Origin of the sequence: Paraglaciecola sp. 25GB23A (assembly GCF_040012495.1) — a bacterium.
GTDB lineage: Bacteria > Pseudomonadota > Gammaproteobacteria > Enterobacterales > Alteromonadaceae > Paraglaciecola.
Map to the genome: position 1 here is coordinate 1 of NZ_JBDYKM010000020.1, position 57,671 is coordinate 57,671.

The 57,671-nt window shown below is 42.2% G+C and carries 47 protein-coding genes, 1 tRNA gene, 1 pseudogene and 1 riboswitch (1 of these 50 running past the window's edge); of the genes and pseudogenes, 25 read left to right on the top strand and 24 right to left on the bottom strand.

What is annotated here, in order from left to right; genetic code table 11:
- Positions 1 to 243: 243 nt before the first annotated feature.
- From ABKW31_RS18380 to ccoG, 7 genes are all read right to left on the bottom strand, one after another.
- Positions 244 to 1,218 (bottom strand): GGDEF domain-containing protein, encoded by a 975-nt coding sequence (locus tag ABKW31_RS18380; protein ID WP_348618047.1) that lies wholly within the window; start codon positions 1,216 to 1,218, stop codon positions 244 to 246.
- Between the two features lie 256 nt (positions 1,219 to 1,474).
- Positions 1,475 to 2,098, bottom strand: coding sequence for a thiol:disulfide interchange protein DsbA/DsbL (locus tag ABKW31_RS18385; RefSeq protein ID WP_348618048.1), 624 nt, complete (start codon positions 2,096 to 2,098; stop codon positions 1,475 to 1,477).
- Positions 2,099 to 2,322: 224 nt separating this feature from the next.
- On the bottom strand, positions 2,323 to 3,471 hold the full coding sequence (locus ABKW31_RS18390) for a topoisomerase IV (protein WP_348618049.1): 1,149 nt from the start codon (positions 3,469 to 3,471) through the stop codon (positions 2,323 to 2,325).
- A gap of 14 nt (positions 3,472 to 3,485) precedes the next feature.
- Complete coding sequence (locus tag ABKW31_RS18395; RefSeq protein WP_348618050.1) at positions 3,486 to 3,914, bottom strand: phosphate ABC transporter substrate-binding protein; 429 nt, start codon at positions 3,912 to 3,914, stop codon at positions 3,486 to 3,488.
- Positions 3,915 to 4,370: 456 nt separating this feature from the next.
- Complete coding sequence (locus ABKW31_RS18400; RefSeq protein WP_348618051.1) at positions 4,371 to 6,260, bottom strand: TonB-dependent receptor; 1,890 nt, start codon at positions 6,258 to 6,260, stop codon at positions 4,371 to 4,373.
- 66 nt (positions 6,261 to 6,326) lie between these two features.
- A riboswitch (cobalamin riboswitch) is annotated at positions 6,327 to 6,568 on the bottom strand.
- A 34-nt stretch (positions 6,569 to 6,602) separates the two neighbouring features.
- A complete protein-coding gene (locus ABKW31_RS18405; protein ID WP_348618052.1) occupies positions 6,603 to 7,577 on the bottom strand; it encodes a serine/threonine protein kinase in 975 nt (324 codons plus the stop codon).
- Between the two features lie 20 nt (positions 7,578 to 7,597).
- Complete coding sequence (ccoG, locus tag ABKW31_RS18410) at positions 7,598 to 9,037, bottom strand: cytochrome c oxidase accessory protein CcoG (protein ID WP_348618053.1); 1,440 nt, start codon at positions 9,035 to 9,037, stop codon at positions 7,598 to 7,600.
- Positions 9,038 to 9,302: 265 nt separating this feature from the next.
- Here ccoG and ABKW31_RS18415 point away from each other — a divergent pair, with 265 nt between their 5' ends.
- A complete protein-coding gene (locus ABKW31_RS18415) occupies positions 9,303 to 9,662 on the top strand; it encodes a hypothetical protein (protein ID WP_348618054.1) in 360 nt (119 codons plus the stop codon).
- Between the two features lie 10 nt (positions 9,663 to 9,672).
- On the opposite strand, the gene ABKW31_RS18420 is transcribed toward ABKW31_RS18415, so the two are convergent.
- Genes ABKW31_RS18420 through ABKW31_RS18435 form a run of 4 tightly spaced genes read right to left on the bottom strand, consistent with a single transcriptional unit; the run spans position 9,673 to position 12,858 of the window.
- Positions 9,673 to 10,902 carry an ATP-binding protein gene (locus tag ABKW31_RS18420; protein ID WP_348618055.1) on the bottom strand — a complete coding sequence of 410 codons (1,230 nt, stop codon included), beginning with the start codon at positions 10,900 to 10,902 and terminating at the stop codon, positions 9,673 to 9,675.
- 5 nt (positions 10,903 to 10,907) lie between these two features.
- Positions 10,908 to 11,609, bottom strand: a complete 702-nt coding sequence (locus ABKW31_RS18425) for a response regulator (RefSeq protein WP_348618056.1) — start codon at positions 11,607 to 11,609, stop codon at positions 10,908 to 10,910.
- Positions 11,609 to 11,983, bottom strand: coding sequence for a DUF3019 domain-containing protein (locus ABKW31_RS18430; protein ID WP_348618057.1), 375 nt, complete (start codon positions 11,981 to 11,983; stop codon positions 11,609 to 11,611). Before ABKW31_RS18430 ends, ABKW31_RS18425 begins: the two co-directional genes overlap by 1 nt.
- Positions 11,984 to 11,994: 11 nt before the next feature.
- The gene (locus ABKW31_RS18435; protein ID WP_348618058.1) at positions 11,995 to 12,858 is read right to left on the bottom strand and encodes a MipA/OmpV family protein; all 864 of its coding nucleotides are present in this window, start codon (positions 12,856 to 12,858) and stop codon (positions 11,995 to 11,997) included.
- 181 nt (positions 12,859 to 13,039) lie between these two features.
- Between ABKW31_RS18435 and ABKW31_RS18440 the strand changes: the two genes are divergently transcribed.
- From ABKW31_RS18440 to ABKW31_RS18450, 3 genes are all read left to right on the top strand, one after another.
- Complete coding sequence (locus ABKW31_RS18440) at positions 13,040 to 15,001, top strand: beta-propeller domain-containing protein (RefSeq protein WP_348618059.1); 1,962 nt, start codon at positions 13,040 to 13,042, stop codon at positions 14,999 to 15,001.
- A gap of 170 nt (positions 15,002 to 15,171) precedes the next feature.
- Positions 15,172 to 16,542 carry a DUF4397 domain-containing protein gene (locus tag ABKW31_RS18445; RefSeq protein WP_348618060.1) on the top strand — a complete coding sequence of 457 codons (1,371 nt, stop codon included), beginning with the start codon at positions 15,172 to 15,174 and terminating at the stop codon, positions 16,540 to 16,542.
- Positions 16,543 to 16,808: 266 nt separating this feature from the next.
- On the top strand, positions 16,809 to 17,333 hold the full coding sequence (locus ABKW31_RS18450; RefSeq protein WP_348618061.1) for a DUF3016 domain-containing protein: 525 nt from the start codon (positions 16,809 to 16,811) through the stop codon (positions 17,331 to 17,333).
- A 55-nt stretch (positions 17,334 to 17,388) separates the two neighbouring features.
- Here the strand turns inward: ABKW31_RS18450 and ABKW31_RS18455 are convergent, their stop codons facing one another.
- The 5 genes from ABKW31_RS18455 to pepA form a co-directional block, all read right to left on the bottom strand.
- Positions 17,389 to 19,041 (bottom strand): GGDEF domain-containing protein, encoded by a 1,653-nt coding sequence (locus tag ABKW31_RS18455; protein WP_348618062.1) that lies wholly within the window; start codon positions 19,039 to 19,041, stop codon positions 17,389 to 17,391.
- A complete protein-coding gene (locus ABKW31_RS18460; RefSeq protein ID WP_348618063.1) occupies positions 19,038 to 20,537 on the bottom strand; it encodes a 5'-nucleotidase C-terminal domain-containing protein in 1,500 nt (499 codons plus the stop codon). Before ABKW31_RS18460 ends, ABKW31_RS18455 begins: the two co-directional genes overlap by 4 nt.
- 104 nt (positions 20,538 to 20,641) lie before the next feature.
- Entirely contained in the window at positions 20,642 to 23,419 is a 2,778-nt protein-coding gene (locus ABKW31_RS18465) for a valine--tRNA ligase (protein WP_348618064.1), read from the bottom strand.
- Between the two features lie 4 nt (positions 23,420 to 23,423).
- A complete protein-coding gene (locus ABKW31_RS18470) occupies positions 23,424 to 23,879 on the bottom strand; it encodes a DNA polymerase III subunit chi (protein WP_348618065.1) in 456 nt (151 codons plus the stop codon).
- A 32-nt stretch (positions 23,880 to 23,911) separates the two neighbouring features.
- On the bottom strand, positions 23,912 to 25,417 hold the full coding sequence (gene pepA / locus ABKW31_RS18475; protein ID WP_348618066.1) for a leucyl aminopeptidase: 1,506 nt from the start codon (positions 25,415 to 25,417) through the stop codon (positions 23,912 to 23,914).
- A gap of 261 nt (positions 25,418 to 25,678) precedes the next feature.
- Here pepA and lptF point away from each other — a divergent pair, with 261 nt between their 5' ends.
- On the top strand, positions 25,679 to 26,788 hold the full coding sequence (gene lptF / locus ABKW31_RS18480; protein ID WP_348618067.1) for an LPS export ABC transporter permease LptF: 1,110 nt from the start codon (positions 25,679 to 25,681) through the stop codon (positions 26,786 to 26,788).
- Positions 26,781 to 27,848 (top strand): LPS export ABC transporter permease LptG, encoded by a 1,068-nt coding sequence (gene lptG / locus ABKW31_RS18485; RefSeq protein ID WP_348618068.1) that lies wholly within the window; start codon positions 26,781 to 26,783, stop codon positions 27,846 to 27,848. The genes lptF and lptG overlap by 8 nt, the downstream gene beginning before the upstream one ends.
- A 25-nt stretch (positions 27,849 to 27,873) precedes the next feature.
- On the opposite strand, the gene ABKW31_RS18490 is transcribed toward lptG, so the two are convergent.
- Entirely contained in the window at positions 27,874 to 28,389 is a 516-nt protein-coding gene (locus tag ABKW31_RS18490; protein WP_348618069.1) for an RDD family protein, read from the bottom strand.
- Between the two features lie 95 nt (positions 28,390 to 28,484).
- Here ABKW31_RS18490 and ABKW31_RS18495 point away from each other — a divergent pair, with 95 nt between their 5' ends.
- From ABKW31_RS18495 to ABKW31_RS18525, 7 genes are all read left to right on the top strand, one after another.
- Positions 28,485 to 28,625 carry a hypothetical protein gene (locus tag ABKW31_RS18495; RefSeq protein WP_348618070.1) on the top strand — a complete coding sequence of 47 codons (141 nt, stop codon included), beginning with the start codon at positions 28,485 to 28,487 and terminating at the stop codon, positions 28,623 to 28,625.
- Positions 28,626 to 28,905: 280 nt separating this feature from the next.
- On the top strand, positions 28,906 to 30,093 hold the full coding sequence (locus tag ABKW31_RS18500; RefSeq protein WP_348618071.1) for an NAD(P) transhydrogenase subunit alpha: 1,188 nt from the start codon (positions 28,906 to 28,908) through the stop codon (positions 30,091 to 30,093).
- A 1-nt stretch (position 30,094) separates the two neighbouring features.
- Positions 30,095 to 30,376, top strand: a complete 282-nt coding sequence (locus ABKW31_RS18505; protein WP_348618072.1) for an NAD(P) transhydrogenase subunit alpha — start codon at positions 30,095 to 30,097, stop codon at positions 30,374 to 30,376.
- Positions 30,377 to 30,385: 9 nt separating this feature from the next.
- A complete protein-coding gene (locus tag ABKW31_RS18510) occupies positions 30,386 to 31,768 on the top strand; it encodes an NAD(P)(+) transhydrogenase (Re/Si-specific) subunit beta (protein WP_348618073.1) in 1,383 nt (460 codons plus the stop codon).
- A 17-nt stretch (positions 31,769 to 31,785) separates the two neighbouring features.
- A complete protein-coding gene (gene eda, locus ABKW31_RS18515; protein ID WP_348618074.1) occupies positions 31,786 to 32,415 on the top strand; it encodes a bifunctional 4-hydroxy-2-oxoglutarate aldolase/2-dehydro-3-deoxy-phosphogluconate aldolase in 630 nt (209 codons plus the stop codon).
- Between the two features lie 174 nt (positions 32,416 to 32,589).
- Positions 32,590 to 34,266: an acyl-CoA dehydrogenase family protein gene (locus ABKW31_RS18520; protein ID WP_348618075.1), complete on the top strand. Its 1,677-nt coding sequence runs from the start codon at positions 32,590 to 32,592 to the stop codon at positions 34,264 to 34,266.
- Positions 34,267 to 34,445: 179 nt separating this feature from the next.
- Positions 34,446 to 34,532 (top strand) — tRNA-Leu (locus ABKW31_RS18525).
- 377 nt (positions 34,533 to 34,909) lie between these two features.
- Here the strand turns inward: ABKW31_RS18525 and ABKW31_RS18530 are convergent.
- Positions 34,910 to 36,334 carry a hypothetical protein gene (locus ABKW31_RS18530; RefSeq protein WP_348618076.1) on the bottom strand — a complete coding sequence of 475 codons (1,425 nt, stop codon included), beginning with the start codon at positions 36,332 to 36,334 and terminating at the stop codon, positions 34,910 to 34,912.
- 288 nt (positions 36,335 to 36,622) lie between these two features.
- Between ABKW31_RS18530 and ABKW31_RS18535 the strand changes: the two genes are divergently transcribed.
- Complete coding sequence (locus ABKW31_RS18535; protein ID WP_348618077.1) at positions 36,623 to 38,518, top strand: EAL domain-containing protein; 1,896 nt, start codon at positions 36,623 to 36,625, stop codon at positions 38,516 to 38,518.
- A 174-nt stretch (positions 38,519 to 38,692) separates the two neighbouring features.
- Here the strand turns inward: ABKW31_RS18535 and ABKW31_RS18540 are convergent.
- Positions 38,693 to 39,108 (bottom strand): annotated as a pseudogene (locus ABKW31_RS18540) (hypothetical protein).
- Between the two features lie 561 nt (positions 39,109 to 39,669).
- Between ABKW31_RS18540 and ABKW31_RS18545 the strand changes: the two are divergent.
- The 11 genes from ABKW31_RS18545 to ABKW31_RS18595 all read left to right on the top strand — a co-directional run bounded on the left by ABKW31_RS18545 (position 39,670) and on the right by ABKW31_RS18595 (position 52,964).
- Positions 39,670 to 42,021: a TonB-dependent receptor gene (locus ABKW31_RS18545; RefSeq protein ID WP_348618078.1), complete on the top strand. Its 2,352-nt coding sequence runs from the start codon at positions 39,670 to 39,672 to the stop codon at positions 42,019 to 42,021.
- A gap of 7 nt (positions 42,022 to 42,028) precedes the next feature.
- Positions 42,029 to 44,170, top strand: a complete 2,142-nt coding sequence (locus ABKW31_RS18550; protein WP_348618079.1) for an FAD-dependent oxidoreductase — start codon at positions 42,029 to 42,031, stop codon at positions 44,168 to 44,170.
- A gap of 56 nt (positions 44,171 to 44,226) precedes the next feature.
- On the top strand, positions 44,227 to 45,102 hold the full coding sequence (locus ABKW31_RS18555) for a DUF547 domain-containing protein (protein ID WP_348618080.1): 876 nt from the start codon (positions 44,227 to 44,229) through the stop codon (positions 45,100 to 45,102).
- Positions 45,086 to 46,297 carry an ABC transporter substrate-binding protein gene (locus ABKW31_RS18560; protein WP_348618101.1) on the top strand — a complete coding sequence of 404 codons (1,212 nt, stop codon included), beginning with the start codon at positions 45,086 to 45,088 and terminating at the stop codon, positions 46,295 to 46,297. The genes ABKW31_RS18555 and ABKW31_RS18560 overlap by 17 nt, the downstream gene beginning before the upstream one ends.
- Positions 46,273 to 47,922 (top strand): ABC transporter permease, encoded by a 1,650-nt coding sequence (locus ABKW31_RS18565; protein WP_348618081.1) that lies wholly within the window; start codon positions 46,273 to 46,275, stop codon positions 47,920 to 47,922. Before ABKW31_RS18560 ends, ABKW31_RS18565 begins: the two co-directional genes overlap by 25 nt.
- A complete protein-coding gene (locus ABKW31_RS18570) occupies positions 47,906 to 48,568 on the top strand; it encodes an ATP-binding cassette domain-containing protein (RefSeq protein WP_348618082.1) in 663 nt (220 codons plus the stop codon). The genes ABKW31_RS18565 and ABKW31_RS18570 overlap by 17 nt, the downstream gene beginning before the upstream one ends.
- Before the next feature lie 198 nt (positions 48,569 to 48,766).
- Positions 48,767 to 49,921: an endo-1,4-beta-xylanase gene (locus ABKW31_RS18575; protein ID WP_348618083.1), complete on the top strand. Its 1,155-nt coding sequence runs from the start codon at positions 48,767 to 48,769 to the stop codon at positions 49,919 to 49,921.
- Between the two features lie 252 nt (positions 49,922 to 50,173).
- Positions 50,174 to 50,416: a hypothetical protein gene (locus ABKW31_RS18580; protein ID WP_348618084.1), complete on the top strand. Its 243-nt coding sequence runs from the start codon at positions 50,174 to 50,176 to the stop codon at positions 50,414 to 50,416.
- A gap of 91 nt (positions 50,417 to 50,507) precedes the next feature.
- Entirely contained in the window at positions 50,508 to 51,275 is a 768-nt protein-coding gene (locus ABKW31_RS18585) for a sugar phosphate isomerase/epimerase (RefSeq protein ID WP_348618085.1), read from the top strand.
- A gap of 176 nt (positions 51,276 to 51,451) precedes the next feature.
- Positions 51,452 to 52,072 carry a CDP-alcohol phosphatidyltransferase family protein gene (locus ABKW31_RS18590; RefSeq protein ID WP_348618086.1) on the top strand — a complete coding sequence of 207 codons (621 nt, stop codon included), beginning with the start codon at positions 51,452 to 51,454 and terminating at the stop codon, positions 52,070 to 52,072.
- 184 nt (positions 52,073 to 52,256) lie between these two features.
- Positions 52,257 to 52,964 (top strand): DUF1499 domain-containing protein, encoded by a 708-nt coding sequence (locus tag ABKW31_RS18595; RefSeq protein WP_348618087.1) that lies wholly within the window; start codon positions 52,257 to 52,259, stop codon positions 52,962 to 52,964.
- A 117-nt stretch (positions 52,965 to 53,081) separates the two neighbouring features.
- On the opposite strand, the gene ABKW31_RS18600 is transcribed toward ABKW31_RS18595, so the two are convergent.
- From ABKW31_RS18600 to ABKW31_RS18620, 5 genes are all read right to left on the bottom strand, one after another.
- Positions 53,082 to 53,798 carry a transporter substrate-binding domain-containing protein gene (locus ABKW31_RS18600; RefSeq protein ID WP_348618088.1) on the bottom strand — a complete coding sequence of 239 codons (717 nt, stop codon included), beginning with the start codon at positions 53,796 to 53,798 and terminating at the stop codon, positions 53,082 to 53,084.
- A 201-nt stretch (positions 53,799 to 53,999) separates the two neighbouring features.
- A complete protein-coding gene (locus ABKW31_RS18605; protein ID WP_348618089.1) occupies positions 54,000 to 55,889 on the bottom strand; it encodes a diguanylate cyclase in 1,890 nt (629 codons plus the stop codon).
- 274 nt (positions 55,890 to 56,163) lie between these two features.
- On the bottom strand, positions 56,164 to 56,733 hold the full coding sequence (locus tag ABKW31_RS18610; RefSeq protein WP_348618090.1) for a hypothetical protein: 570 nt from the start codon (positions 56,731 to 56,733) through the stop codon (positions 56,164 to 56,166).
- Positions 56,734 to 56,878: 145 nt separating this feature from the next.
- Positions 56,879 to 57,520, bottom strand: a complete 642-nt coding sequence (gene grxB, locus ABKW31_RS18615; protein WP_348618091.1) for a glutaredoxin 2 — start codon at positions 57,518 to 57,520, stop codon at positions 56,879 to 56,881.
- A gap of 26 nt (positions 57,521 to 57,546) precedes the next feature.
- Positions 57,547 to 57,671: the 3' portion of an FKBP-type peptidyl-prolyl cis-trans isomerase gene (locus ABKW31_RS18620; RefSeq protein WP_348618092.1), read on the bottom strand. The gene runs 214 nt beyond the window's last position; 125 of the gene's 339 nt are visible here — the last part of the coding sequence; its start codon lies beyond the right edge, outside the window — the gene reads right to left on this strand; the stop codon is at positions 57,547 to 57,549.

The window sequence follows — 57,671 nt, forward strand, 5'->3', positions numbered from 1 at the left end:
CTTCGCAATCCGTGAAGGTGGCCGTACAGTTGGTGCTGGCGTAGTAGCTAAAATCATCGCTTAATAACATAAGCAACTGATTTCAAAAAGGTCACTGACGTGGCCTTTTTTTATGCTTGTAATATTTGGTTTAGTAGAGCTTAGAGCGTTGTTTTAACATTGGCTCACCAAGCTAACAAGGGCGCTTTAAATGGCGATGGTAAATATCTCTCTGGATAAGTAGAACCAGATTATTGAACTCTTTTACGACATTGACTTTTGGCTGCCCACAACTTGATTTCGTCCCTGTTCTTTGGCTTTATAGACTGCATCATCAGCTTGTTTTATAAAAGTATGTGAATCGACTTCAGTCTGTAAACTTAGACTAGCCACCCCAATACTGACTGTTAATGGTAGGCCAATATCTAATTTTAGAGTAGCGATTGTTTGCCTTATTCGTTCTGCCAGTTCTAGTGCTTCTGGCTCAGAGGTTTCAGGTAAAACGATTAGGAATTCTTCGCCGCCATAGCGCCCAACATGGTCCGCTAAACGACACGTATCCGAGATGGCATTAGCCACTAAGACTAAAATATTATCCCCCACTTGATGTCCGTGCTTGTCGTTAACTTGTTTAAAATAATCGAGATCTAACATCATGATTGAACAAGGACGCTTGTAACGGCTACAGCGCTCGATTTCTGTCTCTAAATACTTGATGATAGCTCGTCGATTATTAATGCCTGTTAGATAGTCAGTATTAGCTTCAACGTGCAATTGATTAGTACGTTCAGCTATTTTAACTTCCAATGTTTGGTTGATTTCAAGCAATTCTTGTTTGGCTTTGAGTAATTCTTCATTGCGTTGAGCAAGCGTTGTAGCACTAGGCAGTAGCAATATTTTGGGGGCCAATTTCCACAGTACGATGGCAGTAGTCAATGAAATTAGTCCGGTAGCTAATTTGAATATGCCTTCAATATAATAATATCCATGCCAGATATTAATGAGGCCCATAAAATGAGTAATGCCGCAAAATGCGATAAAGGCAGCAAAGAGTAGGAAAATACGATCAAATTTAAGATCATCTCTTTTACGAACTAGATAGATAAGAACAAGTGGAATAATAAAATAGGCTGTAAAGGTCAATAAATCGCCTGTTACGTGCAAAAATAAAAGATCCCAGCGCCATAGCAGACAGTGACCATGAGGCATAAAGCTGCCATCAAAAAGTTTATTCAACATTGTGCCAGCCTTCTAATCTGCAGAGGGTTAACGATATATTTTTATCTCAAGAATACTCAATAACGGTAACAACTGAACATCTATTAAGACAATATCACCAATACAATCCGACTTGTCAAATGATCTCTTTATGATGATTTAATAGACAGAAGCAGTTTTTTTCAAAAAAAAACTTGCTCCCCTTAAGAAGCAAGTCTTCATTTTTACTAGCAACTAGCAACTAGCAACTAGCAACTAGCAACTAGCAACTTAATTTTTACTTTTGCTTGGTCAACCACACAACTAGGTCAACAAAATCCTTTTCTGCCATACCAGGTGCAAACTTAGCTTGGTATTTGCCGTTAACAATAAAATTAGGCACTCCGCTTAAATATTTGCGATATTGCTCTATCGTTTTGTTATTTTTCTGCAGCATACTGTTTATGCCAAAACTGGCACTAAGTTTTTCAAATTCAGCAGGATCGACCCCATTAACCGTAAAGATGTTTTGCATATCTTTTAAGCCTGCAACAGTAGATTTTTGCACATGAATATAATTGAAGATGGCTTTATTCATCGCATCTTCCTGTTTCAATGCACGCGCTACCATTAAAGCACGAGTGGCTTCGTCTTGAATTTGTGACGAAGTAAAACGCATAAAATTAACGTGTACTTTAGTAAAATCCACATCATCGCTTAACTTACTTTTTATACTTTCAACCAGTGGTTCGAACTGATAACAGTGGGGACACCAATATGAGAAAAATTCTAATATCTCAGGTTTTGCCGTTGCTTCGTCACCGACGATGACATAATGGGTTCCTTCTTTCCACGTTTCTTGAGCGCAGGCTTGTAAAGGAATTAAAACAGCGATGAGCAAACTTAGGAAGATTTTTTTCATTTTTAATGTTATCTCTTTGGGCTAATTTAAACGTAAAATTCAACTATTTAAGAAAGGTTATCATAGCTAGAATAAAATGCCGATAGGCATGTTCATGGAAGATTGTAAATGAGTGTTAAATTTTATCTCGCAGGGGGCATCTAAAATAAAAAAGGCCGCACAAAGTACGACCTTCTTACACAAACAGTTAAAATTTAACTACTTCAAATCAAGAACAGTTTTGATTAAAAAACGTAGTTAACAGCAAAACGTAATATTGTTGCATTGCTTTCTGTACTCATATCATCACTATATTTTCTGATATCTGCTTTTAAGGCAACATTAGTGTCCATATCGTAGCGAATACCTAAAGTAACAACATCATATTCAGTCATGTAAAACTGTTGCAAGCCAACAACAAGTGGTGTCACGCTGGGTTGGTATGGCGCAGGTAAAGCAGCGACTTTATCCAAAAATTTAATGTCTTTATTGCCATCCAACTTTTCATAAGTAATTGAAGGTGTGAAGTTGCCTAAGCGGGCACCTGCAGTAATATAAACAGCTGAATCTTTTGAACTAAATGATTGCTCTATATCAACGGAGGTAATTTCTGCACTGATAAAATAATCAAAAGTGTCAATATCAATTCCAAAACCAAGAAAAACTCCAGTGTCATTGGTAATCGATAGATCATCTGCAAGGTCGACTAATTGTGATACGCCACTACCAGTCAATCCTGCTAACGCGGCGTCTAAATCAGAACTCACGAAGGTATTTTTGCCACGACCGGCAACTGCGCGGACTTTAAACCATTCATAAGCCGCCTCCGCTGTGAATAGAGCAACGTTGTCACCTGTTACATTACCAGTACCAATTTCGCTTGAATAGGTACCTAAAGCGCCTTGTAAATTATATTCCCAGTCGCCTACATAGGTGCTGTAGTCAACCCGGATACCGTCCAAATTGTTGAATGCAACATCATAGACTGAGCCTGGAGCGGTGATCCAGTGGTAGGAGTAACCTACGTCTTTTGATGCAGAGTATTTAAACAATGGCAGACGGAACCGGCCTGCTGATATTGATACTTTGTCTGTTGCTTTGTAAGTTATATATGCCCACTCAAATTCCGCTTTGTAGTCGTTTTCGCCACGAGCAACAAGTTGAGCAGTTGCCGTCATTTTGTCATTAATGTCACCACTAACTTGGATAGCAAACAAACTTTCATCACTAAAAGATATCTTGTCGTCATATCCTAGACCCCCATTGACGACATAAGAAGCATCATCGCCAGTTATAACTCCGCCAATTAAATTAGCAAAACCATTGATACGAACTTCTGCTTGTGCTGACAAACTAGCAAGAGTAATTACACTTAATGCGATTAATTTTTTCATCTTTATCTTCCTAATTAGTTCAGTGAAATGGCTTTAACAGCACCAGTAACCGATGCACTATCAACATAACCAACAGCATCTTGATTACCCGCAACAATGGCAATAACTTCAGCATCATTTGCCACTTCTTTAGGAGGAATACCTTTACCGGTGAAAACTAGTTTTGACCAATAAGCTGCGACTTGTGTAGAACTGCGACCCAAAGTGTCGGTATCGAATGATGCTCGGCTTGCAGACTCTGGAACTTGATTAATGGGCAATGCTTCCTTGCCAGTAGAGAATTTATTTTCTTTTCCAAGAAAAATTCTTTGTGCTGTCTTTGCATCAATGGTCGCATCATTCGAAGGATGAACAACAAGTACCAGTTCAGCACTGCTAAAGAATGATATTGAGCAGCCTATGACAGCACTTATCAAAGATGTGGCTAAGGTTTTTTTATGCATGGTGTTTACCCTTTTATGAGTTTTAGAAAGAACATCATTTTTTTATTTAAATGGACCAAAAACATTAAAAATAAACGATTATTTTTAATGTTTTTGAGGCCTTAACTAAATTTTGCCTCCATGCAGGGATTTAGTGGGCGCGAAGTATGCCGTAATCGGGCGCTTAATGTATGAACAATATGGTATTTAAATCTATACGTAGTTATTAAAAAGTATTCTGTATAAAAATTAAGCTCCATGAAAGTCAACCTCTTCTAAACAAACCGAATTACCAATAAACACCCATTCATTGATGTTTAGCTAACTCAAAGGGAATTGTGAGGGCTTGTAAGCCCTGAGCAAGTTAAGCTAAATAGATAATTACTCGAATTATAGACAATTTTGAATAAAAGCAAGGTCTTAGTAAAATAAAAATGAGCTTAAGGGGAGCTGGGCTCCCCTTAACAAGGCTTAAACTTAAAGATTAATCGTCATACCTAAAAAAATCGACCGATGCGCAGTATTAAAACCTACAACATCTTGATACTCACGATCGAATAGGTTTTCAATTCGCAGATTGATACGTAAGTGTTGGGAAAATAGGTAGCTGGATGTGAGATTGACTAAGTTGTAATCATCCAAGGCGACGCCGCCTATATCCACCAGATCTTTAACCATTTTTATGTTTAGACTAGCGTGAATTCGACCATCTAAAAATTGCGATTGTAAGCCTAAGTTTGCTTGATGTTTCGGGCGCCGAATTCTATCTTCTTGCAGATTGGTTTGTGTTTCATTAAATGTGTAGTTGCCCCACAACTTGATGGCTGCAGTTAACTGTTGGCTCAGTTCGAGCTCAATGCCCTTAGACTCGCTAGACAAGTTATTTTGTAAATAGCCGGTATAGGCTAAGCTGTCAAAATATATCTCATTGGAAATTGACTGCTTAAAAAACACCAATGATAGACTTTGTATTTTATTGAAATAATCAAATCCTAGATCAAAGCCCCGACTGCCTTCTTCTTTAAGTTGCAATCCAGCGGCATTTCCATAGGCAAAGTCCCCGTCATTGTATGCTTGCTCATATAGACTTGGTGCACGAAAACCGGTACCGTAAGTCGACTTCAATTTGAATGTTTCTTGTTCAGACAGAGGAATTAAGTAGGCTGCGCTGATGCGATAACTGTTATGGGTACCAAATGTATCGTTATTATCATGGCGCATTCCGGCAGTCATAAACAGTTGTTTAGACCACGCTTTTTGGTACTCAAAATATAAACCAGTTTGCTCTCTTTGTTCGCCAGAACCCAGCAATTGCTGGGTTTCATTATCCACACCCCAAATTAACTTTTGCTGCGCAGAGCCATAAAATCCATTGTATTCAAGCTTACTAATATTACCTTCACTGCCAAAACTAAATTGCTCATTACTGAAAAACTGTCGTTCTACATCGGTTTTGGCATAAGCTAAGTTGTGATGCGACTTATCTTGGTTATATTGCAAAGAAAGCCTAGCGGTTTGGTTTTCACTATCAGTTGTACATTGATAAATAAGCGCAAAATTGACATTGTCATAGCAGCCATCGTACTCATTATTAGAAGAAACCCTACGTACCACTAAATTTAATAACAAGGCTTCATTAATATTAATACCGCTATTGAAATGTAAAGTAGTATTTTGATAACCATCTTTCTCGTTACTAACATCAGCGGTTTGCGCATTAAAACCATCTGTTTCAAATTCCGCAGCCGCTAAATAAACGTAGCCGTTTTGATTAGCGTAGCCTAGGTCGGCATTTAACATGTTGGTTGAGTAATTGCCGGTCTCTGCATTTATGGAAGCTTGTAGACCCGGTTCACTTTGTTTGGTAGTTATGCTAATAACACCACCTGCATCTGCGCCGTACATTAGGCCTTGAGGGCCCCGCAGAATTTCAACTCGGTCAATCAAGTGAGATAATATATCATCAAAGATAGGTGTCACTTGAGGCGCGGTAGGATCACTTAACTCAACTCCGTCAATGTATACTTTTGTCCTAAAGCCATCTTCACCGCGAATACGCAACGTGGTATTTTTCCCCACCCCCCCTGAATTTGAAACGCCAATTCCGACCTCATGACGCATTATGTCAGCTAATGAAGCATTGCCCCTAGCATCAATATCTTCTTTGGTAATGAGACTAACACTGGTAGCCAGTTCGCGAAAAGAAAGGGGAACTTTACTGGATACAACGGTAATTGTTTCTAGTTCAGAAGGTAGAGGGGGGAATTCACTTGAATCTTCGTTAGCTTTGACTACTTGAGTGAAAAATACGCTGCTACAAAATATGCTCAGGCAACACAGAGTATTGCTGTAATTTTTTGATTTCATTAATTTTAGGCCTAATTGATGTACTCCGCCCGAGTACATAAAAGAAAAACTAAATAAAGCTGGCTTTATCTAGCACCAGATTAAGGCCGGTATCCGGGCTCATAAGTGACCAATTTTCATTAGTCTGTTTCACGACCTTCCCATTCGTTTGAACAGTGGTATGTGGGTAAAACATTCTTATTTACCGTTGCGGGGGCAGCGTAGGATTTATATCAACATTAAAAAGGAGATATTCACCGACTTCCCGTTTAACCTGAGGCATATAACGACGTTATAGAATCAAAGGCACCTTAAACGCGCCGGAGTATATGGAAAACTAAGATAAATAGAAAGGGTAAAGGTTTATAACAATACCAACGGTGGCTCTTGTAAGGCAGATAATTGTTCTTTTAAAGCGAGTATTTGTTGTTCCCAATATTTACCGTCAGCAAACCAAGGAAATGCTTGCGGAAAAGCAGGGTCTTGCCAACGTTTGTTTAACCAAGCCATGTAGTGAACCATGCGTATAGCGCGCATAGGCTCTACTAGTTTTAGTTGCTCTTTGTCAAATTCAGCGAATTCTTGATAGGCCTTAATTAAGGTATCTAATTGTAGTGTTTGCTGTTGTCTATCACCTGATAACATCATCCAAAGATCTTGAATTGCAGGGCCATTGCGGCAATCGTCTAAGTCGACAAAAGTAGGGCCATCTCGCCAAAGTATATTGCCCGGGTGGCAGTCACCATGCAAACGTATATTGTCTGTCGGTGTCGCACGGTATAGCTCTGAGGCCTTTTTGACCACAGGTTCTAAGATGGCGAAAAAAGGGCTGTGTAAATAGTCTGGGATAAGCTCATTGTTTTTCAATTGACTCAAAGGCTCAATCAGGAACTCCTCGACTGTAAGTGTGGGGCGATGCTCGAATTTAGCACTTTTTGATACTGCATGTATTCGACCTATAAAACGGCCCATCCATTCAAGCTGCTCTAGATTATCAACCTCAAATTGTCTGCCACCTGCGGATGGAAACAATGCAAAGTAGTATCCTTGATAATCATGCAAGGTTCTGCCATTAGACATCAGCGGGGCCACAACGGGGATTTCGTGACTGGCTAACTCAAGGCTAAACTGGTGCTCTTCGTTAATTTGTAATTCGGTCCATCGCTGCGGCCGATAAAACTTAACCACATAACGTCGCTTATCTTCTGCCATGAATTGATAGACTCTATTTTCATAAGAATTAAGCGCTAATAATCCAGATTCAACTCGAATCCCCAACGACTCTATTGCATCTAAAATAAGATCGGGTCCTAATCCAGAAAAATCAAATTTTGTCATTTTGCTGGCTTATCCAAGTACTAATAATTAGGATATAAAAAGTTACTTGGTTCTTGTACATACACATCATTTTCAGGATCATTGATGACTTCGACTTTAAACTCGAATTCAGTCACATCCTCCTTAATCTTATAAGGGTCAATGGCTAAGCTTATAGGCCATGTTAGTACTTCGCTCCCGGCTACATCCACGGTGTTCTGACCAATAAAATTTGCGCCATCCAAACCAATCACACTAATAAGATAAGTTTGTTTTTGTTGAGACTTATTAAGAATTTTGAGTGTATAAACGTTTTCAATTAAGCCATCGTTGGTTTCACGATAGAGTGAATTACGATCGCGAATTATATCTACTTCCAAGGGAACTCTGGTCATAATTTCGAACACAAGTAGCCCTGACATTAATACCAGTACTAAGAAATAACCGACTAATTTTGGGCGCACTATTTTAGTCGTTCCGCCGGCCAATTCGGTTTCGGACGTGAAGCTAATGAGTCCCTTCGGATAATTCATTTTTTCCATCACACCGTTACAGGCATCAACACAAGCACCGCAATTAATACACTCGTATTGTAAGCCGTTGCGAATATCGATGCCGGTAGGACAAACCTGGACACATAGATTGCAATCGATACAATCACCCAAACCTTTCTCTATATTTTCTTCTCTTGCTATCTTGCGGCTGCGCGGACCGCGCTGTTCCCCTCGTTTGGCATTGTAGGCCACGGTAAAGGTATCTTTATCAAACATGGCCGATTGGAAGCGTGCGTAGGGACAGATGTGAGTACACATAATTTCTCGCATCCAGCCTGCATTGCCATAAGTACAAAAAGTAAAAAACAACACAAATCCAGTGGCCCATGCGGTGCTTGAGAAGGTGAAAAAATCAATAAATAATTGACCAATGGGGGTAAAATAACCAACAAAGATGAGTGAAGTTAATAGTGCAATAGTAACCCAAGCAAAATGTTTCATGGCTTTACGCCAGAATTTATCAAAATTCATCGCGCGCTCATCTAATTTTATTCGTTGATGACGCGAGCCTTCAAAGAGCTCTTCAAACCAAATATAAATAAAAGTCCATGTGGTTTGAGGACACATAAACCCGCACCATACTCTGCCGGCAAAAGTAGTCACAAAAAATAAGGCGAAAGCGGCGACAATCAAGATCCAAGCAAGTAGTGTTAAATCTTGTGGCCACAAAGTAAGACCAAAAATATTAAATCGCTGGCTACCTATATCAAACAAAATGGCTTGGCTACCGTCATATTGAAGCCATGGGAGAATGGCAAAGGTGCTTAAAAATATTAAACCGAAAAAGCGCCGAAAGTTTTCCAAAGCACCAGTTACTGCACGCACATAAATACGACTGCGCGGGGTGTAATGATTGTCATGTTGATGTGAGTCAGGTTTGTGAACTTTAACGGGAGAAATTACTTTAACGGGAATTCGTTCACTCATTCGATGTCCTTGCTGGAAAATGCTGCAATGCTAAAAAACCGATGCAGTATATCAGTTCCTTAAACCGGTCGCTGCAGTTGTAAGGAAATTAGCCTCTTTATTGTTTGATTTCTATCAAGAAAGGAGTAACAAATATTGTTTATGTCGCTAGATATAAAATACTAGTGAAGGTTATTCTCTGTTATGAAGACACATAACCATTGCTTGTTTTAAAGTTGCCCTACTTCAATTAGGCTTATAGTTCGTAAACTAACTAGCAAATGTCATGTCCCGTTTTTTTATTATATCTTTTGAAATTTTGGCTCTTATTGCCATGTTGCGCTCACCATTTATTCATTATTGGTTTAATGATATTCAAAGTGATGTTGCAAACTGGATGCTTGAAATTTCTTTATTGGCTGAGAAAAAAGAGTTAGCTCTTTTTAGGCAAACGATTGCCTCTCATGCACAAGATTTTAGTGAATCTCAAAGGGAGTATTTGAATAATATTACGAGCAGTAAAAATTCTATGGATCACTTTAATCGCCTTTATTGCGAATCCAATGACAAAAACCCGTTTTTGTATGGCGCTAACCTACACTATATCTGTGCAGAAATAGCCCGTAGTCGTGTTTTAAAATCGTAAGTGATGAGCCCTAAGGTAGCACAGGAAAGCACAAGGTAAATTTAGCGCCGCCTAAGGGACTGCTTGCTACGCTACAAGAACCTTGATGCCATTGCATCACTCTTTTTACAATAGCCAATCCTAAGCCCGCCCCCCCTTGAGTTCGATCGCGTCCTTCATCTGGTCGATAAAACGGCTCAAATATTTTTTGTCCTAGTTCAGGGCTAACACCTAAACCATCATCTTCAACTATAAGTAATATACTATTTGCTGTGCTTTCAATCTTAATTACGATACAAGTCTTGGCGTAGCGAGCGGCATTTAATAGTAGGTTCTCCATGGCTCGTTCCACAAAGTGGCTATCGCCAGTGAGCTGCTCTGGTCCGCCGTAGATATCGACTGTCAGTTGGTTTAGATGACTTTTTTTCAACTTATTGACTACACTATGGCACATGGTTGTGCAGGGTATTTCGCAGAAATGTAGATTGGGCATTTGCGCTTCTGTCGCTGAAAAATCAAGCATCTCTTGCACAAGCTTTTCTAATTCGTCCACGTCTTCTCGCATGTTGTTGAACATGTCACCGTGACTCTCATCTAGCATGCCTAAGGCAAATTTTAAACGGGCTAAGGGAGTACGAAACTCGTGCGCCACAGCGCCAGATAATTCTCGCTGACTTTGAATAAGCTCGGCGATTTGCCCGCGCATAGTATTCAAAGACGTGGCAATCGGCGCAACCAGCGATGACTTGTCTATCCAATTTTGGCTAATATTACCGTCTGGTAGTACGGTAGTGACACTCCTTTTTAGTGCTTCTAAATCACGCCATAAGGGCCAAATCCACAGAGCAATAAGACAGCCAAGTAGTACAAAAAACACCGTTCTATACAGTATAAATGAGGTCTGGTTGGCAATAGGTTGATCGAAAGATAACTCGATTAGTTGTGTATGTTTATGCGCTATATATACTTGTTCACCTAGCTTTGAATCAAAAAGACTGAGAGCTTCACCGGCTTGCAGTTTATGAAGGCTGTCAGATGGCCAAGCAATATCATTTAAATTGAGTAATTGAAATTTTATGTTGGCCTGTTCTAGCAGAGCTATAAGGTCAACATCTTGTTGTTTGCTCGCGCTTAAAAATTGACGCAGTACTGTAGATTGAACATTGGGTTCAGGAATAAGGAAGAGCGTCTCTAAACCCGCACTCAGGCCGACAAGGGCGAGGGTAATAAAAACGTATAAGCTGATAAACAGTTTGGCCATATGACTTAGTCATTCCAAGCATCAGCTACAAAGAAAAAGCCCTTACCCCAAATCGTTTTAATGCGATAAGGATGTAGAGGATTATCTTCCAACTTTTTACGCAGACGTGAAATTCTGACATCGGCAGATCGATCTAAACCATCGTACTCACGACCAATTAATTCGTCGTATAACACGCTGCGTTCCACTAACGTTGACGCATTCTCTGCCAGTTTCCACAGCATATCAAATTCATGGCTGGTTAGCTGTACGTCACGCCCATTTAACAAAGCGCTGCGGGCATTACGGTCAATTATCAGTTGACCAAAGACCAATTTAGCGGGGCTTTGCGATGATGCAATCTTGTGGTTTGCCCTGCGTAACAAAGCATTAATTCGAGCCAACAATACACGCGGCTCTACTGGTTTAATCAGATAATCGTCAGCACCAATTTCTAAGCCCATAACCTGATCAAAATCGTCACCTTTAGCTGTCATAAACAGCAAGGGACCGCTGTAATAAGGGCGGATAGTTCGACAAAGCGTGAAGCCATTATCGCCGGGTAGCATAACATCCAAAACCACAATATCGGGTGGAGTGTGTTTGACGGTGGCTAATAACTTTTCACCGTTTGCTAGACGGGTCAGCTTAAATCCCTGATTTTGCAGATAACTAACGATTAACTGGCTTAAACGCTCATCATCTTCGACTAAAAGTACATGGGTCATTAAAATAAACTCCAAGGATTACGCAACCTGCGTCTTTGCATATTGGCTTGCTGAGATTTGACTATCAGAGAATGGCTTATTAGTATTTCTTGAGCCGAATTAAGTAAGCGTAATTCGCTATTTTTATTGATTAGCATAGTTATTTTGAGCGGAAATTCGGCCCCAGTGGCGCAGCGTAAAACAGTGTTAACCAAGGCTACGCAATATTGTCCCGCGGGCAAATTCAATAGGGTGATGTCCACTTCAAACTCACAGTTTTCCCCTTCCTGCTGGCTGATGCAAATTGAAGGCTGTACCTGCCAAAGGGGCGACTGGGCTATTGCTGATTGAGCAAACAAAGCAACAGCACATAGAACCAATAGCGTAAGTCTCAACTTAAAATCCGTTAAAATTGATAGGCAAAGCCACTAAACACACTGAATATATTCCTTTCTTCCACTAATGGACTGTTTGTCATGCCCGAATGTAATTTTTGTAGGCTAACTCGCGTCAACCATAACCAGTTATTTTGAATTTTCTTTTGTAAGGTTAAACCCACGGCAGGTTGCCAGCCAGAACTTGCTTGATAAAAGTACGAGGGATCAACTTTGTCATGCTCATCCAAGCCATAATAATAGTCAACTAAAGCGCTACTTTTCCACGTCATTTTCACTTGCGTACTAAAGTGAAAGCTCGACCATTGCCAAAAATGTTGATAACTAATTTCGAGTTTTTCGCCATTATGCGTAGCACTTAGATCTTTTTCTAGTGACAACTGCCATTCGGCATTATCAGGTCGGTAATACCAGCGACCGCCTCCCATAAGAGCCCAATTTCTGCGGCCAACATCATCGATAGAAATTGGTAATTGCTCAGGGCCACTCTGGTTAGGGTCTTCGGCCGCTGTGACTTGATTGAAGCGATTTAGCGGTAATAAAATGTTAGCCGGATGCCAAAAAGTAAAAAAAGCTCTTTCTTTGTCGACATTGAGATAAGTGACAAAAGATGACTTTTTCCCATCCAGCCATTGGTAACCAAGTTCGCCGTTGTCAAAATAAAATGTTTCTCCATACCAAGCAATATCAGGCAAGACAAGCAAAGGGATATTATCTCCATCCACCAGTGGATTTGATGTAAACCCAATCCCCAAAGCGATGCCAAGTTGCCATTCATTGGCATTTAGGCATTGCTCATCGCGTTCACATGCAAGGGCCTGTTCGGCTGACAAAAGCAGCAAGAGGCTGGTAATTAATCTAAATATGTCGCGCAATTAATATCCACAGTTTTAAGCTAAGAACACCATGCCAGTATGCTAGCAGATTTTTAGTTGAGCTCACTGCAGGATTACAAATATTAACAAATGGTGGCAATTTGGATCGATACTAAAGGCAAAATCTAACTAGACTTTATCCAAGCTTTAGCAACATTGATTAGTCAAGGGAGAATTACCTATGAAATTTGTGAAATTAGCAAACCACACCTTAAGCGCATTATGTATCGTCGGTTTATCAGCCTGTTCAGGTGATAGTTCTGATGAGAAGCCTGTTCAAACACCGATACCAACTGTAGTGCCACAAATCAATGCGGCGGTAGCATTTTCTGGTGCCTTGACGCAGGTCAATCAGCTGACTGCCAGTCGGTATATTAAGAATGGTATTTATTCTTCGATTGCCCAATATGCTTATCAAACTGCCGTGCCCTCTGAGGCTGCACATGTTGATTTTTCGATCACCAATACTCAGGAGACCGGCATTGATGAAGCTGACCGGTTTGAGTATGACGGCAATACCTTATACTTGGCCGCTTATGCAGAGTGGCAAAATGATACCAATCAGCCCGCTCATGTCAGAGTATTGCAGCGTAATGTTGATTATTCACTAACTCAGGTTGCTGCACTGCCCATTGCCCAAGAAAATAGCAATATTGACGGTATTTACCTCAATAACGACAGATTAGCTGTGATTAGTTCAGCAGGCTACCGTTATACCTTTGATAGTTTGATGGCAAGTCCTTGGGGTACATTTGATCATAAATTTGCTGTGGATTTTTATAACACCAGTGATGTAACTGCACCGACAACACTGAGTAACATGCAATTTGATGGTTCATTATTGTCTAGTCGCCGGGTTGGCAATACCTTGTATCTAGTGTCCAGTTTTACTGCTCATGTTGAAGGTTTAAATCTGAATGCGTCGACTGACGCAGAGCGCCTGGCTAATTACCGTAAGATAGTGGCAACATCAACGGATGATCTTATGCCTAAAGTCCATGTTGACGGACAAGCAACATCACTGTTTTATGCAGAAGATTGTGCCATTCCTGCCCAAGCTACCGAAAAAGATGGTTATGCCCAGTTATTGTCAGTGATTAAAATCAATATGCTGGATCCCAGTGACATTGTTGCTAGCTGCATAAGCGCCATGGCGGATATGATGTACATGTCTGCAGAGAGTATTTATCTTGGAGCGACAGTTAATGAAAAAACCGCTTTGCATAAGATTGGTTTGGCGACAGCAAGCCCAGATTATCAGGCTTCTGGCCTAATTGATGGACTAATAGGTTGGCAAAGTCAGCGTGAACTGAAGTTAAGTGAGAAGGATGGTTTCTTGCGAGTGGTGACAACAGACTATTCAGGCTCAAGCCCCGTTCATCATTTATCAGTGTTAAATCAGAATGGTAATGAACTACAAGTTGTTGCCAGCTTACCTAACAGTAGTCAACCAGAGCCGATTGGCAAACCTGGCGAAGAAATTTATGCGGTGCGTTTTTTCGAGGACAAAGCTTACATCGTGACTTTCCAGCGAATTGACCCTCTATATGTGCTCGACTTAGCGGATCCATTTACCCCCAAAGTTGCAGGTGCATTAGAAATTCCAGGGTTCTCCAGTTACTTGTTTCCCATGGATAATAACTATCTTTTAGGTGTTGGCCAGCAGGTTAATGCGGCTAATATTCCTGAAACAGGGAGTTTGCCTGATGAACCTGTTACCCAAGAAGGTATGAAAATCAGTTTATTTGACGTAGGTGATCCCGCCAATCCAATCGAAATAAATAGCATTATAATGGCGCAAGCTTATACGCCGGTTGAATATGACTATCGTGCCTTGTCTGCCCTTAACTATGATGGCGCTTATCAATTTGCTTTACCAGTGGAACAATGGGGGCAAAGCGATGCTGAAATGGGTTTGTGGTGGGCCAATTCGAGTTTACTGCTGTTGCAAGTAGATACCAATAGTGGCCAACCTATGCTCCTGCAAAATAAGCAGGTTCAAGTTGCTAATCCAGCTGCCTATTATATTTATAGTGGTGATGACCGCAGTGTCATTCATGGGGACCATGTTTTCTATATTCATGGCAATCAAGTATGGCATAGCGTGTGGAATGACAAACTTCAGCCAACAGGTCCTTATTAACTAGGCGCCAATCCGTGGGCTGTCGCTGGGCTCAAATTTTGAATATTTGTTTAGCCCAGTTACGGCCTGCTTAATCTAAGCTCATCCTCCAATTCTATACGTAGGCTTATATCAAGCCCTGAGTGCTATTTGGATTTAATGTCACAACATAAACGGGAATTACATTTTTCATGATAAAACTTTTTTCAAAATCATTGCTATGTATCGCTTCTAGCTTATTTTTACTCGCCTGTGGTAGCGATAAGGACAAAGAAGAAGCAACAACATACAAGCAATTTTACTTACAATTTTATAATGGTTCACCAGCAAGTGCCTTGACCTATTTACGAGTAGTTGATGGCCTTACCCTAGGTTCTGCTGTGTATGGCGATGCAACCAGTCTAATCAACATGGAAAACGGTCAACTGGCATTAGAATTTTACCGTCAGGATTCAGACGATAAAGAAGTCTTAGTCGATGAACTACAAATGACTTTAAATAAAAGTGAAAAATCGCTACTAGTCTTGAGTGGGGGTGCTGCAACACAAAATATCGCTGAACACCGATTTAAGCGCGAAGAGCTCAGCAGTGAATTCCGTTTATTTGCCAGTTCAGTTATTGCAGACGATAGTCAATTTGATTTGTATATGTCTGAAGCCGGAACACCATTCAGTGAAGCCCATAAATTGACAACCTTAGCCTATCAAGAGTTTAGTGAAACATCTTACTGGGGCGGGCCCACCGATAATTTTAATCTGGGTAATTATGTGGTTTACCTAACAATACCGGGGCAAACCGAAGCTGTTTTTCAAAGTGCACCTATCGCGTTCAACTTTTCCACCGAGTATGCCATTTTTATACGTGCGACTGCAGGAGCCCATAGCGGCAATATAGAATTAGATGTAGTGGCGAATTCCTCGTCGGTAATAACCTATCCAGATATCAACGAATCAGCCCAATACCGCATTTACAATAGCTTATTATCTGCCTCCTCACTCCTGCACGTTTCCTTAGAGGGCAGTGGTGGTAAAAGCAGCGAAATTGAGGTGGAGGCAAAAACATTAAGTAGTTATGTTGATATAGACTTTGGTAGTTATCGCTTGTCTGCTCAGGCAAGGGGTGATGAAAACCTGAGTATTAACAATCACTTTGTAAGCTTGAATCAGGGCGACAGTAAAGCACTTGTGTTGTATCAAAAGACTGACAATAGTTTAGGTTCGATATCGTTTAACGAGAGCACTTTGCCACAAAGTTTTCAGTATCAAATTGATATTGTCAATTTGGTTGCTGAGTATAGTTTGGTAGAGCTCTACTTTCTGCGTGCAGATGAAACCCTTGATAGCGCAAAATATCATATTTCTGCTCTTAGCTATGCCAAAAGCAAAAGTATAACCTTGCCTGATGACCGTTATGAAATACTCGCTTTGGTGACCAGTAATGATACAAAATTATTGATTGACCGTATTGAACAAGTAGAGTTTATCAACGCAAATAACCATATTATCGTCATAGAATCAGAACCTACCTCTGTGACAGATTACAAAATAAGAGTAGTTAATTAAAGAGCATTTTTGTGGGTCAAAAAATTTATTTAAATGGGTTTTGCACATCGATTGACTCTGATGTGTGTTTTGGCCGGTTTAGGCCGGCCATTTTTTAACTTAGGCAGAAAGGGAATTATAGTTGTGTCACGCTTGTCTATATAGTGAGTGCAACGAAGTCTTTAAGTCATTGGAGTATGAAATAATACAAACAGGCATAATTCAGTTACGGTTCAGACCGCTTCGTTTATGCTATATTTCGTTTGAAAACGTGTGAGGAGCAATATATGAAAGAGTTAATGATACCGCTTTTGGCCAGTTCGTTGCTGTTGTGTTCAACACAAGTATTAAGCCAGGCACAGGTCGAAATTAATTGGGAAAAGCCAGAGCAATATCGCGATGTTAGGCCAACATCTGAGTCTCGCTCGCGCTTCCGTGATCAGACATTTAGCCAGCTAGAAGAATACATGCAAAAACTAGCTGAACAATTACCTGCAGGGCAAAAGCTGAGTTTAAATGTCACTAATCTAGATTTAGCTGGGCAAGTGTGGCCAGCCTCATTTGTTGGATTTGGCAGTAGTTCGAATGATGTAAGAGTCGTGAAAAATATCGATATACCCAGAATGAGCTTTTCTTATACTTTGACCGACAAAGCCGGAGTGGTTGTTAAGCAAGCGGATGTCGATCTGAAAGATATGGCTTTTATGGATAGGGCAAATAGATTCTTTGATTCTGAAAATTTACGCTATGAAAAGAACATGCTAAGAAATTGGTTTGAAGATGAATTTCCGGCCTTAATTGTTAAAAAATAATCGAAAGCAATATATTTAAAAAACTGCCGAGTGCAGTTTTTTTTCGCCTATAAATTTATTCATTTGTGCTGATACAGTACTGATTTCTGCCTTTACTTTTAGCTAGGTAAAGTGCTTTGTCAGCCTGTTTAAGCAATTGGTCAGGTAAGAGTACTCGTTCTGGACCCGAAACGGCTACGCCGATACTTAAAGTAATACTGTCGCCAATTTTACTAAATTTATGTTCTACATTGGCATCACGGATGCTGTGTAGAAGTTGTTCTGCAATCGCGGCGGCACCGAGTAATTCAGTATCAGGTAAGACACAAGCAAACTCTTCACCACCGTAACGAGCCACAAAGTCGGATGAGCGCTTCAAGCTATGTTTAATGACACTCGCAATCTTTTTTAAACACTCATCACCTGCTGCGTGGCCATAATTATCGTTATAGAGTTTAAAAAAGTCGATATCCATCAATAAAACTGCAACATGGGATTTTTTACGCACAGATAATTCAATGTCGTGTAAGAGTCTTACATCCAGTGCTCGGCGGTTTGCAATATTAGTCAAACCATCGGAAAGAGACATATGTTCCAGTTTGACATTTTGTTGTTCTATTGTGTCGCTAAACAGCATGAAACTACTCGCTAAATCGGTTATTTCATCATTGCCCGTCAAGCTAGAGTAAACTTTTTCACCTTTAATTTTACCTTTGACTAAGTTGTTGAGCACCAGCAAACGGGACACAATATTTTTTTGAATGAAGAGAATAAGCACGATTAAAAATATCACGCCAATAACCAAGGCCAAGCCAATAATGGAGGTTTCAGTTTCTGCTCTATTAATGGTAAACGCCATTTTTTGCGTGATCTGAGCTTCAGTTTCTTTTGCCGAATATTCTAATAAGCGCGCAAAATCTTGAATGATATTATGCACAAAATTTTCTCGACCAATAACCCGCCCCGCTATACGTAATTGTTTTATTTTTAAGGGTAATAAACCATCTTCGTGTAAGATGAGTTGGGCTAAATTATTAGTGAGTTTGAGTTTTTCACTGCTATTATCTTCCTGTTTGGCATAGTTTCGCAGCAAATCAAGATCATTATTAAATTGTCTGAACAAGCCTCTGACTTCTTGCAAACGATTCATATTTAAGCCACGGCTAACGCTCACTAAGGTTTTTGACAGTTGCATTGACCAAATGTAGTTGTCTTTCGACTGCGTCTGGTTTGTTGCATCTGATTCAAAAGCTAAAGAAAGTGTGAATAATCGATAAATTGCTTTTTCTTTGTCACTAATTTGCTGATTTAAAATTAAACTTTCTTTTATCAATGCAGTGAAATCAGCAATTTCCAAGTTTATCGTTTCAAGCTGTATGCTTAAAAATTCACTATGATAGTTTTGTTCTGAGATGCGTTTAAGTTGGCTGAGATAGCGAGATATTCTTTGTTCTGCTAAACGTTTTGCCGCTTCTGAACTTGATTTAGACAACTGCTCTGTCGCCTCAAGTAAACGCGATGACTCTCCGTATAATTTACTCGAGATAACTATATTGGGTAATGATTCTTCTGCAACATCATTAAGCAGAACTTTAAAACTGATTAAACTCGAATAGATTAACCAAGCTAACAGCAGGAATAAAATCAGAATACCCACAGCCGCCGCACTAAAAATACGATTGAGCGAGATCCTTTTTTTATTTCCTTTGGTTATCTGCGGGGCATTCACTGATCTATTCTCACAATTCGGCCTTCGACTTTTGGCGCTATACGCTGTTTAGTTTGAATAGCTCTGATGACTATGTCAGATAACAGTGGCGTATCTTGGGTAGTAATGCTTTTATTTTGAGTCATGCTTAATGTGGTATAACCATCACCCCCTTGCACCAAATAGTCGGTTGTCGCTAATACATATTGCTTAGTCGGCTGTAATACTTGACCGTTAATTAAAATGCTTTGAATTCGAGAACCAAAGGGGTGTTTGGCTTTGTATGTGAAGGTGATCCCTGCGACTTGTGGAAATCTGCCTTTAGCAAATTCAACTTCACTTACCCCGTTTTCAAGGGCCAATAATAACTGCTGACCCGTAATAGTAACTACTGCCACGTGACTACGAAAGGGGAGTTCGCGAACAATATCGGCACGGGTAATAATTGAATCTGCTTGATAGTTTTTATCTCCACGAATGACTCCACTATTAATAATAGCGATATCGGCATTTGTAGCCTCTTTGAGAGAATCTGCAATAAAATTACCAAAAGCAATCTCTTGGGTTCGCACTAACTCTCTTAGGGTTTGCATTGGCTCAGTAAGTTGGCCAATCGATTGATTTAATAAGCGGTTTAAACGTCTTTTGTATTCATCGATCAAAAGTACCATTTTACTATCATCAAGCAATGACAGCGGTACTATGTCATTGTCCTCAATTTGCAATTCAGCCGGTGAGTCGACTGGCCAACTCAAGCTTAATTGTCGAACAGGATGTTTGTTTGCAACTGTAAAGATATTTAAGCTTTCTTTGGCTTCGCTTTGTAAGTCTTCTGCGGAGGATAACCTTAATGCAAAATTAATTTTCTTGGCAGCTAACAGCTCTGGATAGTAGTCCTTTTCTTGGGAGTAGATCAACACGATCAAGTCAGCACCTTGGCGTTTTAGTTGCTTAATTTGTTGGTTTATAAGCTCTTTAGGTTCTTCGACTTTGACACGTTGCAATAAATATTCTTGCACTACCGCTTCATCTAAGATGGAAATGAAGCCAATTTTTATGCCTCCTTTCTCAATTAATAAGTTTGTATTCACACCTTCAAGGTTGCCTTTAGTTAGGGGGTCAAACAGATTAGTACTGATAAACGGAAAGGCGGCTTCATAAGAGCGCAGGGTTAACTCATCTTCATAGTAACTGAATTCCCGTTTACTAATGGCCATCATGTCAGGCTCCAAAGTATTAAGGATATCAATAATGTGAGAACCTCGGTCGAGGCTTGAAAGAGGACTAGGCCCTAAACTTCCTCCACCAAAAACAAAAACGGTATATTCATCCTCCTGGCGGGATAATGCTAGTAAGCTGGCTAATTTGGCATAACTCATCGCATTAGACGAGCTTATTTCTGGCATGTTGGCAGCAAAAACCAGCGAAATTTTGTTGATCGGCGCAGGAGAACCCCAAGCAAAACTGGACACTGAGATAAAGATCAAGGCACCGAGCCAACGAAATGTAGTAAACATGATAATCCGTAACAAAATCAATATAGTATTAGTGTACTAAAATATTCGCATACCACCTAAAGGACATACGCGAATAATTATAAACCAGCAATTACACCTTCAAACTACAGTGCTTCAATCGTCAGTTTTTGCTCTTTCAGTTTAGCAATTTGCATTGAAAAATCGCTGAGCTTAGCTTGTTCTTTTTCAATCACTTCGGCTGGCGCATTACTCACAAACTTTTCATTTGCGAGCTTACCTTGAGTACGTTCAAAGTCTTTTTGAATTTTCTCCAAGGCCCTAGCAATGCGCGCAAGCTCAGCCTCTTTGTCGATCAAACCTGCCATGGGGATTAAAATTTCCATTTCACCCACCAAGGCAGTTGCCGATGCAGGCGCTTCTTCGTCTGCTTCTAGTAGATTAATACTTTCTAGTCTAGCAATGGTACCGAGAAAAGCTCTGGTATTTTGTAAACGTTGCCAGTCTTTGGCATTAGCATTACGCAGCAATACCGCCAAAGGTTTACTCGGTGGAATATCCATTTCACCACGAATATTACGAATACCCAATACAAAGCTTTTCATCCATTCGATATCATCAATAACCTGTTTGTCGATCAAACTATCATCTTGCATTGGAAACGCTTGGGTCATAATGCTATGGGTTTGCTCACTCGCCAACGTGCGACAAAGCGGCACAACCCGCTGCCAAATTTCTTCAGTAATAAAGGGCATAATTGGGTGCAGAATACGCAGAATACTTTCTAATACGTTAACCAGAGTATGACGAGTTCCGCGTTTTTGCGCGTCGCTACTATCACTGGAATTTAAGATCGGTTTGGTTAGTTCTAAGTACCAATCGCAAAATTGATTCCAAGTAAATTCGTACACTACCTGTGCTGCAATATCAAAACGGTATTCTGCAAAGGCAGTTTCAAATTCCTTGAGGGTAGTTTGCAGGCGGGCCAATATCCATCTGTCTGCCACACTCAATTCTAATTCGCCACCGTTTAGACCGGTATCTTGCTCTTCGGTATTCATCAACACAAAACGCGATGCGTTCCACAGTTTGTTACAGAAGTTGCGGTAGCCTTCAACACGCTTAACATCAAAGTTGATATCTCGGCTGGTGGATGCCATTGCAGCAAACGTAAAGCGCAATGCATCAGTACCATAGGCGGCAAAACCGTCTGGATAACTTGTTTGTGTGCGCTTAGCTATTTTCTCTGCCAGTTTAGGTTGCATCATACCTGATGTGCGTTTTTCAACTAGGGCGTCAAGACTAATACCATCAATCAAATCAATGGGGTCAATAACATTGCCTTTTGACTTTGACATTTTGTCGCCACTTTCATCACGAATGAGGCCCGTAATGTAAATTTCTTTAAAGGGTATCTTGCCAGTAAATTTTTTGGTCATCATGATCATTCTAGCGACCCAGAAAAATATGATGTCAAAACCAGTGACTAACACAGCACTAGGGATAAAGGTATTGAGTTCTGGTGTTTGTTTTGGCCAGCCCATAGTGGCAAAAGGCCATAAGGCAGAAGAAAACCAGGTATCGAGTACGTCGTCGTCTTGGCGTAGTTTAATTTCAGCACCAAGCTGATGTTTTTCACGTACTTCAGCTTCGGTGCGACCGACAAAAATACCACCTGCATCATCATACCAAGCGGGAATACGATGTCCCCACCAAAGTTGTCGAGAGATACACCAATCTTGAATATTATTCATCCATTGAAAATAGGTTTTGTCCCAATTTTCTGGCACAAACTTAATCTCACCACTTTTTACTGCATCAATGGCGGGTTTAGCGAGGGCTTCAACTGCGACATACCATTGGTCGGTCAGGTAGGGCTCAATGACCGCACCTGAACGATCCCCTCGTGGCACTTTGAGTTTGTGATCTTCGATTTTAACTAACACGCCAGAGGCTTGTAAATCAGCCACAATTTGTTTGCGCGCCTCGAAGCGATCCAAGCCTTGATATTGGGCTGGAGCGGCCTCATTAATTTTGGCGTCATCAGTTAGAATGTTAATGATGTCTAATTGATGGCGTTTACCCATTTCATAATCATTAAAATCATGAGCTGGGGTGATTTTTACACAGCCGGTACCGAAGTCTTGTTCAACATAATCATCCGCTATAATCGGGATGAGTCGTCCGGTAATAGGCAGTTTAATTTTTTTACCAATAAAGTCTTGGTAACGAGGATCTTCAGGATGAACAGCAACCGCAGTATCGCCAAGCATCGTCTCGGGGCGGGTAGTGGCAACGACTAATTCGCCAGAGCCATCGGCTAAGGGATAGCGCATATGCCACATAAAGCCAGCTTCTTCTTCGCTTAATACTTCAAGGTCAGAGACTGCAGTATGTAATACAGGGTCCCAATTGACTAAGCGCTTACCGCGATAAATAAGACCTTCTTCGTGTAAACGCACAAACACTTCATTTACTGCTTCCGAGAGGTCTGCATCCATGGTGAAGGCTTCACGCTCCCAGTCAGGGGACGTGCCTAGACGGCGCATTTGTTGAGTTATATTGCCACCCGATTCTGCTTTCCATTGCCAGATTTTTTCAATAAAGGCTTCGCGGCCTAAATCATGACGGGTTAAGCCTTTAGCATTAAGCTGGCGTTCCACCACCATTTGTGTGGCAATACCGGCGTGGTCCGTACCACATTGCCAAAGCGTATTGTCGCCTTTCATGCGATGGTAACGAGTCAGCGCGTCCATGATAGTCTGCTGAAAACCATGCCCCATATGTAAACTACCGGTCACATTAGGAGGCGGCAGTAAAATGCAATAGGGACTGCCCTGACCTGAGGCTTTAAAGTAGCCCTTATCTTCCCACTCTTGATAACACTGGGCTTCAATATTTTGTGGGCTATACGTTTTTTCCATGGATTTAATTCTCGTAAATACTTGAGGCAGCAAGGGTATCTAATTGATTACCAGCTGCGCGATAATGTTTGTATCTCTCGCGTGCCATCAGTTTCAAATTTTCGGCACTGGGCACAAAGTCTATGACTTGCCCAAAGCGAGTATGAAATTCTGGTACTTGCTCGGCTAAATTAATTAATACTGCCCGTGAAAAACGTTGCGGTGTTTGCCATGTAATCTCTACTGGAGCGCCCCCAATAGGGCCTTCTCCTTCAAGATTATGTGGAACAAAGCCGTCACTGGGCAGTTGCCATAATAGTTCGTCGAACTGCTCAGCCTGCTGTTTGTTTTGGCAAAATACTAAACACTTTTGTTTTTGCCGAAAACAGCGAGCCGCAGCTAAACAAGCCAATTCAAAATGAGCGGGCTGTGAGCCACCAGACTGCGATTCCTCTAACAAGAAAAATGACACTTTTGCCATAACGATTTGCGGTCTCCTGAATTAAGCTTCAACTAGTCTTCGCTTGATAAACCAGCTCGTGTCATCAAAAACTGCGACAATAAGGGCACAGGGCGACCTGTTGCCCCTTTATTTTTACCACTTTGCCAAGCTGTGCCGGCAATATCCATATGCGCCCAGTTGTATTTGCGTGTAAAGCGTGACAAAAAACAGGCGGCGGTAATCGCGCCTGCTGGACGACCACCCAAGTTGCTCATGTCAGCAAAAGGGCTTTCGATTTGTTCTTGATACTCATCCCACAAAGGCAAACGCCATGCTTTGTCACCACTTTGCTCTGAGGCATTGAGCAGCTCATGAGCCAAAGGATTATGGTTACTCATCACGGCAGAGGCATATTTCCCTAAGGCGATAACACAGGCGCCAGTTAAGGTAGCGACATCAACCACCAACTCAGGATCAAAACGCTCCACGTAGGTTAAGGCATCGCACAGCACTAAACGACCTTCAGCATCCGTATTCAATACTTCAACAGTTTGACCTGACATGGTTGTGAGAATATCGCCTGGACGATAGGCATTGGCATCAGGCATGTTTTCACAGCCTGCCAAGATACCCACTATATTGATGGGCAAATTCAATTCACTAATTGCGTGCATAGTACCGAGCACGCCCGCTGCTCCCCCCATGTCATATTTCATTTCGTCCATGGCTTCACCTGGTTTAATAGAAATACCGCCTGAATCGAAGGTTAGACCTTTACCAACTAGCACAATCGGAGCTTGATCGGCAGGACCGCCCTTGTGTTCCATAATCGTCATGATAGATTCATTGGCTGAACCACGACCAACCGCGAGATACGAATTCATACCAAGTTCAGCCATTTGTTTTTCATTGACCGAACTGACATGCAAATTCTCGTAAGCTTTTTCTAAGAGTTGTGCTTGCTCGAGTAAATAAACCGGGTTACAAATATTAGGTGGCATATTCGCTACATCTTTAGCGGTTTTCATGCCTGTAGCAATCGCTAAACCATGAGCTAGCGCCCGCTCACCAATAGGGAGTTCACGACGAGTAGGCACATTAAATATAATTTTTCGGATAGGGCGACGTAACTCACCTTTTTTAGTCTTTAACTGTAAAAAGGTGTAGAGCGCATCCTGTGTTGCTTCCACTGCTTGGCGGATTTTCCAATAGGTATCTCGCCCTTTGACATGCAGTTCGGTTAAAAAGCTAACGGCTTCCATGGCACCTGTTTCATTGAGGGTTTTGATAGTTTTGGCGATAATTTGTTTGTATTGGCGCTCATCTAATTCACGCTCTTTACCACAGCCTACTAACAATACACGCTCACTTAGAACATTAGGAACATGATGCAATAGTAGCATTTGACCTGCTTGGCCTTCTAAATCGCCGCGCCTGAGCAAATTACTGATATAACCGTCGCTAATGATGTCAAGTTGCTCTGCGACGGAAGTTAGACGCCTTGGCTCAAATACCCCGACAACAATGCACGCACTACGCTGTTTTTCCGGACTGCCGCTTTTTACGCTAAATTCCACACGCTTTCTCCGCTATTATTTGGCTACATAAAAAGTCACTACCCAGAATAATACGCTAGAAAATTCTTTGCTTGCGAGCCGTTCTGAGTAATGCTGTGATAAGATTGCAAGAATAATTTGAGTCACAGATAATTCTTAAGGATTACTGGGGCTAAGTGCATGAAAAATACACTGTAGATAAATTAAACTTGAGAAAACGCTAAGTTTACTTAAAATTTCCTGTAGCGCTACTAAAATACCACTTTTTCCTTTGGAACTCGCGTGCTGATATTTCGATATTTAGTGACAGAAACTGTCAAATCTCAAATTGCCGTCTTTATGTTATTGATGGCAATTTTTATAACTCAGAAGTTTATTCGGGTTTTAGCTGAAGCTTCAAATGGTGACGTTCCGGCTAATCTTGTGCTCGGTTTTTTAGCATTGAGTATGCCGGTGTTGGCGTCGCTAATTCTCCCCCTTAGTTTATTTCTTGGCATTATGTTGGCTCATGGTCGCTTATATGTTGATAGTGAGATGAGTGTGATGCGAGCCTGTGGTATCAGTGAATGGTACATTACCCGTGTCATGTTAGTGGTGGCAGTGGTGATGGCATTGTTAACAGGGGTATTAACTCTTTGGTTGTCGCCTTTAGCGGTTGAAAGTGAATATCAACTTGAAGAAAAAGCCGGTGCACAAAGTGGATTGACTACCGTCATTCCTGGGCGGTTTCAGCAAACTGCCAATCAACAGGCTGTGATCTTTGTCCACGATATCGAGCCTGGGCAAAGCCCTCTGCGTAAGGTTTTTCTGGCCCAACACACCAAGGATGCCGGAAAGCAAGATATTAGAATCGTTTATGCTCAAAGCGGTGGCGTGCTCGAAGAGAAAAACGGAGCGGAAAAATTAATCCTAAAAGACGGTTTACAATATGAAGGAACATTAGGCAAACAAGACTATCGGATTATCGAGTTCGCTGAATATCAAATTCAAATCGCTGAACAAGAAGTAGAACAACAAAGACGCAAACTAACCGCGTATTCGACGATGAAGCTGTTAGGTGACCCATCAATTGATGCTATTGCGGAACTGCATTGGCGCTTGGCTTTACCACTATCTCTACCTTTTCTAGTGTTAATTGCCGTTCCATTGAGTGCCGCAAATCCGAGGCAGGGGCGCTTTGGTAAAATGGGACCTGCTTTGCTGTTATATCTTGGTTATTTTTTAATGTTGATGGCCGGACGCAAGGCGCTAGAAGAGGGCAATATTCCAGCGCAATTAGGTTTGTGGTGGGTGCACGGTATTTTACTCCTAATTGGGGTTGCCTTATTACTTAAAGGGCGACCATTAGGTGTGCGCTTAAGAGCAAGACTGCGAGGTGATGCCCGTGTTTAAGATTATAGATTGGTATATCGCGCGGACATTATTATCCACCACCGCTATGAGCCTATGTGTACTGGCAGGTTTGAGTGCACTCATTCGTTTTATTGAGCAGATGAAACAAGTGGGTAAGGGCAGTTATGATATGACAGTGGCTGCAATTTACATACTTCTGAGTTTACCCCGTGAGTTTGAACAGTTTTTTCCTATGTCCACCTTAATTGGGGGGCTAATAGGTATGGGGATTCTAGCCAGTAACAGTGAATTGGTTGTTATGCAGGCTGCTGGCCTAAGTCGTTGGAACATAATTGTATCTGCGATGAAATCGGCGCTGCTGATGGTAATAATTGTTATGATGGTAGGAGAGTGGGTCGCACCTGTGACCGAGGCCAAAGCTAAAGAAATACGCACTCAAGCTATATCAGGGGGGAGCCTATTTTCCTCTGAAAATTTGGTTTGGGCTAAAGACGGCGAAAATTTTGTGAGTATCGGCGAGGTGATAGATAGAAATAATCTACGTGACGTCACTGTCTATCGCTTTGACGAAAAGCTGGCTTTACAACAAATTATTAGCGGCCAACGAGCCAACTATGATGGACAGGCGTGGCTGCTTAAAGATGTCGAGTATACCAATTATTTAGCAACACAAATAACCGTGACTCAAAAAGAACAAGATTATTGGATATCCACATTAACGCCAGACAAACTTGGTGTGGTGACGGTTAAACCAGAGGCCCTATCTATTGGTGGCTTATATGGTTATATCGAGTACTTGCAGAACAATAGCCAAGACTCTAAGCGTTATGAATTAGCGTTGTGGCGCAAGGTATTGCAACCTCTCACGGTGGGGGTAATGTTATTAATGGCCTTGTCTTTCATTTTTGGCCCTTTACGTAGCGTAACGATGGGGGCGCGCATTATTATGGGGGTCTTGACCGGCTTCGGTTTTTTTGTCAGTAATGAGGTATTTGGCACACTCAGCAGTGTTTATCAATTACCCCCCTTATTTGGTGCTGCATTTCCCAGTGCCGTATTTGCATTTATCGCCATGTATCTCTTACAACGGCGAGGTTAAGTTAGCCCCTGTTACCTAAACAATATTAATCTTGGAGGTCCTTCCATGCCTTATGATGGTTGGCCTCTTTGCTTAAATACAGTATCTCAGTACCGGCTATTCTGTCTTGCAATGACTGTTTGTGTTTGACATCAAATAGTACCAGTAGGGTCCCCAAACCACCCAATGAGCTGATTAGGCGCAGTAGCGCTCTGCCATAGCCAAAGGGTTTATCTGTAGTACTAAATATTTTGAGTCGCCAAGCTCGCATGCCAATAGTTTGTCCACCATTGCGCCAAAACCACAAAAAAAATCCAACCACCCAAATACTTACCCAGATCTGTAGCAGGCTTTGATAAAAGATACTGTGCTGAAAAAGTTCACTAAAATTAGCATAACCTTGATTATCTAAAACCCCATTTTCAACCAATAATAATAAGGTTATGAGCATCAACATTGCAGCTACCATAGCGACCGCTATCGCAACTAAAGTATCGTAAATAAATGCAGCAAGACGACGGAAAAATCCGGCACGGGGAGAGCTTATTTTTGGTGAATTCATGAAAATCTGTTTTAAGTGCTTTTGTGCAGTTTAACAGGATTTAGGGGGGAGAATAAATAAAAGTGAGTGGCTAGTTAATTGTTTAAAGAGTGTCCTTGAGCGAGCTGACTTTAGTGCACAGCCTTTGTAAAGCAGCAGGTTTGGTTATTCAATTTCCAGGTGCAATTATTCCAAAAGAGAATTTTAGTGAGTTAATTAAGGCACAGTTATTAGCATTTGAACATCAAGCTAACTAGCTGTTTACAAATACAAAGAACATTTTTATAAGAGTGAAGGTGGTTTGCTCACTCCTCTTGCATTTAGTCACTAGGCGCTAGAGGAAGGTGTTTAATCTTTGAGGTATAAACTAATAAGCCCCCGATTTACATTAGGTAGTAACAAAAGTTTGTCATGGGTGCTTCTTTCTATGCGCTCGCGGTTATGCCGATAGTCTGTATAAATACTATGAATTTTCCGTTTTAACCCTATGCGTGCATAGTCGAAGTAACGCAACTGTTAATTGTTAAAGGGGGAATTATGCCTATTATTGGATTTCCGGTTGAGTCAAAGCCGGGGGAAAAACGCTGTGCACTAATGCCAGCTAATGTGAAAGCTTACACCTTATTAGGTGCAAAAGTGTTAATTGAAAAGGGCTTGGGGATCGCGCTACACATAAGTGATGATGAGTATGTTGAAGCCGGTGCTGAACTAGCGGATAGTCGGCAAGCCTTGCTGCGTAAAGCCAATATTATTGCGGCCTTACACAAGTTGCCAAGTGATGAACTGCAAACTATTAGTGCAGAATCATTGCTCGTCAGTTACCTCGACCCATTTAATGAGTCTGCTTATATTCAGCAGTTATGTGCAGCAAATCTATCCAGTATTAGTATGGAAATGATCCCGCGTATTAGCCGTTGTCAAAAAATGGATGCCTTGAGTTCACAAGCCAGTTTAGCGGGTTATGTCATGGTATTGCAGGCCGCTAACACCTTAGATTCGGTTTTTCCGATGATGATGACGCCCGCTGGAACCTTAAAACCGGCCAAGGTCTTCATCATTGGTGCAGGTGTCGCGGGCTTGCAAGCCATTGCCACCGCTAAACGTCTAGGGGCGAGTGTTACTGCCTTTGATACCCGCAGTGTAGTGGCGGAGCAAGTGCGTTCACTGGGTGCTAAGTTCCTCGCAATTGATTTAGGCCAAACCGGTGAAACCGGGCAAGGTTATGCGCAGGCCTTAACGCCAGAGCAAATGCAAATTCAACAGCGTGAGCAGGCTAAGTGTATTGCTGACTCCGATATTGTTATCACCACGGCACAACTCTTTGGACGTAAGCCGCCGGTGTTAATCGATCAAGCGACTATTGCATCTATGCGACCAGGCAGTGTCATTGTGGATATGGCGGCCGAAAACGGCGGTAATGTGATGGGCTCGATTTCTGGTGAAACCGTGCAAATCAATGGTGTTAGTGTAATTGGTACAGGGTATTGGGCCAATGGTGTCGCCAAACATGCCAGTCAAATGTACGCCAGTAATGTGTTGAATCTTATTGGTGAATTTTGGGATAAAGAGTCAAATCAATTTGCTCTGGATATTGAAGATGAAGTGCTATCGGCTTGTGTTATTAGCTACCAAGGTAAGGTAGTCAACAAGATGATCAGCGATTTTTATCAACAAAATGGCGTAGTAATTTACGCTAAACCAACCCAAATGACTGCGGAGGCCTAAGATGGACGGAATTTATTTACTCTTTATTTTAATGTTGTCGATCTTTGTCGGCTTTGAACTGATTCAAAAAGTACCAGCAACTTTGCATACACCCTTGATGTCCGGGGCCAATGCGATTTCAGGCATTACCGTGGTGGGGGCCTTAGTCCTTGCTGGCGATGAAACTTTGGGTGATTACGCCATGTATCTCGGTGCTTTTGCGGTATTTTTGGCTACCATTAACGTGGTGGGCGGATACTTGGTTACTGATCGCATGCTCGCCATGTTCAAGAAAAAGCAATAAGGGGGCCGTATGATAGAGTTAACGGCGAATAGCGCCTTATTAATCAATTTTGTTTATGTTATTGCGGCAGCACTTTTTATCTACGGATTAAAACTGTTAGGCCATCCCTCAACAGCACGTAAAGGCAATGCTTTGTCGTCCTTAGCAATGTTATTAGCGATTGTCGTGACCTTACTAGACTTATCGATAGTAAGTTATCAATGGATCATTATTGCCATGGTGGCAGGCTCAATAGTAGGCGTATTTGCAGCGCGGCTTATTGCTATGACAGCTATGCCTGAGTTGGTCTCTTTGCTTAATGGCATCGGCGGTTTGGCTAGCTTATTTGTGGCATGGTCAACTATGGCAGCACCTACCCAGATGTCGATATTTATTCTGGTAGTGACCTACTTAGCTTTATTGATTGGCGGCGTGACCTTTTCGGGTAGCTTAGTGGCCTGGGGGAAACTCAGTGAACGTATCGTTGGCCGCCCCATTATGTTTCGTGGTCAAGCAGTGGTTAACTTATTGATTGTTCTGGCTGTCATTGCCAGTGGCGTGATGTTTGTGCTTTTTCCACAGCAATCAGAGTACTTATATATTGCCATTGGCCTATCACTATTGTTTGGCGTTATGTTGGTTATACCCATTGGTGGGGCTGACATGCCGGTAGTGATATCGTTATTGAATAGTTATTCAGGACTCGCCGCCTGTGCCGCTGGTTTTGCCTTACATAATAACTTGTTGATTGTGGCGGGCTCATTGGTGGGAGCAAGCGGCATCATTCTTACCCAAATTATGTGTAAAGCCATGAATCGTTCATTACTGAATGTATTATTTAGTGGTTTTCAGTCAGTTAGTAACGAGAAGATGCTGATTGAAGGCGAAGTCAAAGCGCTGTCGGCCGATGATGCTTTTTATGTGCTCGAGGCCTCTCAATCTGTGGTGGTAATTCCTGGTTATGGAATGGCGGTAGCACAGGCCCAGCATGCCATGAAAGAGTTACAAATGTTGCTAGAAGAAAACGGTGCTGAAGTGGCCTATGCGATTCACCCCGTTGCTGGACGTATGCCCGGCCACATGAACGTCTTACTGGCTGAAGCTGACGTATCCTACGAGCAATTATTTGAAATGGACGAAATCAACAAGCGCATTGAAAACTTCGATGTGGCTTTGGTGATTGGCGCTAATGACGTAGTGAATCCAGCCGCTCGTGAAATGAAAGGTAGCCCCATTTATGGTATGCCGGTCATTAATGCTGATCTGGCTAAAAATGTATTTGTATTAAAACGTGGTATGGCATCGGGTTTTGCCGGTGTTGACAACCCACTGTTTTTCAAACCGAATTGCCGCATGATCTTCGGCGATGCTAAAGAAACCTTAAATAATATTATTCGTCAATTTGACACTTAATTAGAGAACCTATTTATATGCAATCAATTTCATCACTGATGGGCACGCAGACCCTACTGCCAATTATTCAAACCAATTCGGTCGAAGAGGGCGTTAATATCGCTCGAGCCATGGAGCAAGCAGGCTTGCACAGTGTCGAAATAGTGTTGCGTAGCGAGGCCTCCTTGCAAGCGCTTAGCGAAATCAAGCGAGCTTTCCCTAAATTGCTAGTGGGAGCAGGCACCGTATACAACACAACTATTTTGGACGCGGCTATCAATGCAGGTGCGGATTATATCGTTACACCAACGGTAACCAATTCTTTGTTGTTAGCCATGCTCAGCAGTGGTATCCCGTTTATTCCTGGGGTGCAAAACATGCGAGATATTGCCGAAGTGATGGAACATGGCATAACTGAAATGAAGCTTTTCCCCGCTGAACTATCCGGTGGAGTGGCTTTTTTAAAAGCGATTTCGTCGTTATTTAAGCATATTCAGTTCTGTCCGACCGGTGGGGTTAACCCCGCCAATAAAGACAGTTATTTGGCCCTACCTAATGTATTCGCCGTTGGTGGAACATGGGTAGCAAAAGCAGAGTGGGTTGCCGCCGGACAATGGGCCGAAATAACCCAAGCCTGTGTAGCGGCCAACAGTTTTAAAGCATCTTAAATTACCCTTTATTTTTAAGTAAACAAAGGTCCCTATAATTTTGAGTTAGGGGCCGCTGTTTTTTAATACAGGCTAAGACAATCAACTCTGTTTGGTGTGACATAAATGTTAATGCTTTTTTGCTTGAGTATGGCACAGTAAGCATATTCAAAATATCACACTCAGGATTGCATTATGTCTGATAGGCCTCCGACAACTGCAGCAAGTCAAACACAGGCAGATACCCATACGGTTACTAACCAACCGACTCCTTTAGCGCAATACAATGCCTATTTAGGTGATGAAGTATTACAGCATTGGGTCATTCGGTTTGGTGGCGGCTGGGGTGAAACTGCCCTCAGTCAGTTTGGTTATGGTGTTGGACATCATTTGTTAGAGGCGGGCTTTGCGGCCAACAAACATCTGCCTGAACTGCAAACCCATGATCGATTTGGTCATCGAATCGATCAGATCGATTATCACCCGGCTTATCATCAATTAATGGCCCATGCCATTGAACATGGCCATTGTCATTTACCTTGGACCAATACACAGTCTGGGGCGCATGTTGTGCGCGCTGCCTTAGCCTTTTTACACAATCACGCTGATCCTGGTTCAGGTTGCCCACTGACCATGACCTTTGCCAGTGTACCCGCCATCTCAATCCAGCCTGATATAGCCGCGCGTTGGTTGCCTAAAATTCTGTCGAATCGTTACGATGAGCGCAACAAGCCTTGGTTTGAAAAAGGCGGACTGACCATTGGCATGGCAATGACTGAAAAACAGGGAGGGTCGGATGTACGGGCTAATACAACAGTGGCATTTCCCCTTGGCCAGTCTGGGGGCGGCCAGTTATACACGTTAACGGGACATAAGTGGTTTTGTTCCGCACCCATGTGTGATGGTTTTTTGGTACTCGCCCAAGTAGAGCAAAAGTTATCGTGCTTTCTCGTGCCCCGTTGGCGCGAAGATGGCAGTAAAAACCCCATACACATTCAACGTTTAAAAAATAAACTAGGCAATAAATCGAATGCCAGTTCAGAAATTGAGTTTCGGGGCGCTCACGGTTGGTTATTGGGTGAAGAAGGAAAAGGTATAAACACCATTATTCAAATGGTGGCACTGACTCGTTATGATTGCATGTTAGGCTCCAGCGCCTTAATGGCACAAGCGGTCAAAGAAGCCATTTGGCATACGTCTGGGCGCAGTGTATTTGGCAAAAATCTGCACGATCAGCCCTTAATGCTGAATGTATTGGCGGATTTAGCCTTAGAGGCCGAAGCCGCCTTAGCCATCTCAATGCGCATTGCTTATGCACTGGACCATAGCGCTGATCCTCAACAAGCTGCTTTGATCAGAAGTGCTACTGGCATTGGTAAATACTGGATCTGCAAACGGGCTATTCAGCATACCTATGAAGCGATGGAATGCATTGGGGGAGTGGGATATGTGGATGAAAATATTACCAGTCGTTTATATAAAGAAGCACCGGTTAATTCAATTTGGGAAGGCTCGGGTAATGTGCAGTGTTTAGATTTACTTCGGGTACTCAAGCGAGAACCAGAGACTCTTGCGGCACTAATAAACGAATTTCAACAAGCTCGCGGTAAAGAGCCCTTGTTCGACAAAAAACTCGAACTATTTTTAGTGGAATTTGCCGCGCAACAAGATATCGAATTACGCGCCCGACAAATAATGGAAAGTCTCGCACTCTTGTGGCAATCGGCCACACTGCTGGTGTACGGTGACGATTGGATTGCCAAGGCATTTATTACTACTAGATTAGCTGACAAGCAATACCATCAATATGGCACCTTAGACCCATCAATCGATGTGAGCGCCATTGTAAAACGGGCCATGGTTAAATTTTAAAGCCAAGATGTTTAAAAAATAATCAGTCTGCATCTTGCAAGCAACAAAACACTTGCAAGCGCAGTAAGCCTCGCTATAATGCGCTCCTCTTGGAACTGCTGTTAAGCGATTTCAAGAACAAAGCAAAAGCTTGTAAAGATTTGCAACGATTTTTGAGTGAAGTAAATCAAAAATACGATGCCAGCGTGGTGAAATTGGTAGACACAGGGGATTCAAAATCCCCCGCTAGTGATAGTGTGGCGGTTCGAGTCCGCCCGCTGGTACCAAACTTTACAAGTAAACAATAAACCGACTAAGTGTCGGTTTTTTTGTGTCTGTAGAAAAGTGGATGTTTATACTTGGGAGTTAACACGTCCCTGATGATCCGCACCCAGTCTTGCCATCCATGGCAAACCGTTCAACTGGGCGCTGCTGCGCAGCTAAACAATCCAGCTGAACCCGCTGGTACCAAACTTTACAAGTAAACAATAAACCGACTAAGTGTCGGTTTTTTTGTGCCTTTAGAAAAGTGGATGTTTATACTTGGGAGTTAACACGTCCCTGATGATCCGCACCCAGTCTTGCCATCCATGGTAAACCGTTCAACTGAGCGCTGAAAATATCTATCCATTGAGGCTGTTGGCCTGTTTTAACATCTATTTATTTACTTACTTTTATTCTCTGCTACTAACTTTTTTAGATTTGGAATTGCGGCAATAGTTGCGTCACGAATTTGACCCGCGTCGTTTCGAACACTGTCGCTAACTCCGGCCATCGCACTTCTCATTCGCTGTGCGGGATCAAGTCTGGCTGTATTTAGGAAATTCATGATGGCAGGATTTTGTGACCAAAGAATACGATTCATTACATTACCCAGCATTGCCTGCGGATAATGCTCAGGCGTGTCGGTCATTTGTATCGGGACAGCGAGAGCGTTCTTTTCTTCATTGGTGTCGAAGCTTACCTCAATAAATCCAGCGATCGATGCGCTGAGTGAGACTAGGGGAGCTTGCAGTAGCGACGGCGTTATCCGGTCACCTTCCCAGATGGGTGAAACATCTAAACGCGTTGCGGCGGTTGCGGTACAATCAATAAACAACGAATCAGCTGGCACCTCAGCGTTGCCGTTTATACCTTGCAACTGACCCGCTTTGATTAAGTTAACTCGTCCAATTTTGATGACATGTTTGATCTGCCGCAGTAAATCAACTTCGCCTTGTGAAATTGTTGGAAAGTGAAATTTGCTTGGCAGGCTAGTCTGATCAAGACGGATCATATGACCATGCTTTTCCAGATGCAGGAATATTTCGTCGCTATTAGACGCAGTCGCGCCTATGCGCATTTGTTCTAGTTGCCACCCAATATTATGGCTAGCGAATTCTGAGCCAGGTTGGGTTGATGCACGGTTGATCAACCAAGTCTCGCGCGGGCGAACCCAACTAATTTTAGACGCTTCAACCCCCATATTTAAAAGCCAAACACCCACATCCATGGCTGTTTTTCCTGCGCCCACTATTACGTAATGCTTAGGTACCTTTGCATCGGTCAACCAGACTTCGGGCAATTTATCAGGTGTGGTTAAACGTACACCATCAGCAATTTCAAACTTGCGTTTATGTGTTGCAGGAACAGAGGCGGTCAATGCACGGCCATCCACCAGTTTTTGCCTAACATTTACACGAGTTTCCTTACCAGACACACTTGATACAATTATATGTTCGCCACTAGCGTTCTGTTGATAACGAGACATAGGATAATAACTAACGCGGCCGCTGGGAATAAAACGCTCTTGCATTGCTCGTTCAAAATACGCTAATACTTGCGTACCCGTAGCAAGCTTGTAAAAACCTTTATTGGGACCATCCGTATCGATCAGATCATCGCCAAAGCTCATTGAATTAAGTCCATAAGTGGCACTAGGCTGGTGCAATGTGACGAACGGATAAGCCACATTCCAGTGGCCGCCTGGTTTTGCATGTTGATCGACAAAAGTGATGTGTTTATCACTATATTCGAGTATCGAATCCGCAAAAGACAAACCAAGTGCGCCTGCGCCCACGATCAAATAATCAGTGTTAATCTCATCCATCTACATGTTCCAAATTCAATGTACTTAAGTGGGTTGAGAGTAAACAATATTGCTTGCCTATACAATGTTCTTAGATTGAGTGCTGGGAAGGTGCTAAACAAATGACTAAGACGTAAAAATGGATAAAATTACGAAGACACCCATCGTAAATCAATCGACTATTGAGAGTTATTTAACTAGTTTCGCAATTGATTAGCATGAAAACTTTCGAACAAGGTGAGTCTTTGCTATTAGGTTTTTAACTATTTAAGCGTTACAGTAAAACACTGCGATTAATCAGGTTTCTCAATGGACCCAAGCAAAAAACCTCAAATCAGGGCGTGGCAGGATAATTTTGAACAAGATGTATTCAGCCAGATTCGTCGTTACAGGCTTATGCAGATTTGTGCTGTAAGCGCACTTGGCTTAATAGCTACGCTTCTGGTGGCGAGAGGTATTACTTTTATCATTTTTACCGCCGGTCTTGGCTTTCTGTTGTTAGCTTTAGGCTTAGCATTTAAACATAAAGTGCTAGCATCAGCTTATATCCTGCTCGGCTCTATGACGGCTATGTTATTTGCACTGGCTTTAACGGGTGCAGGTTTGTTTGATTTGGCAATTCTTGGATACCCAGCACTCCTTATCTTCGCTGCTATCTTAGGCGGTGGTGGTTTGTTTCTATCAGTCCTATTGTTTGTACTTGCGCAATGTATTTTTGTGACGTGGTTAACACTACATGGCTTCATCACTCCTCATATTCCAACTTTAAGCTGGTCACATTTGTTGTTTATTATGGTCATCTTTGTTGTAACAGGGTTTAGCGTATATATTTTGGTGCAAGATATTAAGCGCTTGATGCTGTCATTACAGAGTGAAAATGCCAAAGTACAACAAGGCCAAGCCGAAATTCAGCATCTAGCCCATCACGATACCCTGACTAATTTGCCTAACCGCTTTTATGGCGAAGAGCTGTTTGTTAAATCTTTAGCTAACTGTGGGGCAAAACAACAAAAACTTGCGCTGTTATTCTTCGATTTGGATAATTTTAAGCCAGTAAACGATGCGCTAGGACACGCCGCAGGAGACCAATTGCTGGAGCAACTTGCCCGACGTTTGAGTGAAATGTTACTGGCTGATCATTATCTTATTCGTTTTGGTGGTGATGAGTTTCTGCTACTGGCGCCCTACACTCCTGGCCGTGGTCAATTAGATCACTTAGCGGAAACATTGATACAGCAGTGTGCGTCTGAATTTGAAATATTACACAATAAGGTCGTTATTTCTGCCTCCTTGGGCATAGCTTGCGCCCCAGACGACGGTACAGACTTTAAACAACTGTGCCGAAGAGCAGACATTGCAATGTATCAAGCAAAAAAAGAGGGTCGCAATACCTACCACTATTACGACAAGAGTCTTGATAAAGCTAGCGATGATAAATTCAGATTGTTGCAATTATTGCGTCGAGCTCTGATTGAGGAGCAGTTCCAACTCTATTATCAGCCCATGATAACGCTCAACAGTGATGATATTATTGTGGTTGAAGCCCTATTACGTTGGCCGCAAGCTGATGGCAGTATGATAGGCCCTGATCAATTTATCCCCTTAGCTGAAACTAGCGGTTTGATCAATGAATTAGGCCGCTGGGTGCTCCAGCAGGCATGTTTGAGCTGCGCATTGCAGCGCCGGTTAGGCTTTGTAAACCTGCGCGTAGCGGTAAATATTTCAGTAATGCAATTTAAGGATGGGCAGTTGCAGCACATTGTTGAAACTGCATTACATGAAGCCGGTTTGCCTCCTGAAGCACTCGAGTTAGAGTTAACTGAGTCATTACTTATTGATCAGACCGAGCATATTCAACAACAACTTAAGGAATTAAGCGAATTGGGTATCACCATCGCGATTGATGATTTTGGTACCGGCTACTCAAACCTTGGCTATCTGCGCGATTTTAACGCTACCACACTTAAAATAGACCGCTCCTTTATCACCTCGCTGTGTGTTGCTGAACATGACGAGCCCTTAGTAAAAGCCATAATTAATATGGCTGCGAGTCTGGGACTGAAAACCGTTGCAGAGGGTATAGAAGATGAAGCAACGCTTAAAAAACTGATTTCACTAGGTTGCGATATCGGTCAAGGGTATTACTGGTCGAAACCAGTGCCGCAAGATGTGTTATCAGAACTGCTGCGTGAACGCCAAAAATAGGATATATCCTTCTGGTAGACGCTATGCAAAGATGTCATTGCAAATTGATTTTAAACACTGTCTTTTGACTTAAAAAAATTGCAGTGAAGTTAAATCAGCAGACCCCAAAATGGGTTAAGTTTTGGGGAGCAAATATATCCAGTTGTTAATCTTACAGCTTCAAACTCATATTTATCAGCCTTTACCCAAAGTCAATTTGGTGTCTTCATCACGCAATAAGTACAAGGTAAAACAGGCGGCCCACATAGGCCAAGCAGCAAAAAACAGCAAATTATTGAAGGGGTCTAAGTATTGACTAAGCGCCGATAGCGTCGACCCGCCGTGCAGCAAAAAGGTAAGGCCGTAGGTCAGGCGTTTTTGGTAACCAACTAAAAAGCCTACAATCAATATTAGCTGCAGGGCACCAATAAGGTAAGCCATACCTTCACCGAGCCCTGCTATAGCATAAAACTTTTCAAAAATTTTAATGCTATGGCCGGGGTTGATGAATTTGTCTAAGGTCCAAACATGACAATAAACACCCCTAGTCGTAGTGATAATAGTGACCATTGCAAACGTCTTCGAAATTGAATCGCTAGCGTTTCACTCATTTAAACTCCTTGTTTATCTTTGTCTTCCAGCCTAATAATTTTAAGCTGCTCAATTTTTGATTGGTATCACTATGGTTGTTAGCTCTACCTTTTTTAATGGGCAACAGACAGTTTAAAGTTGCGAGTCAACAGACCGCCAAATTGACTTTTTATTACAGAATATTATTTATTGATGCCAGATATACGTTAACTGACATATGATCACGGCAAATGACATAGAGTGTGAATAATATTTCAGTGCCACTGTCTGCCCGCAAGATGTTTAATTTGCTTAAGAAAGCCAAGGCCTTTTCGCTGAGAAAAAACTAAATATAGAATGTTTAGCTGTAAGTTAATCTTTTTTAGTTAAATACCGTTGTAATAAAACATGCGGCTAGTAGGTCTTTACCCATACTGCCTCGAAGAGGGCGCCTTGGACATAGTACCTGTGCGTTACCGTCTCTCAAAAGATGGACAAGATTATTTCAGGGCCTTGCCTTAGATTGCAGCCCCAGTCGCTCTTAATCTGTCATTTTGAGGGAGCATGGTTATAAAAACAGAATCATTTTTTAAGGAAAGAGTATGTCGATTTTACCGCGCGGCTTGTTAGTTAGCGCCAGTTTAGTAATGGCTGTTAACGCAGTTGCGCAAGAGCAAGATAAAAGTGTTGAACGAGTAACCGTTACGGGCTCTAGCCAGCCTGCTATAGTGATGTCACCTAAGAACGCGGTGATTGACGGTCCATTTGGCAAAGACAAAGGCCTGACGGATATTGCCCGTGCACTGACATCAATTTCTAGCGATATGTTAGAGCAGTTGTCTATTGATGACTTACAAGATGTGCTTATGCTGGTACCCAATACCTATTCTGCTAGTGGCTTTGGTGCGCCAAGTTTACCGACTATTCGTGGCCAGTTAGGTGAGTTGTTTCAACAAGGCATGCGTCGCCAAGCAGGTAATAACGGATTTGGCATTCCTTTATCCTTTAATAGTGTCGGTCAAATTGACGTTGTTAAAGGAGCGCCTTCAGTCATATTAGGTACCTCGCAGCGAAATGGCGGTTTTGTTAATTTAACCAATAAAGTGGCCACGTTGTCGGGCACCGATATAAAACTGCAAGCCAGTGCAGGCAGTTGGCAGCATTATCGTGGTCAAGTTGACGTCAATAGCGCGCTAGAAGAAGGTCAAAGTGGTATTCGCCTTAGTGCTGAATACATCGACAACGACAGTTATTACGATTTCAGCCAATACCAAAGTGAAGATTTATTTGTTGCTTATCGCTTATTACCTGACGATAAATCAAGCTGGGATGTCAGCCTTGAATATTATTATGTAGATTTTACCGATAACGCGGGTATTAACCGCCCAACGCAAAATCTGATTGATCATGGTTTGTACATTACTGGTCAAGGTGTGCAGCCCAATGGTTCAACCGTGCCCGGCTCGTTTGCTATTGTGTCGCCAACTGGCGAAGTAGCAATTCCGCGCAGCACGGTGTTAACCGACCCAGATAATATCAATAACGCCCGCACCTACGTATTACACAGCACCTACGAGCGCCAATTAAATGCGCTGCATACCTTTACCAATCGCAGTTATTTTCAGTATTTAGATCGTGAAGAAATCGCGCAAAATAGTTTTGTAGAAATTATCGATGGGGCTAAAACTGCACAAAACCGGGTTGAAATTAACTCAGCCTGGAGCGCTGATCAGCAAACCACTTGGGGAGTTGATATTCGTTACAACGATGTATTGGGCTACAGCCAGTTCACTACCGAAGCCGATTTACCCATTGATTTACTGGGTACCTTAGCCCAGCGGCGCATTGCGCTGACCGCTGCACAACAAGCTCGCCTAGTAGAGCTGCGTCCGGGTGTATTTGTATCCCCGGGGGCAAATTACGATATTAATAATGATGGTGTGAATGATTTTTCCCTGTCTGATACTACTGATTCCACTACCTGGCAAACGGGTCTATTTGCTCAGCAAGACAGTGACTGGAATGACATATTCAGCACCACTGTTGGCTTGCGCGCGGATCATTATGATGTGACTGCTCGAGATGCTATTGCGCCGCAAGGCCAAACTGCCGCGCAAGACCACTATAGCCAGTGGTTGTATTCAGGTTCAGCCAGCGCACGCCTTAAGATCAGTAGCGATAGTGTGACATATGCGACGTACAGTTATAATGAAGCAACGTCTAATAGTATGGGCGGCGGCACAGTGCTGGGAGCAGGTAATAAGATTAATCCGCTAAATTTCGCTACCGAAAACGAACTGGTGGAATTGGGCATTAAATACTCACCGGCACAGTCGCCTTGGTATGCAGATGCTTCGGTATTTGAGCAAAGTCGTAGTTTGCGAAACCGCGATGGCAGTAATACTGGCATTATCGCTAAAGGATTTGAGACACAAGTATATTATCAGGGCGACAGTATGTGGGCGAACTTAGCATACAGCTACCTTGATGCCCGTTATGACGACTCAGCCAGCGCCCAAGATTCACAACAAGTGGCTGATGCCTTTGACAACTCGCGGCCCGATATTATTCAAGGTACGGGCATCGGTGCGCCAAACTTTGCTGGTTTTGCCGCCTCAAACCAAAGGCTACAAGGCATACCACAGCAAACCGTTTCAGCCAGTGGCGGATATCAGATATTGGATAACTGGGATGTATCTGCGTCGGCTATTTATAGCAAAAGCTACCCGCTAGATTATTTAGCCACGGTGTTCATTCGCGACCAAATCACCCTAAACCTCAACACCAATGTGGCGCTGACAGAGCAAGCAAGTCTGCGTCTAGAAATCCATAATCTGACTGATGAGAAAAATTGGCAACCCGTATTTGAAGGTGGTTATTTTGGTTCAACCTTGGTTTTTCCTGAACTTCCGCGCTTTGTTCAGTTAAGCTACACCTACAAATTTAAGGCATAAATTCCATATGAATAGTAAAAGAATCATCTTAGTTGTCGTCATAGCCGCGCTTATTGCGAGCTTTTTCGTGTTTGATCTAAACCAATATCTCACCCTTGAAAGTTTAAAAAGTAATCAGCAAGATCTCGCTCAGTATATTCAAGCCAACTGGCTGGTGGCCTTTATTGGTTATTTAGTGATTTATGCCACGGCTACGGCCCTGAGTGTGCCTGGCGCGGCTATTTTGACTTTGGGTGCCGGCGCTCTATTTGGCTTTGGCTGGGGCTTGTTATTGGCGTCTTTTGCGTCAAGCATTGGTGCAACCTTGGCCTTTTTGGCATCGCGCTTTTTATTACGTGATTGGGTGAAAAACACCTTCTCGAAAAAACTCGAATCTATCGACAAAGGCATTGAAAGAGACGGTGCCTTTTACTTACTGAGCTTACGCTTAGTGCCTCTATTTCCGTTTTTTATCATCAACTTAGTCATGGGTGTGACCAGTATTAAAACCTTAACTTACTATTGGGTTAGTCAAGTGGGCATGTTGATAGGTACAGCCGTTTATGTGAATGCCGGTACGCAGTTGGTTGAAATAAATCAGTTGTCTGACATTATTTCAGGTGACTTGATCTTATCTTTTGTATTACTGGGCATATTCCCGCTGTTGGCTAAATTTATGCTAAGTGCTTTACAGCAACGTCGTGTTTACAAAGGCTGGAAAAAACCTAAAAAATTCGATCGTAATATGGTGGTGATCGGTGCAGGCGCGGCTGGATTAGTCACGGCTTATATTGCTGCAGCAGTTAAGTCTTCGGTGACCTTAGTTGAAAAACATAAAATGGGCGGCGATTGCCTAAATACTGGCTGCGTTCCTTCTAAAAGCTTATTACACGCCAGTAAATTAGCCCATATTCATCATACTTCGCAAAACGTGGGGGTAAACTATGCGGCGCCAAAAATTGATTTCGCCGCGGTGATGAACAAAGTGCACAGCGTAATTAAATCGATTGAGCCCCACGACTCGGTTGAACGTTATGAATCGCTTGGCGTTAAGGTTGTGATCGGCAGCGCGACCATTGTTTCCCCTTGGCAGGTTGATATTCAAACCGAAGACGGCGTGCAATCACTGACCACGCGTAATATTGTGATAGCCACCGGAGCCCGTGCTTTTGTGCCTAACATCCCTGGTTTAAAAGAAATCGATTATTTAACTGCTGATAATCTGTGGGAAATCCGCGAACAGCCAAAACGTTTAGTGGTGCTGGGGGGCGGGCCTATTGGCTGTGAACTGTCTCAAGCCTTTGCCCGTTTAGGCACGCAGGTGACGCAAGTTGAGCAGGGTGTGCAGATATTGAGTAAGGAAGACCCAGATGCCGCCAAATTGCTACAGATTCAACTGGAAAAAGACGGTGTTGATTTGCGCCTTAATACCAGTGCTGTAGGTGTTGAAAGCAGTAGTGATGGTCATGTTTTGTTGGTGGAGTTTGCCGGTCAGCAGCAACGTATCCCTTTCGATAAAATTTTAGTGGCCGTGGGCCGCCAAGCAAACTTAACGGGCTTTGGTTTAGAAAAACTCGGCATTGAAACCGACCGTACCGTTATTACCAATGACTTTTTACAAACTAAATATCCGAATATCTTAGCCGCCGGTGATGTTGCAGGTCCTTATCAGTTTACGCATACCGCCAGCCATCAGGCTTGGTATGCTGCGGTAAACGCCTTATTTCGGCCGTTTAAAACCTTCAAAGTTGATTACAGTGTTATTCCTTGGGCAACTTTTGCGGAGCCTGAAATAGCCACCGTTGGTTTAAATGAAACTTCAGCCAAGCAACAAGGTATTGAGGTTGAAGTTACTCGTTATGATATTGGCGGCTTAGATCGCGCCTTGGCTGATGATCATGCCCGCGGATTTGTGAAGGTGCTGACATCACCCGGTAAAGATAAAATATTGGGTGCCACTATTGTGGGCGCCAGTGCCGGTGAGTTATTAGCAGAATTTGTATTAGCCATGAAACATGGCCTCGGTTTAAACAAATTACTCGGCACTATTCATATCTACCCGACTATGGCTGAAGCCAATAAAAACGTGGCTGGAAACTGGAAAAAAGCCCATGCGCCGCAAAAACTTCTGGCCTTGGTTGAACGATTTCATACTTGGCGGCGAGGTTAAGGCGTAAGCCTTAGCTTATGTGGTTTATCGACAACAATAATTAAACAAGGAATACCATGAATACTCAAGCGAACATCGCTACCCAAGGCTTGAAAACTGTCATAAGTAGCTGTCTGCTCATTTTATTATTGGCGACTAAACTACAAGCTGCAGAGTTTGACCATCAGTACACAGCTTATGATGCTTTGCTCAAAGAGGTGGTCAAGGTCTCAGAAAATAAAAAGCAAACCCGTGTTGATTATCAACGACTAGCCATACATCCTGAAAGTATCGCTAAGATTTTGCAGGTGTTTTCTGCGGTCACTCAAACTCAATATGACAGTTGGGCGACTGAGCAAAAATTAAGTTTTTTAATTAATGCTTACAATGGTTTTACCATGCAACTGATTGTCAATAATTGGAGTCAATTTAAATTAGGCGAGGCTAGCTCGATCCGTGATCTGGGCAGCCTTTTTACCTCGGCTTGGGAAAAGAAGTTCTTTACCTTGTTGGGTAAAAAACACAACTTGGACGACATTGAGCATGAAATGATCCGTAAGTGGTTCAAGGAGCCGCGCATTCATGCGGCTTTAGTTTGCGCAGCGGTTTCGTGTCCACCACTGCGTGATGAAGCCTTTGTCGCCGAGCAATTATCTGAACAGCTAGAGAATCAAATGGAATTATTTTTAGCCGATAACAGTCGCAATGAAATCATCATAGCAAAGCACCGGGGACAAGCTTATCTGTCGTCGATTTTTAGTTGGTATCGAGGTGATTTTGAAAAAGGCGAGGGCGGATTCAACTCTTTGTATGATGTGCTCAACAAATATAGCGAAGCAATAGTAAAAGGCGATAAAGACGAACAAGCCCAGCGCAATGTATTAAAGGGCAATGATTTTCCAATTTTATTTAAAGACTACGATTGGCGCTTAAATGATGTGGCTAACTTTTAAATCACCCAAATTAATCAGTTCGGCTTTACTCTCTAAACGGCTAATGAGCCTGGGCTGTTTGTTGCTGTTGGCAATATCGCCCATTGCCTTGAGAGCGCAAGAAGTCATAAAGCCTGATCTTGCTCAGTTAGAAAACAGTGAGCAGTGGCAACAAACCCTAAGCCAAGCTCAGGGTGAAACCGTTTATTTTTATGCCTGGGGTGGTTCAAAACCGGTTAATGACTATTTGCGCTGGGCTGCCACAGAAATCGCCAGTCGTTACAAGGTGCGTTTACGCCACGTGAAAGTGGCCGATATCAGCGAAGCAGTGAGTCGCTTAAAAGCTGAAGATGGCAGTAAAAGTGCAATCGACCTGCTGTGGATAAACGGTGAGAATTTTAGTTATCTCAAAGAGCAGCAGTTACTGCTCGGCGAACTGTGGTCACACATTCCTAACAGCGCAATGCTTGCCACCCAACAACTGTCTTTGGTCAATGATTTTGGGGTAGCAATAGATGGCTTTGAAGTGCCCTGGGGAGTAGGCCAATTTAACCTGATGGCCGACGCCAAGGTATTTCAGCAAAATACGCTGACGCCCAGCAGTTTGCTGGCAGCTGCCAAGCAATACCCTGAGCGTATAACTTACCCGCGCCCGCCTGAGTTTCACGGCACGACATTTTTGAAACAATTGTTGGTGGCTTTAAGTCATAATGATCAACGCTTATTTGTCGCTGCAACTACCCAAGCACAAGCTGAACTATTGCCTTTGTTGTGGAATTACTTGGACCAACTCCATCCACTGACTTGGCAACAAGGTAAAGCCTTCCCCAGTTCCAACACTGAGCAGTTAGCTCTACTTCAACAACAGCAATTACTTATGGCAGTGAGCTTCAACCCTAACCAGTTGCTTAAAGAACAAAGTGAAAAAGGCCTGCCTGCATCTGCTGTGCGTGTGTATTTTGCGCAAGGTGCGATCACTAATAGCCATAATTTAGCCATTCCAAAAGGGGCACAAAGCCCAGCTGGCGCAAAAGTAGTGATTAACTTCTTGTTGAGTGAGTTGGCACAAAAGCACAAGCTTCAGGGCAGTTGGGGCGATCCGGCGGTCATTACGCCTTTATTAGATGAAGCCTCGACTTTGCCTGCCCAGCAAGAGTTGCATAGTTCTTGGCAACAAGTGATTGAAGATAAATGGCAACAAAAATACGGCGCTTAAGCCTGACCGCAGGCTGGTTGATTGTTACTCTTGTCGCCGGACTTCCTGTGTTTGGGGTGGTAGTGGGTTTATGGCCGTCGGTATCTATTTCATGGCAAGACCTGATGGTTTTTTTGGCCTACAACGGTTTAATAGTCTCTATTGCTAATACGCTTTTGTTATCTCTAGCGGCGCCACTGCTAGCATTTTATGTGGCTTTTATAGTGTACAGCCAATATCGCTTTAATCCTCGCTGGCAAGTCTTAGAAAAACGCTTGGCGCCTTTGTTGTCCTTGCCCCAACTCGCTGTTGCCCTAGGCTTGGTTTACCTATTTAGCTCAGGGGGCATGCTGTGGAGTGCTCTTTGGGGAGTATTCGGTCACTCAGCGCCAGACTGGCTTGGTTTACCCCGCAAAAGTCTGCTGACTATGGTCTTGGCTATTAGTCTTAAAGAAGTGCCGTTTTTCTTGCTTATACTCAGCGCACTGGGCCGCCAATTAGCCATTAAAGACTGGTTACTGCAAGGCCGTGCCTTAGGTTATAGCGAAGGAGCCAGTTGGTGGCTATTGATATTTCCCATTATGCTCAAGCAGTCACGTTTAGCACTTTTGGCTGCTATGGCCTATACCCTGTCGGTATTGGATGTCAGCTTACTCGTTGGGCCAAATATTCCCGAGCTTTACGCTGTGGTACTGTATAATTGGCAAACGGGGTTCAGCGCACTTGATCAGTCACAGGCCTTTATTGGTAATGTCGTTTTACTGGCAATGCTGGGTGTTTTAATCGCCGGTATTTATTTGCACGAATACTTGGCAGTAAGACGTTTAGGTATTTATGCAGTAATGGCTAATCCCCTTAAAATAACTAAGTTAAGTCGATTATTCACAATGTGGTTAGGTTTTTTTAGCCTGTTAAGTTTGGCTATTTTAATTGCTTTTTTGCTGTGGTCTTTAGGTTGGACCAATAATAGTGCTGGGAATACAATAAATTGGTCTTTTGCTTTGTGGCAAGATGAGTGGTACTTCATGCAAGGCCCATTGCTCAACAGCATAAATATTGCTTTTTTTAGCAGTGTCCTGGGTTTGGGGTTATGTATACTGGCATTGGAGCTACAGCAGCAAAGCCAACGTTATCTGCCAGATTATGTGTGGCTACTGGCCATATTATTACCGCAACTTAGTATGGTTTATGGTTGGCAAGTGACCCATAGCAGATTATCAGCTAGTTATAATAGTGCGTGGATTGTGCTGTCCCATTTACCCTTTACCTTTGCTTATAGTTACCTCGTAATGCGCGGGCCATTTCAAAGTCTAAACCGTCATTATGAACTGGTGGCGGCCAGTTTTGCTTATACCTATTGGCAACGCTGGTGGAAAATTCGCTTTATGTTACTGCGCCCCGCGCTGCTAAGTGCCTTGGCTATCGCCTTTTCGGTAAGCATTGCCCAATATATTCCTACCTTAATGTTGGGAGCAGGGCGTGTTACCACGATCACCACCGAAGCCGTAGCCATTGCCTCAGGCAATCAGCAAAGTATCACAGCGGTATATATGTTAGTGCAAGCGGTACTGCCCTTTATTGCCTTCTTAGTAGCCAGCATGCTGGCCCAACGTATGCGAGGAAGTTTCAATGCTGCGTATCAATAATTGCCGTATTAGTACTGAAAATGGGTCTATCGATTTACCCGATATCGCCTTAGACAGCGGTGAGCTCTTGGTACTAACTGGCCCAAGTGGTATGGGTAAGTCCACATTTTTACATTGGCTACTTGGCGACACAATTAAACACGCTAAGATCAGCGGAAATATTAGTCTTAATGATGTATCCCTCAATAGCCTCAAGATTGAGCAGCGCCGCATTGGCTTGTTAATGCAAGATGTACATCTGTTCCCTCATTTAAATGTAGTAGATAACATCTGCTTTGCCTTACCGCACGGTATTCAGGGCGGCAATGGCAAAGACTTAAATAAAGCTCAGCGTCGAGAGACAGCACTGGCGATGTTAAACAAGATTGATATGGCTTATGTGGCTGGGCACTATCCTGAGCAACTCAGTGGCGGTGAACGTTCCCGAGTCGGCTTAGTGAGAGCATTGGCCAATCAACCACAGGCCTTACTGATGGATGAACCCTTTGCTGCCCTTGATCCCCTAACCTGTGAACAAGTTAGCGAGTGGGCGTTTGGAGAGTTGCAACAGCAAGGCGTGCCCAGCATTATGGTCAGTCATGATATCAACAACATACCAGCAAAGGCCCAACACCTTGATTTAGCGAAGTATTATCGCCGTTTATAAATCACAGACTGTGTATTGTTACTTTAGTATTTAATCCAAACACTGGTAGTTTAATTGGTATACAGGAATGTCTTGTTTAGTGTGCATTGATTGGTATTGGAAATATCATAATGGAGAAACCATAGATCAAATTGAATTGAAAACTACTTTGGTTACAATCCACCCCATCATAATTTCAAAAAAAGTATGGGAAGGTGTATGCATAAATATAAGGTATCTCTTTTGGCTTTGCTGGCGGCTGTAGCAATAGGCACTAGTAGTTGCTCCGATGAAAAGGCCAAACAACCTGAAATTAAGCCAAAGTTCACAACTCTAAAAGAAGCTTATGCAGATAAGTTTTTGGTGGGCGCCACCATCGGCGCATCTATGTTCTCTTCGTCTGATAGTAAGTCCTTAGCCTTAGTCGAGAAAAACTTCAGTGCCATCACCCTTGATAACGACATGAAGTGGGAAAGGATCAATCCTTTACCCGGCCAATATGAATTTGAGATTGCAGACAAATTCGCCAAGCTAGGTGTTGATAAAGGCATCACCACAGTGGGCCACGTTTTATTTTGGCACAGCCAAACTCCTGATTGGGTATTTAAGGATGACCAGGGTAAGTTGTTAACGCGCGAAGCCTTGCTCGAGGTTATGCGTGAGCGAGCCAAAATGTTTGCCTCTCGCTATGGCGACAGAGTCAAAATTTGGGACGTAGTGAATGAAGCAATTGAAGATGACGGCAGCTTAAGAAAATCACTCTACAACCAAATTATCGGTGACGATTTTATCGAACAAGCCTTCATTATTGCCGATCAAGAAATGCCAAAAGATACCACCTTACTCTATAACGACTACGGCATGGATAGAACGGGCCGCAGAGCAACCGTAATCGCTATGGTTAACGACTTTAAACAACGTGGTGTGCGTATCGACGGTATTGGTCTGCAAGGCCATTGGGGAATGGATGAGCCTTCAGCAGAAAAAATTGATGAAACGCTCGGCCTCTATGCAGCCACCGGACTACGTCTACACATTACTGAGCTAGACGTTGACTTTCTTGGCCGTGACGGACTAACAGGCGCCAATGTAGAAATCGAAAAACTACAGGCGACGCCTGAAAACAACCCTTACCCTGATGCTAACTTCCCTGTAGAAGCGGATGAACAGCTAGGCAAGCGTTACCAAGCTATTTTCAAACAATTTATAAAACATCACAAAAGTATCGATCGTGTCACGTTTTGGGGAGTAACCGATGGTGACTCGTGGTTAAACGGATGGCCGGTCGCAGGTAGAACCAACTATCCATTGTTGTTTAACCGTGATGGTTCAGCGAAAAAAGCCCACGATGCAGTGGTCGAATTAGTAAATTAAAAATTGCAGTTAGTTGCAGTTAATTTGAATATTCAACAAGGCCTAAGCAACACGCTTAGGCCTTGTTAACTTCCCGCCTAAATAAACAACCACAGATAACCATGTAAAGCGTGATAAAAAAAGATGTCACCTGATGTGTGCAATTATTTTCTTGTTGGCGCGGTCTTAATGTTGGCCATTAACATCAATGCTTTAACCTAATATAAAAATAAATAACAGGTCAGAGACATTAGAATTATAACGTCGATAATATTGATTTTTCTTAGCGAGCCTTACATCAATGCCCAGGATTATATCGGATCCCAAGCTGAGCGCTTGCATCAATACGCAGGACATTGGGTCAGTAGCGAACACGCTGGGACCGATAGTGTTGGCACATTTCCAGCTATTAAGATGAACAATATTTCAATAATGGAAAATCAGTCCATGCAAGTGGAAGTAATGCAATATCAAAATGGCGAATACAAAACCTTGCTTACGGAATTGATTGGTTAAGACTCGAAAAGTGAGCAAATTATCGCTTTAGGGCAAAATCAACAAGGGACGTTTTTCATCTGAAACTAAATGGAAAATGCAAGATGTGGATATGCTAGGAAATTTTTATTTGGTAGTGGAATTTAACTTTCAAAGCCCTACCAATGTATTACTTGAAGGGTTTGATGAATTAGGCAAAAGTCTTTGGTCAACCCGCTATATCAAAACTATTCCTAAAGTTAAAAATTTTGGTATTCAATTGGTTTCTGTCCATCAGCAAATGTTGCAAGATCCGTTTGGAACCCTGCGTGAATTAAGCAGAATGGGTTATAGCTATGTAGAAACCTTTGTTTACGACAAGGGGACTTTTTATGGCATGTCACCCACGGAATTTCGTCAGGTGGTGGAAACCAACGGCTTGCAATTTTTAGGCTCTATGACATTCCATGATCTGCCTGCCGATGGTGATTGGGAAACGGCTTTGCAATGGTGGTCGCTTAACATAGATGACCATGTAAAGGCCGGTGTGAAATATTTAACAACGTCCAATAATCAACTCAAATCCGTAAAAACCACAGCAGAATTGCAACGCTATAGCGAATATTGCAATGCGATAGGGAAATTATGCCGCGAAAAGGGCATTACTTTCGCTTTCCACAATCATGCTGATGAGTTTGCCTTGGTTGAAAACTCACGTATCTGTGATTATTTTTTGGAAAATACCACTCCTGAATACGTTTACTTCCAAGCCGATATATATTGGATGGAAATGGCTGGCGTGAAAGCGGTAGATTATTTTAAAAAACACCCACAGCGATTTTTGAGTTGGCATATCAAGGATTATAAAGAATTGGGTGCAAGTGGAAAATTGATTGGCTGAATTTATTTAATCATGCCGAATTTGCAGTACCAAAATATAGGGTTGCCGAGGTGGAGGATTATTCTTATCCGCCAATGTATAGTGTGCACTTAGCGTGGGAGTATTTATATGCAATACCTTTCAATACGCTAATTCATCATAATTAGACTCTAGTGACTTATTAAACAAGGTAAACCATGATTGACCCTCTACTAAATCGGCTACTGAAAAAGCCACTGTGCAGCCTAGCTAAACATTTAATTAAGCATGGAGTGAGTGCCGATACTGTCACCTTGCTGGGCTTTATACTGGGTATATTTGCGGTGCCGGCTATTATTTTTGGTTACTACATACTCGCCTTGTGTTTGATTTTACTGAATCGGCTGGGGGATGGCCTTGATGGCGCAATTGCCAGAGAAACTTCGCCTTCAGACGCCGGCGGTTTTTTAGATATTACTCTGGATTTTATTTTTTACTCGGCCATCGTATTTGCTTTTGTGTGCGCTGAACCTAGCCAAAATGCGGTTGCTGGAAGTTTTTTAATGTTGTCGTTTATGGGCACTGGCGGCAGCTTTTTAGCTTTTGCAATTATGGCCAGTAAACACGGTATCGAAAGCCCCAAGTATGCGCAAAAAAGCCTGCATTATATGGGCGGACTCGCCGAGGGTTTTGAAACCATCTTGGTGTTATGTTTATTCTGCCTTCTGCCCGAGCATTTTGTGCTGATCGCTAGTGTATTTGCGCTGATTTGTTGGGTCACAGCTATCATCCGCATTTGGGTCGGTTACCATACCTTACGAGTGTTTAAGAGCGCTTAATCTTAGGTGTATTTTGCAGTTTATTTACAGCCAAAACGCATTTTACTGACTTATGCCAAGGCATAACTAATTAAAAATAGTAGTCTAAAATCTGTTACTGCTAGTATTAGTTGGTTCATATATGATGAGTTAACAAAGTGAATTACTAAAATTTATTGATTATAAAAAGAACGGAGAACACCTTATGAAAACCTTGGTTAGCCTAATTAGTTTGTTGGCAATTTTACTTGTCGCTTTACCCGGTCCACTCTACAAATACGAAATACTAGATTTAGGTACTGCATTTTTAGGCTTGCGATATAGTGTATATGTGGGCATCGCGGCTTTAGTGCTATTGCTCGTGCAAGTCATTTTTATGCGCAAAAATATCAGTTGGCTCACCGCTGGCGTGTCGGCCTTGGTCGCTATTATTGCCATAGGATTGCCGGTCAGCATGATGAACAAAGCGAAATCAGTGCCGCCCATCCATGATATTTCAACTGACTTGATCACTCCGCCTGATTTTGTGGCTATTGCCGCCTTACGCGCTAATGCGCCAAATCCAGCAGAATACGCCGGTGAAGAAACTGCCAAGCAACAGCGTGAAGCCTATCCACAACTCACCACGCAAAAGTATTCGCAAAGCGCAGATCAAGTATTTGATGCAGCACAAGCAGCGGTAGAAGATTCTGGCTGGGACTTGGTGAATGCGAATAAATCATTGGGCATTATCGAAGCGACAGATACCACCGCTTGGTTTGGTTTTAAAGATGATGTAGTTATTCGTATCAGCGATACGGGTGAAGAGCGTTTCCTTGATATTCGCAGTAAATCGCGTGTAGGTAAAAGCGACTTAGGTAAAAATGCTGAACGTATTCTTACCTTAATTGATAACATTAATCTAAAGTTATAATGCTATAGAAGTCGCTTTTCAGTCCCTTGTAAAAACGCCCGGACTTATCATCTCGGGCATTTTTATTGATGCTGCTTTTGAGTGACTTAGCCAATTAATTGCTGTGATTGTAGCGTCTTAAGGTTGTTTTATTGCTTGGTCAATCAGAGTCATAATGTAGTTCACATCATATTTATGTGCAAATTGACTGGAAAAAGCAAGATAAGAGGGTGAAGGATCTTTGTGCATAGCAAATAAATGAAAACGCTGCTCGAGTTCCAACCTTTTAATGGTGGTTAAGGCAATATCGCCATCGCTGGCCACGAGATCGATTTTGCTTTGGGCCAACATTAGCAACGCTTCATCAAGTTTTGTCGTTTCATACACCGATAATTTACCTTGTTTTACCAAGCTGTCAAACTCATCATCGACCAAGACTAAGCGTGTTTTGCCTATAATTTTTTCAGGGCTAATTTGCTTGAGTTGGGTAAATTCGAAATCATCTTCTAACCGTTTAATGATAACACTGGGACTAAAACGATAAAAAGGCAGTGCGGGGTAAACCAAGAATTGAGCGCGTTCTTTCGACCAAAGTGTGGGCATGATGGCGTCGATACTGCCTTTTTTAACTTCATTTATTGCACGCCCCCAAGGCATGATAAAAACATTAATTTTCATGCCTGTTTGTGCTTGTACTTTATTCAGCATATCGATAAACAAGCCTTCAGGCTGCTTATTTTCAGCAAGATAAACGTAAGGCGGTAATTCGGCTGTAGCAACAGAAAATTCAATAAATCTTTCTTTTGCTTGTAGTGAAAAGCCAGCAAAAAAAAGTAGCAGTAATAATCTTGGCATTTTGTTCCAGCGATTGATAAGAGGGTCCTGCAGAGATTTTTTTAATCGATTCATTCGGAAATCAAATTGTGTGGACAACGTCTAAAACAGTCACTGACTCTATTCAGAAGAGTATTTCCAACTCATTTGCAGATTGAGTCGCACATTTTATACACAAAAAGCCAAGAAAACAAAGTAATCAATATACCTTTGCCCCAATAATCAGAATACTATCGCTTGATTACGGCCGCCAGTTTTTGCGGCATAAAGTGCTCTATCTGCTTTTAATAGCAGCTCAGTTAAGTTTGTTTCCTGCTGATAACTTACTACTCCAGCGCTTGCTGTTAGGCTTAAGTCGTTTGAAATCAATGACCATTCATACTGCTCAATCGAGGTTAACAGTCTATTAGCGATAGCTAGAGCAATATCTATTTGGGTATTAGGCAGTAAAATCATAAACTCTTCCCCGCCAACTCGGCCAACAATGTCGTCGCTTCGAATGATTTCAGATGCAATGTTAGCGAGGCAAACTAAGACCTGATCACCAATATCATGACCCAATTTATCATTAACCAGTTTAAAGTTATCCGCATCAAAGGAGATTAACGAGAACGCCGTTTGGTTTTTCTTGCTCAGTGCAAAGCATTGCTCAGCCCGTAAGTAGGTTTCGCGTCGATTAGCAATTTTGGTTAGTTCATCCGTAAAAGCGAGTTTTTTAAACTGGTGTTTACCGTGCCTTTGTTTATAAGCAAATATCGATACCATAACGAGGATTATAAGGACTAATGCGATAATAATGACTTTCATCGTTGCATTACGTTTTAACATGCTCAATTGTGTTTCTTTATCTTTTGCACGCTGTAACAGCAAAGTATTTTCATGTTTAATTCTATCGGTATCGAAGCGAGTTTGTAACTCGGCTTTTAGTTTGCTCAGCACACCTTTATCTTGCTCTAAATGCACATCAAGATGATTTTTTAAAGCAAAGTAGGCATCTTGCCAATTTTGGCTTGCTGCATAAACCTTACTTCTAAGTAAATGTGCGTCACTGAGGCTACGTTGATTCTTTTCTGTCAAAAAGGCATTTTCAGCCTTATCTAAGGCGTCTAAACTGGCAGGGTAATCTTCAAGTTTAAATTGGGCATTAGCTAAATAAAGTTGCAAAAAACTATAGGGAGCATTGTATTCAGGCGTGATGATATTCTGTGCCTGTTGCAGTAGCTCCAGTGCTTGGCTGTATTGGCCCAATGTGATTAGATTATTTGCGATACTCACGGACATATCAGCTGCAATTACGGGCTGTTTTTCGATTAAAAATTGCTGGCTTGCTAAATAACGGGCGTTAGCCTCATTTAACCGATCTAATTGCTCTAAGGACGAGGCAATTTGCATGTTGAGGTAATTGGCTTCAAATGTCTTGCCTTGATCTTTATAAATAGCTTCCAACTGTAATTGATACTTTAAGGCAGTTTTGGCATCACCAAAGCGCCGGTAGCTTGCGGCTAATTCACCTAAATTTAGATTGGCCCAATAGCTTAATTGAACAGATTCATAATAATCTTGTGCCGCTAATAAATCTTCAAGTGATGCAGAGTAATTACCTTGATAAGAATGCAGAGCGCCTCGTTGACTGCGTCCAAGGGCAATCAATAACGGAGCTTCAATGTCGTAGGCTTGGTCAATCGCCGTGGTTAAATCTTGTAAAGTCGTCTCAACTTGACCTAATAATCGTTGATAACTTGTTTTACATATTGCTAAGTCAATCGTTATTTCTGATGGCGTCTGGGCGCTATAAAGTTGCAGTTGTTCATTTGCGTAAGCTATGGCTTGGCTAATCTGTTCATTGGTTTCGGTTTTCTGATTCCAACATGTTAAACGCACATATTCTTTTTGACGCACTAGGTCGTCGCTGGCAATAACACGTTTTAATTCATTCAGTAAGTTATCTGCTTCCTGAGGTGAAGCAGCTTGGTCTGTTTTGAATAGTGTAATGATTGCATCAGCGCGTTTGTTCTGATTGGCGTTAACTAAAGAGCAGAAAAAAACACTGATGTAACTCACAACAATTAAAAAAGTGGCAATGCGCTGTTTAATTAACAAAAAGTGGGACATGTATTGGACGTTACTTCACTGTATTTAGGGCTCAACCGGAGGAGGAGCATGATACATTTTGTAATGCGGAAATTGTATTAAATTTTACAGTGAAATAAGTCCGTATAATTAAAACTAAATACCGTCAAAGACGAACAAATAATTAGCGCCATGGCTATGCACTGAAATACAGTGTCAGAGTATCGCAATACAAACAGCGTTAGCTTGAGCTTTAAGGGACTATAAGCCTACAAAAACTCTGCGTCGGTGGTGACTTTTTATATAATTGTTATGCTCAAGGCAGGTAAAAGCTGTGTTGGGGCGATTCCCAGCATAGTGTGAGTGAGTCAGCACGATAAATCAGTTTACAAGATAAGCCATTATTCGGCAGCTCAAAGTGGCCATATTGGACTATCGCTTGCGTCTTATTTTGTTGATAACACTGGGCAAATTGCCTTAGCTCTAACGAATGTATCAAACCCAGATAATTGGGCTGTAACCAACTGAATACATCCATATTCCACTTATCAGTGTTGGCTTGTTCGCTGAGTGTTGTTAGTTCGCCCAGATTATTTTTAATCACCAAGCGTTGATGCTCAACTTCAAGTACGTATTCATCCTCTCTCAGACCGAGTTGGCGGTAGTAAGCAAGCAAGCGTTGCAGTAGTTGCTTAGTTTCCAACAGCATGTAGTCATCAACTTGTGTTAAAAAACAGGTCCTTGTGAGTGACCGTCTTAACGATAAAGTCGGCATGAGTTTATCGAGTACTTCGGCCCGTCCAGTGGTAATTTGGTGGATACTCAAACTGTTTGGCTTTAAAGCATGCTCAATTAAAATTGGTGCACAGGGTGATAGTTTATACACAGAAAACTCAATAATAAGAATGACTGTGTAGTGATTAGCAGTGTTTATGCCATTGATAATATATGCTTTATTATCAATGGTTTAAAATGCTTTTCCAGAGATTATTGAGCCCAGTCAGCTAAATGCCAAAATAATGACAGCTAGGCTAAATTGCCTTGGCAAAATAAAGCTCAGTCTTAGTGAGAGCGGCGATATGTTCCATATAGTGCTTGATAGCAGCGGGAAAAACTAAGCCTTTGACCATGCTCAGATTTCGTAGGTTTGGATAAACTAATACATCATCCATGCTCAGTGTCTGGCTAATAGGCAGTATGGGTAATTTGGCCAAAACAGTGTTGACTATTACTAGGTGTCGAGCCGATGTTTCCATTGCCATGTCAAAGCTCATATCGATCATCTTTTCTTTTTTAGCTTGAAAATAATCTTTAGCAGATTGCGTGGCAAACTCGGGTAGCCCTAACATAATAGTGCGCGGGTAGGTCAAAATGCGTGTAGAGGTTTTGACAGCGACAAACAGTGTATCAATATCATCGCTAAGCACTTTGGCTGTAATAATTTTATTGTTATCACCCTGTTCATCAAGTTTGGCCACAATATCTAAACTTTCGCCTATGGCTGAGCCGTCTGCAAATTGTAAAATGGGTACCATCTTGGCATTCAACAAATCAAAGCAGGTTTGCTCATCATCATTGAGCAAATAGACTTTTTCATGTTGAAGGTTTTTATAATTCGCCACCATGTCAACGCGAACACAATAAGGACAGTGGTGATATTGATAAATTTTCATAATAAATACCTGTTTATTGCTTGGTTTTACTCTCTATTGAGCACTTCAAGCAGTTCTATTTCAAACATTAAGTCGGCATTGGGCGGTATCATGCTGCCAATTTGGCGTTCGCCATAAGCCAGCTCAGCAGGTACCCACAATTTGCGTTTAC

What these genes read in the sequence shown, in the direction of transcription:
- ABKW31_RS18380 (WP_348618047.1), bottom strand. Translation starts at nt 1,218, where the DNA reads ATGTTGAATAAACTTTTTGATGGCAGCTTTATGCCTCATGGTCACTGT.
- ABKW31_RS18385 (WP_348618048.1), bottom strand. Translation starts at nt 2,098, where the DNA reads ATGAAAAAAATCTTCCTAAGTTTGCTCATCGCTGTTTTAATTCCTTTA.
- ABKW31_RS18390 (WP_348618049.1), bottom strand. Translation starts at nt 3,471, where the DNA reads ATGAAAAAATTAATCGCATTAAGTGTAATTACTCTTGCTAGTTTGTCA.
- ABKW31_RS18395 (WP_348618050.1), bottom strand. Translation starts at nt 3,914, where the DNA reads ATGCATAAAAAAACCTTAGCCACATCTTTGATAAGTGCTGTCATAGGC.
- ABKW31_RS18400 (WP_348618051.1), bottom strand. Translation starts at nt 6,260, where the DNA reads ATGAAATCAAAAAATTACAGCAATACTCTGTGTTGCCTGAGCATATTT.
- ABKW31_RS18405 (WP_348618052.1), bottom strand. Translation starts at nt 7,577, where the DNA reads ATGACAAAATTTGATTTTTCTGGATTAGGACCCGATCTTATTTTAGAT.
- ccoG (WP_348618053.1), bottom strand. Translation starts at nt 9,037, where the DNA reads ATGAGTGAACGAATTCCCGTTAAAGTAATTTCTCCCGTTAAAGTTCAC.
- ABKW31_RS18415 (WP_348618054.1), top strand. Translation starts at nt 9,303, where the DNA reads ATGTCCCGTTTTTTTATTATATCTTTTGAAATTTTGGCTCTTATTGCC.
- ABKW31_RS18420 (WP_348618055.1), bottom strand. Translation starts at nt 10,902, where the DNA reads ATGGCCAAACTGTTTATCAGCTTATACGTTTTTATTACCCTCGCCCTT.
- ABKW31_RS18425 (WP_348618056.1), bottom strand. Translation starts at nt 11,609, where the DNA reads ATGACCCATGTACTTTTAGTCGAAGATGATGAGCGTTTAAGCCAGTTA.
- ABKW31_RS18440 (WP_348618059.1), top strand. Translation starts at nt 13,040, where the DNA reads ATGAAATTTGTGAAATTAGCAAACCACACCTTAAGCGCATTATGTATC.
- ABKW31_RS18445 (WP_348618060.1), top strand. Translation starts at nt 15,172, where the DNA reads ATGATAAAACTTTTTTCAAAATCATTGCTATGTATCGCTTCTAGCTTA.
- ABKW31_RS18450 (WP_348618061.1), top strand. Translation starts at nt 16,809, where the DNA reads ATGAAAGAGTTAATGATACCGCTTTTGGCCAGTTCGTTGCTGTTGTGT.
- ABKW31_RS18460 (WP_348618063.1), bottom strand. Translation starts at nt 20,537, where the DNA reads ATGTTTACTACATTTCGTTGGCTCGGTGCCTTGATCTTTATCTCAGTG.
- ABKW31_RS18465 (WP_348618064.1), bottom strand. Translation starts at nt 23,419, where the DNA reads ATGGAAAAAACGTATAGCCCACAAAATATTGAAGCCCAGTGTTATCAA.
- ABKW31_RS18470 (WP_348618065.1), bottom strand. Translation starts at nt 23,879, where the DNA reads ATGGCAAAAGTGTCATTTTTCTTGTTAGAGGAATCGCAGTCTGGTGGC.
- ABKW31_RS18490 (WP_348618069.1), bottom strand. Translation starts at nt 28,389, where the DNA reads ATGAATTCACCAAAAATAAGCTCTCCCCGTGCCGGATTTTTCCGTCGT.
- ABKW31_RS18500 (WP_348618071.1), top strand. Translation starts at nt 28,906, where the DNA reads ATGCCTATTATTGGATTTCCGGTTGAGTCAAAGCCGGGGGAAAAACGC.
- ABKW31_RS18505 (WP_348618072.1), top strand. Translation starts at nt 30,095, where the DNA reads ATGGACGGAATTTATTTACTCTTTATTTTAATGTTGTCGATCTTTGTC.
- ABKW31_RS18510 (WP_348618073.1), top strand. Translation starts at nt 30,386, where the DNA reads ATGATAGAGTTAACGGCGAATAGCGCCTTATTAATCAATTTTGTTTAT.
- eda (WP_348618074.1), top strand. Translation starts at nt 31,786, where the DNA reads ATGCAATCAATTTCATCACTGATGGGCACGCAGACCCTACTGCCAATT.
- ABKW31_RS18520 (WP_348618075.1), top strand. Translation starts at nt 32,590, where the DNA reads ATGTCTGATAGGCCTCCGACAACTGCAGCAAGTCAAACACAGGCAGAT.
- ABKW31_RS18530 (WP_348618076.1), bottom strand. Translation starts at nt 36,334, where the DNA reads ATGGATGAGATTAACACTGATTATTTGATCGTGGGCGCAGGCGCACTT.
- ABKW31_RS18535 (WP_348618077.1), top strand. Translation starts at nt 36,623, where the DNA reads ATGGACCCAAGCAAAAAACCTCAAATCAGGGCGTGGCAGGATAATTTT.
- ABKW31_RS18545 (WP_348618078.1), top strand. Translation starts at nt 39,670, where the DNA reads ATGTCGATTTTACCGCGCGGCTTGTTAGTTAGCGCCAGTTTAGTAATG.
- ABKW31_RS18550 (WP_348618079.1), top strand. Translation starts at nt 42,029, where the DNA reads ATGAATAGTAAAAGAATCATCTTAGTTGTCGTCATAGCCGCGCTTATT.
- ABKW31_RS18555 (WP_348618080.1), top strand. Translation starts at nt 44,227, where the DNA reads ATGAATACTCAAGCGAACATCGCTACCCAAGGCTTGAAAACTGTCATA.
- ABKW31_RS18560 (WP_348618101.1), top strand. Translation starts at nt 45,086, where the DNA reads ATGTGGCTAACTTTTAAATCACCCAAATTAATCAGTTCGGCTTTACTC.
- ABKW31_RS18565 (WP_348618081.1), top strand. Translation starts at nt 46,273, where the DNA reads ATGGCAACAAAAATACGGCGCTTAAGCCTGACCGCAGGCTGGTTGATT.
- ABKW31_RS18570 (WP_348618082.1), top strand. Translation starts at nt 47,906, where the DNA reads ATGCTGCGTATCAATAATTGCCGTATTAGTACTGAAAATGGGTCTATC.
- ABKW31_RS18575 (WP_348618083.1), top strand. Translation starts at nt 48,767, where the DNA reads ATGCATAAATATAAGGTATCTCTTTTGGCTTTGCTGGCGGCTGTAGCA.
- ABKW31_RS18585 (WP_348618085.1), top strand. Translation starts at nt 50,508, where the DNA reads ATGCTAGGAAATTTTTATTTGGTAGTGGAATTTAACTTTCAAAGCCCT.
- ABKW31_RS18590 (WP_348618086.1), top strand. Translation starts at nt 51,452, where the DNA reads ATGATTGACCCTCTACTAAATCGGCTACTGAAAAAGCCACTGTGCAGC.
- ABKW31_RS18595 (WP_348618087.1), top strand. Translation starts at nt 52,257, where the DNA reads ATGAAAACCTTGGTTAGCCTAATTAGTTTGTTGGCAATTTTACTTGTC.
- ABKW31_RS18600 (WP_348618088.1), bottom strand. Translation starts at nt 53,798, where the DNA reads ATGCCAAGATTATTACTGCTACTTTTTTTTGCTGGCTTTTCACTACAA.
- ABKW31_RS18605 (WP_348618089.1), bottom strand. Translation starts at nt 55,889, where the DNA reads ATGTCCCACTTTTTGTTAATTAAACAGCGCATTGCCACTTTTTTAATT.
- grxB (WP_348618091.1), bottom strand. Translation starts at nt 57,520, where the DNA reads ATGAAAATTTATCAATATCACCACTGTCCTTATTGTGTTCGCGTTGAC.